This window comes from Acinetobacter sp. 3657, assembly GCF_031456775.1.
Classification (GTDB): domain Bacteria; phylum Pseudomonadota; class Gammaproteobacteria; order Pseudomonadales; family Moraxellaceae; genus Acinetobacter.
In genome coordinates, this window is sequence record NZ_JAVDVH010000013.1 from 1 (window position 1) to 57,671 (window position 57,671).

The following is a 57,671-nucleotide window of genomic DNA, read 5'->3' on the forward strand; positions in this document are numbered from 1 at the left end:
GATGCCTTGGGATTACTTACGATTGGGGATAATGATCTCGTTGATGGTGGAGGCAATAAAATCCCAAATGGTATTAACTCATTAAGTGGATATATTAAAACAGCAGCAACGACTGGACATGTGATGACGACACCAAGTACATTTGGTAAAGCCAGTGACCAAATTTTAAAGGGATTAGTACAGGCAGAAATAGCACTTTGCGCTGAGGGATGTGGTCAAGAACCATACAATGGATTTGTGAGTTTACCCAATCATTCCAATACCACGGGTCTAAGTATTCCATCTTTAAGAGCAGACTTTGCAGTGCCAGCAGCAGTGATTAGTGGTCAGCGTATGAAATCCGCAACGATTCGCAATGTAAATACCACAAGAATTGATGATATTGTGGTTACAACAGGCTCAGGTCGTATTCAGTTGGGGTTAAATACTCCAGTTAAGGTAGCATGTGTGTTGGGTGCATGTGTAGCATCCGTTTCTGAGCTATATATTCAAATGAATACAAGAATTCAAAATTTAAGTGCCAATATTACATTTGAGGAAAACTTAGGATATCTACATAACCTACCGATTAGTGGCGGTGGTTTTTATTTAGGCCTACAAAGACAAGCACTAAAATGGCCTGGAGCAGAGGATTTAGATATCGCTCAGCCTGGATGGTGGATGTCGTTTCAAAATCCAGTTGAATTGGGTTACTTAGAAGCACCAGCAGGAAAGACCGTAGACATTAGTTCAGTCTACCCACAGGTTGCGAATTCAATTGCCGCCTTTTTGAGTCGTGGTGAGAATGCAACAATGGTTAACAGTGTTGAGGGTCTTACAGCATTATTTAACGGTGGAATAAATAAGACGATACCTAATATTGACCTTGCTGGACGAACAGCATTTGTTAATTTGCAAGATGTACCATTAGGCAATGTGCAAAATGTCACATCAAACTGCTATGGAACTTTGAAGTTTTGTTAAATTAAAGCTTTACCAAGCGCATTATGATTTAATCGAATTTAATGCGCTTGAGAACTTTGTTGTACAACGATTAAAAAGAAAAAATTTATAGATTATTCACTTGATTTCAACGGTATCTTGTACTCAAATCATCTCACATTAATCTAATGGAATGCATTTGAGTTTCAACTAAACTTTTGACACGATCATCTTCTCCATATTGCCGATCCACAAATTTCATTGTTCTCAATACTTTATTGCACTTTAGTGTATATATTTATTTTTGTTGATAAAATCAAAGCATATACTTATTGATTCTCAATCACTAAATTTGTTAATAGTTGAGAAGGAATTGAAGCATTAATTAGTGGAGGATTACAAAGATAACATTAAATATTAACCTTGCTGCACGAACAGTACATGCTCATCTTGCTAAATGTCAGATCAAACCACTATGGAACTTTGAAGTTCTATTAACAAATAATAGATATTAAATGCTATTTTGGTGGAATCTAAATCTGTCATTATTTTTGAGATCTTAAAATTAGCGCTGGATAAAATAGCATTTTTACGAGCGTATCTTGCTTTGCAAATTTGCGTGTTAAAAAATCATAATGGTTGTTATGAATTATTAAAAGTTTGTTATCATTTAGACGCTTTATTAAAAAAATGACTCATAGTTAGTGACTCTTTGCAGGGATAGCAATGTTAAATTTACGTGGAATGAAAAGAGTTTGTATCGTAGGTGGTGGCACAGCTGGTTGGTTTGCTGCATTAAGGCTAAGACAAATTTTTAGCGAATCAGTTGAAGTTGTTGTTATTTCTGCTCCTGAAATTCCTATTGTAGGTGTTGGAGAGGGCGGGGTGATCAATCTTCTCGATCTATTGCATAAATTACAAATCGATCTCCCAGCCTTTATCCAACATACAGGTTCGACGTTAAAACTTGGTTTCCGTTATGAACAATGGAACACAGGGAAAAAGGATGATAATTTCTATCATCTATTTGCTGATACTTCTTCCAAAGAAATGTGGGAAGATAATGGTTTTTATCCTTTTTTATCTTTACTATTAAACAATCAGATTGATATTAATTGTTATATGAAGGCCTTAGAGCTTTCAGAACGTCGAGCTGATACTGGAGAAGTGTTACGATTATTAATGGCAGGAGACAGTAATTTTGCTGCCTCTTTGCACTTTGATACTTTTAGAGTTGGTAAGTATCTTAAAAGTATAGCTTTATCTAGAGGGATTACACATATTGAAGAAAAGGTGCAAGACTTTAATTTGCATCCAGAAACAGGGCATGTAAGCTCAATCCAGTTAGCTGAGCGTGAAGTTGATTGTAATTTTGTGATCGATGCTTCTGGTTTTTCAAGAATCTTAATAGGGAAAAAATATAATATAAAATGGAAATCTTTTTCTGACTCGTTAATTATGAATCGTGCTTTACCATTTCATCTCCCACATGAGGGGGAAATCGAATTAGTAACGCGAGCAACAGCATTAAGTTCGGGATGGGTATGGCAAATACCTTTACAAGAAAGAATAGGTGCAGGCTATGTTTTTAATGATCAATTTTTATCTGATGATCAAGCCTTGGGTGAAGTTGAAAGTTGGTTAGGTAAAGAAATAAATCCTGCAAATATAATTAAATTTGAGGCGGGATACTTTGAAAAAGTTTGGGTAAATAATGTAGTCGCAATAGGTCTTGCTTCTGGTTTTGTAGAGCCATTAGAAGCTACGTCTATTGGACAAATGATTACACAGCTAGAAACCCTTGCGAATTTTATTGTGCATAGTCATGGCGTGATATCAAAGCAAACTATCGATTATTTTAATCACCAAAACGGTCAGTATTGGAATGGTTTGGGGGATTTCATTCGTATGCATTATGATACGGATAGAGCAGATACACCATTTTGGAAAAATATGAAGCAGGTGCCCATGTCATCTGCTTATCAGGAATTAAGAGAATGTTGGCAACACCGTACACCACGTCTTATTGATTTTTCCAGCTATAGTATGAGTGGTACTCTAATGTTCGGTGTACCAAACTGGCTTGCTGTAGGCGTCGGGGTTGGGTTAATTAAACCGGAAGTGACAGCGGCAGAATTAGTTACACTCCCAGATGATAAAAAACAAACATTAGCAAAAAATTTACACGAATTAAAGGTGAAATCAGATAGTAAGTGATCTGGCTGTCGGGGAAAAGTTGAGATTCTTAAAATCTATGCTATTCTGATGGTCAGTTTCTAAACACTTGTCTTAAGGATTAGGGCAATGCAAAAAAATAAAAAGATTGGATGTGTATCATTGTTGTTATGCAGTCCTTTTGCAATGGCAATGCAACCAATGGATGATGAAAGCCTTGCTTTAACAACAGGGCAAGATGGCATCACAGTTGGTGTTAAATTAGATCAGGTCGAATTCAAACAAACAGCTTTTATTGATAGTGACGGTTTATCTTATACAGGATATAACTCGCCAACGCATACAAATAAAGCTGGTTTAGTTTTGGCTGGTAATAACACGACAGGTTCTACAGTTGGAGTCCAATTTTTAAGGTCTGGATCAACCTCACCAACTTTTAATTTAGTCATGGATACTGATGCTGGTACACCTGCATCGGGTGGTGCTTTTGCAAATATTGCCTTTAGTTTTGGTGCTGATGTCTCAGGTCTTCGTATTTTACCATTCTCTGTGTATATGGCTGGCGCAAACTCACTATCAACAGCTAGTGGTACGACATATACTGCAAACTCTATTTTCAGTACGGGTACTACAGCCAAAGCCGGTGTTAAAGAGTTGTTAAGAGCAGGAACGATAGATGTTGCTTTTGCAGCGAATAAACCGACTATGAATATACAACTTGGTGCATCGCCTCAAGGGCATATGATCATGTTTGGCGGCGCTATAGATTCGATCTGTGGGGTTGGGAATGGTTGTAATATTATGCTGGTTTCTGATTATTTAACGTCAGGGGATCCAAGTACAGCGCCTGTAGGTGCAAGTTTTAATTTCCAATTTAAAGGTCATACTCACACTGTTCGAAATACAAGTGGAGTGATCATCAGCCAAACTTATACACCGTTTTCTCTAAATGGGTTTTATGCTGGTGTTGAATCTGGTGGTCTAGTTTTTGGGAATGATGGAATCTCAAGTCAGTTTGATCTTGGACTGAATAATATTCTATTGGGTACTGCGGGTGCTGCGAGTGGTGGTACTAATCCCCCAGTGTTTAATCACTTATCTAATGGCTCTATGGGGAACGTTGGTATAGTTGGTGCTTCAGTAACAAATCTAAAAATGAATATTAAGGGTATGTAAGTTTGGTTCTATGCGATATAAAAAGGATAGTTTTATAAAAGACTATCCTTTTTATTTGTGGCATGAAGCGCATCAACAATCAGCTCAAGTTGTTTCATTCGCTTCACTTGCCCCCAAAGTTCCTGTGCTTCGGGATAGGCTTTGCTCATCATGCCTAACCATTGCTTATAACGCCCGATCATGCCAATTTCAGTTTTATATTGACCACTTAAAAAGCGTTGTTGCAGTTCAACTAAGTCCTGCCAAGAAAGAAGTGCGTGATCAAGGTCTTGACGAATACACAAGGTGATATCAGGTGTAGTGACAGCAGCACGACCAATCATGATGTCTTGACAGTGTGATTGTTGTAAGCAAGCTTTGGCATCAGCATTGTTCCAAATTTCACCATTGGCAATGACATTAATTTTTAAAGCTTCTGTAATCGGCTGAATTTTTTCCCAATAGGCTGGCGGGGTATAACCATCTGCTTTGGTTCGAGCATGTACGGTTAACCAACTCGCACCTGCATCTTCGATGGCATGAGCATTATCTAAAGTGTGGTTTTCATCTAGATAGCCCAAGCGCATCTTGGCTGAGACAGGAATGTGTGCAGGGACCGCATCTCGAACGGCTTTGACTAAGAGATGGACCGTCTCAGGTTCATCGAGTAGCACCGAGCCACCACGATGGCGGTTCACGGTTTTTGCAGGACAGCCAAAATTTAGATCAATCGCTGGTGCGCCTAGCTCGACCGCTTTTGCTGCATTGGCGGCGAGCATGTCTGGGTTATTCCCTAGAAACTGTACATGGACGGGTGTCCCTGCTGCTGTTTTACCATCATTTTTAAGTTCGGGACAGAAACTATAATAAATATGATCAGGGAGAATAGTATCAGTAATACGAATAAACTCAGTGACACACCAATCAAAACTGCCGACATGAGTGAGGACATCACGCATGATTGGATCAGTTAGACCTTCCATTGGGGCGAGCACAAGTTTCACGATGGTTACCTAGTAAAGCGAAAACAGCGTTATACGCATTTTAAGATTGGCTGTCTAGTCTTTATTAAAACCGTAAAATTAACGCCCTAAAAGCATTTCTAAAACAAACTTGCTACCGATAAAGCCAATGGCTAACAAAATGAAAGCAGTCACCGTAAAACGAATGGCTTTGAGTCCACGCCAACCAAATTTGTAACGACCGATCAGCAGCGCACCATATAAAAACCACGAGATAATACTAAATGCTGTTTTATGTGCGAGGTGTTGGGCAAAGAAATTATCAATGGTGAAAAAACCAAAGATTAGCGCAGCCGTCAATAAACCAAAACCTGTAATAATCAAATCAAAAAGTAATGATTCCATTACTTGGAATGGGGGGAGTAAATTGACCCAAATTCTTTTTTTCTGTTTCTTTTTGAGTTCTCGGTCTTGGAACCAAAGTAATACGGCTTGTATGGTCGCCATCAAGAGTACGGCATAGGCAGATAAAGACAGGATGATGTGTAGATCTAAGCCAAAGCTATGCAGTTCAATAAATTGATTTGGTTGGCTATAGGCATAACCCAAGATCAGACCAACCGCTGCGACAGGCGTACCTATCAGATTTAATGGCAAAATCGGACGAATCAGGCTCAGGATCAAACTCAGCGCCAGCATCAACCCCGAAGTAAAAGAAATGAGGTTAAATACATCATAATTTATCCCCATTGGTGTCATCATGTCTTGGTAGAGGACAGCACTGTGAAGTAGTACTCCTAAACCCACCATCAGACCATAACACCAAAGATTTGGTGTACGTTTTGACATTAGACGAATAAACAAATACCAAAACGAACTGGTATAAGCAATAAGTGCCAAAATTGTGTAAACCAAGGGGAGACTAATCATGTCAAACCTTTTTTAGGAGGATGAATAATATTCACCATTAAGATATAAATTCGCTGCGAACTACAGTATCCTATAGCATCTTATGCATAAATTTTCTATTTTAAGAAAGATTTTTTTGCAACTAGCCATTTTAAGCGGATTTCGCAATGTTTGATACCTTAACAGAACGACTCACACAGAGTTTAAGAAATGTTACTGGCTCAGGGCAGCTGACCGAAGACAATATTAAAGATACCTTACGTGAAGTACGTATGGCACTTCTTGAAGCCGATGTGGCGTTACCTGTAACACGTGAATTTATCGCGAAGGTAAAGGAAGAAGCGCTCGGTCAAGAAGTCATGACGCAGCTTTCTCCTGGTCAGGCATTTGTAAAAATTGTCTATGATGAACTCACCAAAATGATGGGTGAGGAAAATGCAACATTAGATTTAAGTGCAAAACCACCTGTCGTGGTATTGCTTGCTGGTTTGCAAGGTGCGGGTAAAACCACCACTGCAGCAAAATTAGCGCGCTTCTTAAAAGAACGTCAAAAGAAAAAAGTAATGACGGTTTCTGCCGATGTCTATCGTCCAGCGGCTATTAAACAGTTAGAAACTGTATCCAATGAAGTGGGTGTCGGTTTTATTCCGTCACATGCGTCTGAAAGACCAATTGATATTGTCAATCGTGCGATTGAACAAGCCAAAATTCAGTTCGCTGATGTACTGATTGTCGATACCGCTGGTCGTCTGCATGTCGATGAAGACATGATGGATGAGATTAAAGAGTTACATGCTGCGGTTAAGCCTACTGAGACTTTATTCGTTGTTGATGCGATGACGGGTCAGGATGCTGCCAATACAGCAAAAGCTTTCAATGACGCTTTGGCATTGACCGGTGTGATTCTCACCAAGACTGATGGTGATGCGCGTGGTGGTGCAGCACTTTCAGTACGTGCGATCACAGGCAAGCCAATCAAGTTCTTAGGTATCGGTGAAAAGCTCGATGCACTTGAGCCATTCCATCCTGATCGCGTTGCGCAACGTATCTTGGGTATGGGAGATGTCCTTTCTTTAGTCGAAGAAGTTGAACGTAAAATCGACAAAGAAAAAGCCGAAAAAATGGCGAAAAAATTGCAAAAGGGCGGAACCTTCAATTTTGAAGATATGCTGATGCAATTTGAACAAATGAGCAAAATGGGCGGCATGATGGGCTTCTTGGACAAGTTGCCTGGCATGAGCAATTCTGGCATTCAAGATGCGATCGAAAAAGCGAATCCAGAAAAGCAAGTCAAGCGCATGGAAGCCATCATTCAATCAATGACCATTAAAGAACGCCGTAATCCTGATCTTATGAATCCGAGTCGTAAGAAACGTATTGCAGCAGGTTGTGGGATGGATGTGGCTGAAGTCAATAAGCTGATCAAGCAACAAACCCAAATGGCGAAAATGATGAAGAAGTTTGCCAATCCATCGGGTATGAGCAAAATGTTGAAATCGTTTGGCAATATGCAAAAACAATTTGGCGGTGGTGGTGGCGGTATGGGACCATTATTTGGAAATAATGATTCCAAGAAATAACCGAGCTACATCTGGAAAAAAGGCGCAATCTGCGCCTTTTTTTATTGAGTTTGAATGGCTATGATCTGTATAAAATTGATACAAAATATCAATATCTAATCAAAGATTAAAAGAAGAAAATTAGCTTTAAATCTATGTTTTATATTGAAAATAGTGTTAACTATGTCTCATAATTTAGTCAATACGATTTATATCACACATTGTGTGAATGCTGACCCTGAACAACATTGGTATCTATGGCTAGAACAACAGCTAAAACAAATGAGTGTCACCGTTGAACGCGTTTTTTTGGCAGATGCAAGTCATCCAGATAGCGAAATTTGGCACACATGTTTAGAGGCGCAGTTAAAAAAGTTAAATGAGCACAGTATTGTGGTTGCTCATGGGCTTTCCTGCGTGGCTGTTGCTCGGTTTCTTACAAAGAAGCTGCAACAAAAAACCATAAAAGCGGGGGTATTTATCGCACCTTTTCATGAGCCGTTATCACAGCATCCTGAGTTGGATCTATTTATTGGTCACTCATCTTTTGATAGTGGAATATTGAGGCAAAATATACAGCGTCGTGTGGTGTTATTTTCTAGCAATGACCCTATTGTACCTGTTCCATTTAGTTTTAAATTTTCACATATGCTAAATGCCCAATTGATCGAAGTGAATCAGGCTGGGCACTTTTGTGCAGAAGATGGTTATATTGAATTTTCACAATTATTACAGATCCTTCAAACTTTAGTGAAAGCTGAATTGAGCTGAACATAGGTTTTCAATCCTTTCAGCAATAAATCTGATTCAACTTGCGGTTGATAGTGATTCAAGAACTTGGCAAATAAATGTGCATCACCGCCTGTTAAGATCAGATTCTTCGGTGACTGCTGCATGATTTGCTCAATACTACTGATCAGCCCCAGTAAAATCCCATGATGAACTGCATCAACAGTATTATGACCGGGTTTTAAATTATCAAAGGCGGAATCAGGAATTTTAATGCCTTTGGTATTTTGAATAAGTGCATCGCGCTGCAGATATAAATTTGGCAGGATATAGCCACCTAAATGTTGTAAATCTCTCACGAGGTCAATTGTGAGCGCGGTGCCGCAACCGATGACACAAAAGCTTTCATTCGGCTTTGCCACTGCCAAGACTTGTAGCCAACGATCAATCCCGAGTTGGCTAGGGTCATCATAGCCACATGTTAAACCTGCATATTCGGCATGAACTTTAGCAAAAATGATCGGGATATTTAGAATATCGAGGATGATTTGGATACGCTGATTATTTTCAGTATCCAGCACTGAGGAAATACCCACCCGACTCAAATTTTGATAGCGGAAGTGCTGAATCAAACCTAATAATAAATCAGCAGGAGACTGTAGATGTAACTCGGCAGCGTGTTCAATCACCTGATCTTGTTCTGTGATCCAGTATTTTAAGCGGGTGTTACCAATATCGAGCCATAAGCTTTTCATAGGACGGTGATTTCCTCAAACGGACGCAAGTCGTAAACGACCTTGATAGAAGTGCTGTAGTTGATTCGTTTGGATCATGACCGCACCATCATTTGAAATCCCTTGAAAGATGCCCTGAACTTTGCCTTGAGCATGTTCAAATTCAACCTGTTGATTGAGCCAGATCGCGTGATGATTAAAGCGGTCTGCCAAATTATAACAACCATGTTCAAACCACCGAGAGGCTTGTTGAATCGCCGTGTACAACTCAGCGATCAAACTTAAGCGATCAATCTGCTCTAAACCTAGCATTTGCAAAGAGGTAATCGGTTGATCTGCACTTTCAATCGCTGGGGTATTTAAATTGATTCCTACACCCACAATGGCTTGATTAGCTGAGAGCGGCTCAACCAAAATCCCGCCCCATTTACCTTGTGGGCTATATAGATCATTTGGCCATTTAACTTGTAAGTTTAAATCTTGCAGGCTTGGCATCTGTAAAATATTCAGGGCAACTTCCAGTGCAAGGCGGCCATCTAATGCTGTTTTGCTTTGAATCAGTGTGCTTAAATAAACGTTGCCTTCAGGAGACACCCATTGTCGTTGGTGTTGACCACGGCCTTGTGTTTGTTGTGCACTGCATACCAATCCTGTTGTAATGCCTTTTTGCGCAATTTCACGCATATCATCATTGGTTGATGTCGTGGTCGTTTTGAGTAAAACCACTTCAGGATATTGATTTTTTGCGTTCAATAATTGCTGTAGCTGGCGGGTTGCGAAATCATCCATCGTTTTAAAAGTAGAGTGGTCATGTATTTATGGAGTTAATCATATATTTGTTGATTGGTGCAATCGCAGGATTTACTGCAGGCCTATTTGGCGTAGGCGGTGGTTTAATTATTGTACCAATTTTATATATTGTCTTTACTCAAATGAATTATGACCCGAATGTCATTATGCATATTGCGATTGGTACTTCCTTGGCAACGATCATTGTGACGTCGATCAGCTCAGTGATGGCACATCATCGACAAGGTGCGGTACTTTGGTCTGTATTTCGAAATTTGGCGCCAGGGTTGGTTCTAGGCTCATTTCTAGGTGCAGGGATAGCTGATCTGATGTCAGGACAACATTTGCAATTGGTGATCGGTGTATTTGCAATTTGGATGGCATATAAGATGTTCAAAGGGGCTTATGCTGTGGTCAATTCCAGTCGACATTTACCTTCAGCACCGGTCCAATTTGCTGCTGGTGGTGGTATCGGTGTTGCCTCGGCGATTTTTGGGATTGGTGGGGGAAGTTTAACCGTTCCATTTTTAAATCGATATGGCGTGGTGATGCAAAAAGCGGTTGCCACATCAGCAGCTTGTGGTTTGCCGATCGCAGCGGCAGGAGCAGTTGGCTTTATGTGGTTTGGCGCCAAAGAACAAATCAATGTGCCAAATACTATTGGCTATGTGCATATTTATGCTTTTCTCGGCATTAGTGTGATGAGCTTTATCACAGCAAAAGTAGGCGCAAAAGTGGCACATCGTTTATCACCTGCGATGCTGAAAAAATGTTTCGCTGGTTTATTGGTCACCGTGGGTTGTTATTTTGTCTATAAAGGACTGATGTAAGCTTGCGCGTTGAATGTTGAATAGATCTCCATCGCGGCAAGCATGTTTCGATGGTCATCGGGTTGAGATTGGTCTGCGGATTGCCCGATTTCAAATCAGACTTTTTAAAAGTGTTTTTATTCATTAAATTTTAATTTTATGTGATTTTAATCAATAAAAAATTGGTCATATTTTATCTTTCGGATGTGCGGTCAAATGCGATAAAAAAATGTAAATATCTGATATTAAAAATAGAAAATCTTGGGTTTTTATTAAAATTGAGTGCTTTAACCTAGTTTTTAGTGCGATTGGCTTAAAAAGCAATGAAATTGTCTGACAATGATATAGAATTTATACACTAAGATCAGTTAAAACAAAAAAGCACAACCAGTATCGGAAAATGCGTATAACAAAGATAGCGAGGGACTCATGAATCTCGAAGAGGCTGATAGTCTTTCTGAACAGATTGCAAAATATATTAGTGAACAAATCATTAGCGGTGAGCTGGTTGAGGGCGAACGTATTCAAGAATTACGCATCGCTAAAGAATTAGATGTTAGTCGTGGCTCTGTCCGTGAAGCGTTGTTATTACTTGAACGAACCTATTTGATCGAAATTTTTCCGCGTCGAGGGGCGATTGTTTCTGAAATGTCTGCTCAACAGGTCAAGGCATTATTTGATACCAATGTGATGGTACTTGGGCATATCGTGCAACGCATCAGTGAAACTTGGCGTGTCAATGAAGCAGAGCAATTACAAGCATTGTTGGACGAATTGGTTGAGTTTGTTCGTGCGGGGGATATTGAAAAATTTTATGATGCGATCTTTAAATATTTAGCAGAACAACACGATATGGTGGCCAATCCTTATTTGATGCAGTTTTATAAAGAACTGTTGCCATCGTTACGTCGTAGCTATTTTTTAACCTTAAACACCTCACGTCGTGAGTTACAAGAATCATTTACCCTGTTTAAATTGGTGATTGATGCTATTTTGATCCGAAAATCACAACAAGCTGCTTTATTTATGGAAGATTTTTGTCGACACTTGCGCAACCTTGTGTTGGAATCTCTGACACGTATGAAACAGATTGAATTGGCTTGGGCGAGACGCTCACGCCGCTAATTAGGGTTAAGATACGGCAGTATGCGTTTAAGCAGTTTAAAACTTTCCGGCTTTAAATCTTTTGCCGATAGTACCACCTTACATTTTAAGGCGAACCGTACGGCGGTTGTGGGGCCGAATGGTTGTGGAAAATCAAATGTCATAGATGCGATTCGCTGGGTTATGGGCGAGTCTAGCGCACGTCAGTTGCGTGGTGGCAGCATGCAGGATGTTATCTTTACAGGAACATCCAAACGTAAACCAGTGGGTGTGGCCAGTGTCGAACTTCGGTTTGATAATACTTACGGTAAATTAGGCGGCGCATACAATGCTTATAATGAACTTGCTGTACGTCGCCAAGTCACCCGTGAAGGCAAGTCTGAGTATTTTTTAAATGGCACACGCTGTCGTCGTCGGGATATTACCGATATCTTTTTAGGGACGGGTTTAGGGCCACGTTCTTATGCTGTCATTGAACAGGGCATGATCAACCGCCTTGTAGATGCCAAACCTGAAGAAATGCGGGTATTTATTGAAGAGGCGGCAGGGGTTTCTCGCTATCAAGCGCGTCGTCGTGAGACCCTACAGCATTTAGAACATACTGAGCAAAACCTTGCACGATTAGATGATATTGCGGCTGAGCTTAAATCACAGTTACGCACATTAAAACGGCAGTCTGAAGCTGCGATTCAATACAAAACTTTAGAAACTCAAATTCGAACTTTAAAAATAGAAATTCTGTCCTTTCAAGCCGATCAAAGTCATAAGTTACAGCAAGAATATACCTTGCAAATGACCGAGCTTGGAGAAAGCTTTAAATTGGTTCGTTCGGAGTCACATACGATTGAACATGATTTAGAGGCAACCAGTGCATTATTCCAACGCTTAATTCAGCAGTCCTCTCCGTTGCAACAAGAATGGCAACAGGCAGAAAAAAAACTGGCTGAATTGAAAATGACATTGGAACAAAAACAGGGGTTATTTCAGCAGAACAGCAGCATTTTAGCTCAGCTTGAACAACAAAAAGCACAAAGCAAAGAACGTTTGCAATTGTCTGAATTACAGGTTGAAACCTTAACAACTCAGTTTGATGAGCAAAACGAGGCTTTAATTGGACTTGAGCAACAAACTCAATCCTCAGAGCAAAATTTAAGCGATCTACAGGCTCAGCATAAGCAAGCACAGCAGCAGTTTGAACAGTTAAAAAGCCAAGTAGACAAGCAACAGCAGCAAAAGTTGCAAATGGCTGCTCAAATCGAGCAGCTTACAAAAAATGTGTCGCGCATAGAGCAACAGAAACAAACCTTGCAAACGCAAACGAGTCAAATTCGTGCTCAAGTACAGCAGGATGAGCAGGCACAACTTCAACGACACCAGCAGCAGTTACAGCAAGAGATTGTTGCGTTAGAAACAGCCATTGAACAGCTACAGCAAAGCGTGCAGACCCAGCAAGACCAGCAACAGTTGAGTAAGACTGATTTACAGACGCTCAAGACCGATATTCAGGTTTTATTGGCTGAGCAAAAGAATTTAAATCAGTTAGTGGCTAAGCAAAGCCCAAAGCAGCATCAAGATGCAGTGCGATTGATGCAAAACTTGCGTTTGACCGCTCAAGGTAAAGCCTATGCTGCCATCATTGAGAAGTTTTTAGCTAAGTGGTTGCAAGCATATTTGTTGGATGATGAGCAGTCTTTCCAAGAAGGTGTGGCGCGTCAGTTAAGAAATCCCTCCCAACCTCCCTTTATCAAAGGGAGGAGTTCCTCTCTTTTCCAAAGAGGGGTTAGGGGAGATTTGCAATATCTATCAGACTGGATCGAATCACCACAATCTTCTTTATGGGCGAATGTCGCTGTGGCTGAAAAATTAGCGTTAGCATTGGATCATCAAAAGGATTTAAACCTAGCCCAGTCAATTTTAACTCTTGATGGTTATCATGTTGGGGCAGATTGGGTCATTGGCTTACTTTATGATGAAGATAGCCAAACTGCACAGGGCTTGCTGAGTCATCAAGTACGTTTAGAGGAAATTGAGCAGCAACTTGCTGAGAATCAGCCACAGTTATCTGCTTTGGAACATCAATTTTCTCAACAACAACAAGTTTTGCAGCAACAGCAACAGGCTTTGCAACAACAGCAGCAAAGTCTGAAGCAAAAGCAAAAAGAACTGCAACAACTGGATATCGAGATTGCCAAGTTACAAAGCACTGCACAAGCCTTTGTATTGCAGCAACAGCAATTGGCAGATCAGTTCAAACAGCTGGATGTGCAGCTTGAAGAAGATGCGATGCAGCGTGATGACTTGGAGATTGATTTACACGCTTTGGCGATCAAACTAGAAGCCGTCCTGCCGAACTACAAGACTTTGCAGTTTCAAGTCGAAAATTTAACTGAACAGTTGGATGAACAGCAGCAGCATTTAACCCAACAACAGCAACAACGTGAACATTTACGCCGTCAAACCGCTCAAGCCAAACAGCAAATTGAGTTATTAGAGAAAGATATTTCGTTCTTAAAAACACAATACCGACAAATCATTGAGCAGATTGAACAAGCGAAGAAGTTTGTTGATCCGATTCAGCTTGAGCTACCAAATCTTGAGTCACAGTTTCAAGAGCAATTGCAGCAAACGGAAAAACTGCAAAAAACATGGAATGAATGGCAGCTTGAATTGAATCAAGTGCAAGAGAAACAACAACAGCTCACTGAACAACGTCATTTGGCACAGCAAAAAGATGAGCAGGTACGTGAGCAACTCGAACAGAAACGTTTGGCTTGGCAGGCTGCTAAATCAGATCGCGAGCATTATTTAGAACAGCTTAAAGCGCTCAATTCTGAACCATTGTCCGATGTGTTGATTGAAATCAAAGACCATCAGCAGAAATTGGAAAAAGCCCAGCAACAATTTGAAAAGATTGGAGCAGTCAACTTGGCTGCATCGCAAGAATATGAAGAAGTTTCACAGCGCTTTGATGAGCTGAGCCATCAAATGCAAGATTTACAAAATACTGTGACTCAACTGAAAGATGCGATGAAAAGTATTGATCAGGAAACACGTAAGTTGTTTATGAGTACATTTGATCAGGTCAATCAAGAGTTGCAGTTATTATTTCCGAAGGTGTTTGGCGGTGGTGAAGCAACTTTAAGTCTTGAAGATGATTGGCAGTCAGGTGTGAAATTGATGGCGCGTCCGCCGGGCAAACGCAACAGTTCTTTGGCGTTACTTTCAGGCGGCGAAAAGACCTTAACTGCAATGGCATTGGTATTTGCGATTTTTAGATTGAATCCTGCGCCGTTTTGCGTATTGGATGAAGTTGATGCGCCACTGGACGATGCGAACGTGCAACGTTATTGTAATTTGGTAAAAGAGCTTTCTGAACAGGTGCAATTCATTTACATTACACATAATAAATTGGCAATGACAATGGCAACAGATTTGTTAGGAGTGACCATGCCTGAGCCAGGTACATCAAAATTAGTGACTGTTGATTTAGAACAGGCAAAAGAATACGGGTTAGTTGCGGAGTCTTAGTATGGAAATGAATACAATAATAGGCATTGTTATCGCCGTTGTGATTATGCTCGTTGGCCTAACCATGATTTTAAGAAAACCTAAACCAGTTGAGCCTTCATTAGAAACTGATTTGCATATTAACCCTGAAAGTAATCAGCCTGTCATTCCACGTCATGTGCGTGATCAATTACAACACGATCAGGTGAAGATTGAGACAGACCGCGTTGAACCAAGTTTAAAGGTTGAATCGACTGAGCAGGCACCGCAAGTTGCTATACCTATTGCAGCGGCTGAAGTTGAAGAAAAAACCACTGTAGTTACTGAAGCAGTAGAGGTTGAGCCAGTGGTACAGGTTGATGTTGATCCCATCCGTGAGCTTGAAACACCTGAGCCGCAATTAGAAAAAATTGTAGAAGTAGAGCCAGTCGCATCAGCAGAAACCGAGGCCATGGAAAAGGATGGGGAAACCAAGCCTGAATCAGAACTGAGCTTAAATCCAAATATCGAGACTGTAGAAATCGCTGACTTTGAAGGCGAGAGTAATATTTTGGATGTACATCTGCATGAGCAGCAACGTTATGATGATGAAAGCGCATTAGCAACGGCTGAACAGATTATCGCCCTTAATGTCTATCCAAACCCACGCCGTGCGTTATCCGGTGATAAGGCATTAAAAGTTTTACTTAAATATGGTCTACGTTTTGGTGAGATGTCATGTTTCCATCGTTATGAAAATACCGATGAACCAAGTGCATTGATGTTCTCTGTATTACGTATTACGGATCATGGTCCTGCTGGTTTTGATTTGGAAACCTTGTCGACTGAACAAGTGCAAGGTTTGGCATTTTTCTTGGCATTGCCAAATAGCAAGGCAGTCACTGGTTATGACATGATGACCAGTATTGCGGGCTTAATTGCACGTGAAGTGGATGGCAAAGTCTATGACGAAAATAATCTGGAGTTCACGCCGCAGCTGAAAGAACATTGGCGTCATCATGTGATTGATTATCGTCCAAATCAAGCAACAACATGATTAATCTTTTATAATAAATTCAGTGAAATGTTTTATAGGGCGGTTTTTCCGCCCTTTTATATGGTGAAAAACAAATGGAACAAAATTCAGTGATTGAGCAAATGCGTCAATTGATTCAACTCATTGCAAAACACAATCATGCGTACTATGTCATGGATCAGCCATCCATTTCAGATAGTGAATATGACCATTTATTTCATCAACTTAAAGCTTTAGAGCAACAACACCCTGAGCTTGTTCAGGCAGATACACCAACCAATAAAGTCGGTGGGCAAGCACTCTCTAAATTTGAAAGCGTCACGCATAAGGTGCCGATGCTGTCTTTGGGCAATGTCTTTAATCAAGAAGATTTGTTTGCTTTTGCCCGCCGTATTGATGAGCGTTTACCAAATCAAAAAGTCCAATATGACGTAGAATTAAAACTGGATGGTTTGGCGATTTCATTGTGGTATGAACAGGGTGTACTGGTTCGAGGCGTGACCCGTGGCGATGGGGAGACGGGTGAAGATATCACTCAAAATGTTAAAACTATTCGTAATTTACCAAAAGTATTATCCAGTCAATATCAAGCGATTCCGCAATTTTTAGAAGTGCGTGGCGAAGTGTTGATGCCAAAGCAAGGCTTTGAAAAGCTCAATGCAGACCAAGAAGCCAAAGGTCATAAAACCTTTGCCAATCCGCGTAATGCCGCCGCAGGAAGCCTAAGACAGCTAGATCCAAATATCGCTGCATCGCGTCCATTGGCGTTCTATGCCTATGGAATCGCGCAATGCGAGCCACATCATAACTTGCCGACCATGCATGATAGTTTACATTGGTTGACTAAATTTGGATTTGAAATCGCAGAGCGACAATTTCTCTGTGCTTCGATTGATGAAGTACAGCAACGCTATGAACAGATTCAGCAAGAGCGCCCAGATTTAAAAGTTGAAATTGATGGCATGGTGGTGAAGGTTGATAGCCTTAAACAGCAGCAGCAACTTGGGTTTCTCAGTCGCGAACCACGTTGGGCCACGGCTTATAAATTTCCGGCACAAGCTGCACTTACTAAAGTTGAAAATATTGATTGGCAAGTCGGGCGTACTGGCACATTGACTCCTGTTGCAAGACTTAGCCCCGTGAATGTTGGTGGCGTGATGGTATCCAACGTGACCTTGCATAATATTGGTGAAATCCATCGTTTGGATGTGCGCATTGGAGATACGGTCAGCGTATATCGCAGTGGTGATGTGATTCCTAAAGTAGAGAAAGTCTGGGCTGAATTTCGACCTGCCGATGCAGAAATCGTACATCTCCCTACGAATTGTCCAGTGTGTGATTCACCAGTGGTCATGCCAGAAGGCGAAGCTTTAGCACGTTGTTCTGGTGGTTTGTATTGTGCTGCGCAACGTATTGAAGCGATCCGTCATTTTGTATCTCGTAAAGCCTTAGATATCGAAGGCTTGGGTGATCGATGGGTGGAGTCACTTTTACACCTTGATTTGTTGAAAGACGTTGCTGATATTTATCACCTGCATGAACATCGGACGACGCTACTGACCATTGAAAAAATGGGCGAGAAGTCTGTCCAGAATCTGATTGATGCGATTGAAGCCAGTAAGAAAACCACCTTAGCGCGTTTTATTTATGCATTGGGAATTCGTGGTGTCGGTGAAACGACAGCACGGATGCTTGCCAATACGTTTCAAACACTTGAAGCTTTAAAACAAGCCGATGTTGAAGCACTAAAGAAAACACCTGATGTTGGTGATATCACTGCAGAGTGGATTGCAGACTTTTTCCAAGCGACGCACAACCTAGAAGTTTTAGACCGTTTATTGGCTGCGGGGATTCACTGGGATGCACCAACAGCACCAACACGCCAACCGTTAAATGGAGAAAGTTGGGTGGTGACTGGTACGCTAGAAACGATGGGGCGTGATGAAGCAACTCAAAAGCTTCAAGCCTTGGGTGCTCGTGTGAGTGGCAGTGTGTCGAGTAAAACCAAATGTGTGGTTGCTGGCGAAAAAGCAGGTAGTAAGTTAGAGAAAGCACAGAAATTGGGTATTAGCATTTTGAATGAACAAGAATTTTTGGAATTCTTGGTGCAGTACGAAGCTTGATGAAAATATATGGTGTGAACTTCTCTATGAGTTTTTACATGAGAAGTTCACAAATTTCATATTTGCGTTTATCCGTTAAGCCATGAGACAGAATACCTTCGATTGTAAAAACAATAATTTGAGTAGTGGCATCTATTTTTGATGCAGATACTCCCATTTTTTGGAGTTCAATAGACAATAAACCCTCTATAATTTGATGAAAACTTTCATGCAATGCTCTAATTTCTTCAGAGTAATCCAACCGGTTATGTACAGTCGTAATCAAGTGTTTGACACTTTCGAGTTGCTGAATGACCCATAATAATCGTTGGGTATGATTGGTAAAAGATTGGTTATGATACTCATTCAAACGAGCGATAAATTCTAAACTTAGAACTTGCGTCAATACTTCATCTTTATCTTTAAAATACCAATAAATCGTATTTGGGGTGATTTTTGCAGTTGTTGCTAATTTTGACATAGATGTTGCATCGTAACCCACTTCAAGAAATAACATCCGTGCAGCGGCAATAATTTCTGCTTTCTTTTCATCTGTGTTTTGAATAATACGTTTATTGCGCGCCATTGTTTAAACTCAAAATATTTAACAGCTTATTTTACAGTGGTTCGACTATTTTTAAAAATCTACAGATCATTATAATTTTATCTTGAATAGTGTTTAAGATTTTTGTATATTTCTTGACCGTCATTTAAGATTGGTCGCGGAGTAAGGTTATGGGGACATTTCAACATGTGCTTGAACAAAGTGTAGAGGTAAGCTTTTATTCACCTAATGGGAATAAATGTGCTGCAAAAATATATTATCCAGATGAAGGGGCTTTACGAAAATATCCAGTCATTTTGATGTTGAATGGTTGGGGCGGAACACAAGATTTATTGACCTTGCCTTTTGTTGAAGCATTTATGCAAATAGGTTATGCCGTAATGACTTTTGATTACTCGACTTGGGGGAGAAGTCAAGGTATACCGCGAAATCAAATTTCACCGTGGCTACGTGTTCGTGAAGCTGAGCAGGCGATTCAATATTTACAGCGTTTAGAAGAGATTGATGCGAATAAAATAGTGATTTGGGGGACTTCTTTTGGTGGTGGGCATGTAATTGATCTCGCAGCAAAATACCCTAATCTGTTGGGGGCGATTGCCCATGTCCCGATGCTAGATGGGGTAAGAGCCGTTCTCGCCAATTCCGTTAAAGATATGTTGAAAATTGGCTTAAAAGTGATTCAAGACTATTTGCCATCTCAGTCACGGACTTATATTCCTGTGATCGCACCTACACATCAATTTGCAACCATGAATCGAGATCAAGCTTATGATTTTTTGGTGAAAAATTATAATGAATTAGGGACGTCTATTGATGATTATGATAATCGTGTAACCGCACGTTCAGTGATTACAATTGGCATGTATCGGCCGATTCGCCACTTAAAAACAATTCAAATACCGACTTTATTAATTGGGGCTATTCGAGATTCTGTAGCACCTTTTGATCTTGAGAAAATCAAAAAAATAAATAATCCACATATTGAATACCAGTTATTAGATGCAAATCATTTTGAGCCATATTTTGAACCGAGCTTTCAACAAAATATTCAGTATCAACTTGAGTTTTTAAAAAAACTAATCTGCGATTAAATAACCTAATAAAAGATGTGAAAGCCGCTTTTAAAAAGCGGCTTTTTGATAAGTTAAATATATTTTCGCACTACACCATCATCTAGTAGTTGTTGAAAGTGTTCAACAACACTTGATTCGATGTCTCGGTACTGAATCCCAAGTTCTTGTTGGCTCTTTTGTGCATTAAAATAAATTGGATAGCCCATATTTAGTTCAACAAATGATCTGGAAAACCCAGCCAATGGTCCAAATAATTTAAACGCTGTTTTAGGCAATTGATTTCGCGGGAAAGGAAATTTATTGCCAAAACTCTGACGTAAGATTTTCCCCATTTCCAATAAACTTAAAGTGCCGCCGCTAATAATATAACGTCCTTTCGCATTAGTATTGATCGCTGCTTGAATGTGCGCATCTGCGACATCACGAACATCAACGATTCCATTCCACATCGGTGGTACACCGAGCAAGGTCATACCATTGGCAAATTGCTGTAAGACTTCGACACTGCCTGATTGAGTATTTGCGGTTAATGAAGGACCCATGACCAGCGCTGGATTAATACAGACCAAATCCCAGCGATTTTGCTGTTCAGCCATTTCCCAAGCTTTACGTTCTGCTGCGACTTTTGAATAAGGATAAGGTTGGTGGGTTTCATTACTGGTATTGTTCCAGTGACTTTCATCAAACTCATTATTTGATGTATTTAGAATTTCGACAGCATCGCCATAGGTTGATGCAATGCTTGAGGTGAGAACCACACGTTTTACCGATTCAGTACGGTTTACGCTGTCCAATACGTTTTCTGTTCCAATCACGGCAGGTTCAATAATATCTTTGACCGCATCTTTGTAGTTGGTGACAACAAAAGGAGAGGCAGTATGAATCACGACTTCACAGCCTTTCATTGATTCATCAAAAGCACCTGATTCGAGTAGGTCTGCTTTAAAAAAGTGGATTTGTCCAGATGACTGCTCAGCGAGATCATAAAGATGTTGAATTTTATTCTTCTTTGACGGGTCTCGAACGGTTGCATGAACGGTATATCCTTGATTTAGGAGACGCTCAATAATCCAACCCGCAATATAACCTGTCGCCCCAGTGACTAAGATTGGTTTACTTTTATTCATTTTGTATATCCACATCGTGTTTTTGTAAATGATTCTATTTAACCAGTTTTATGTGAACATACAACTATTGAATGATTTTTTTTTAGCTATTTTGATCAAATCATGAATTGAATAAGAAGCATTGCCAATCGTTACAAAAAAACAAAATATAGCGTTTTGAGTGAAATCATGGTGATACAAAAGGGTTCATCCACTGCAAAGGCTTATTTTATTTCAATAAATTGGGTTAATTAGAACTGTAAATGCGTATGTTTCTCATTTTAATTTTATAAAAATCATAAACTTACACACAATTTTTTTTGCAATTATAGGTTAAGTTGCTCATAATAAATGTATTCGAAAGGAGTAAGTATTATGCGTGGCAATCCAGAAGTCATCGACTATTTAAATATGCTCATTGGCGGTGAATTGGCTGCTCGTGATCAATATTTAATTCATTCAAGAATGTATGAAGATTGGGGTTTGAGTAAGATTTATGAACGCATTGATCATGAAATGCAGGAAGAAGCTTCTCATGCTGATGCAATCATTCGTCGAGTTTTGTTTTTGGAAGCAAAACCGAATATGAATCGCGAAGACATCAATGTGGGTACAGATGTTGTGAGCTGTTTAAAAGCAGATTTAGCGCTTGAATATCATGTTCGTGAGAAACTTGCGGTTGGTATTAAGCTATGTGAAGAAAAAGGCGATTATATTAGCCGTGATATGTTGCGCCAGCAGCTTTCTGATACTGAAGAAGATCATACCTATTGGTTAGAAAAGCAATTACGTTTAATTGAATTGATTGGTTTGCAGAACTATATTCAATCGCAAATGTAAGATTTATAGATCAAAAAACTCAGCTTAATCGCTGAGTTTTTTTTGTGATTTATTTCTTTTGAGCAGTGTTTAAATCTTTCAATACTTGATCCGCATGGGTCTGTGTATTCACACTGGTATAGTGATACAGAATCGCACCTTGTGGATCGATGAGAAAACTTTCTCGTTTCGCGATTTTGGTTATGCCTAAATTTCTGACGATGCCAAATTTACTGGCAAGCGTGCCTTTTTCATCCGCCAAAATTGGGAAGGGCAAGCCTAACTTTTCAGAGAACTTTTGATGCGAAGCAACGTCATCTAAACTCACGCCCAATACAACCGCATTCGACTTTAAAAATTGTGGATAGAGTGATTTAAATTGGTTGGCTTCTTCAGTACAGCCTGCGGTGTTATCTTTAGGGTAGAAATAGAGTACCACCCATTTGCCTTTATATTGGCTTAAGGTATGCCATTTGCCATTTTGATCTTGTAGTTTGAAATCAGGGGCAGATTGTCCGACCCATTCTTTTTGGGCGGTATTTTGCTTAGAAAATAAGGTATTTTGTGCACTACTTAAACTTGGCGCACTAAGTAAAATAAGAGAACTACATAGAATAAGAACTTTGGATTTTATCGTAGCCATTATCTTGATCTCAAAGTGTGGTAGACGCTTACTTTAGCAAATTTAAAAATTTGATGTATGAGTAAATTCTTTACAGGGCTTTTGATTGTTTTATATAGTTGAATTTAAATGAAGTATAACTAAAAGGAAAATAGAGTGGATGTCGGTGCAGTGTTAATTAAATTGAAGCAAGACACGCTAGCAAATGTTGATGCTTGGAAAATAGAAATTGAACAACGAAAAGATGAAGCCATTCAAACACTCCAAGCCGAAGGTGTGAAAATAGAATCTTGGTTCCATCTTGAACTTGATGGAAATAATTATCTACTTGCTTATATGCGTGCAAATGATATTGCACATGCTCAACAAGTTGCACGCAACAGCCCTTTCGAAATTGATAAAGTTCATAAACAGTTTAAACAAAATTGGGAACGTGTCATTCCTGCGACGTTATTGGTTGATTTGGAAAATAATGATTAGAAAAAACAGGTTATAATTTTGAAAGTTTGCATAATTGGGTCATAAGGTGAAGCACAAGATTTTACTCATCACAGGATGGGGCGGTGGCATTGAATTATTAAAACCTTTACATGATGCTTTTGCGCAACAAGGATATGAGGTTGAGCGAATCAATATTTTTAATGCTTTTGATGACGATGTTTTAGAACAGCATGTTGAACTTGCACGAAAATATGATGTGATTGTGGGATGGTCTTTAGGCGGTGAACTTGCAACATTATTGGTCAATTTGATCCAGCAGCAATATACAGAGCAAAAGGTTTTAATTACGCTAGCTTCAAATCCGTGTTTTGTCGCCCAAGAAAATTGGATGACGGCGATGCCCGTCGAGACTTTTATGCAGTTTAAGCAGTCATTTGAGCAAGATGCGATTACCACCTTAAAACGGTTCGGACTACTGGTGTGTCAAGGTGCAAGTTCTGCGAAAAAAGATTTTTTGGCAATGCAAAAATTGATTCAGCCACAACCGATTGCATTACTTAAGCATGGGTTACAATTGTTGGAGCAGTTAAATCTGGTCAATATCTATAAAAATTATCAAGGTGCTCAGTTGCACGTGTTTGCAGAGTCTGATGCCTTAGTTCCTTACCAAGTTGTACAGAATGTGCGTAATTTGGCTGCAAAGAATCAATCTGTTGTTTCGGTTGGTGGTGCATCACATGGTTTCCCATGTTTTATGGTTGATGAAACTGTGCAAATAATTGAGGATTTTCTTCAGCAGACGGTTTAATCTTGTTGAGAAATGAAATTTCTCGCAATGTATTTTAGATTTTGACAGGTTTAATATGTTAATAAGTTTAGCTCTAAATATTTAACCAGAAACTTGATACGCGGAAACGTCATCCACAACCTGCGCGGTATCAATAAAATGTGATTTCTGCGATTAAATTAAAAATATGGTGAAAGTGAACAGGTTTTGTGGATGACAAATGGTTTTGCCTACTTTTCCCGAAAGAAAAGTAGGTCGAGCCGAAGGCTTATACTGGAAATGAATGAGCACTCGGCAAGACCCCGATATAACTAAGATTTAATTTAACGAATGAGGAATAGGGGATGACCGATTTATTTGATTTAGAACATATATGGCATCCTTATACTTCGATGTTAAATCCACTACCAACGTTCAAAGTCAAACGTGCTTATGGGGCGACTATTGAGTTGGATGATGGTCGCACTTTGATTGATGGTATGTCTTCGTGGTGGTGTGCGATTCATGGTTATAACCACCCTGAACTCAACCAAGCCGTTACTGATCAATTGCAGAACATGGCGCATATTATGTTTGGCGGTTTTACCCATGAACCAGCGATTGAGTTAGGCAAATTACTTTTAAACATTACCCCGCCGAGCTTAGATAAAATCTTCTATGCAGATTCAGGTTCGGTGTCCGTTGAAGTGGCTTTGAAAATGGCAGTGCAATACTGGGCTGCATTGAATCAACCTGAGAAAACCAATTTTATTACCACGCGTTCTGGCTATCATGGTGATACTTGGAATGCGATGTCAGTCTGTGATCCTGTCACGGGGATGCATCAGATATTTGGTACCAGTTTACCAAATCGAATTTTTGTGCCTGCACCGCAAAGCCGATTCGATGGTGAGTGGAATCCACAAGATATTCAAGAACTCAAACAGCAAATTGAACAACATCATCACAGTATAGCTGCCCTGATTATTGAACCGATTGTGCAGGGTGCAGGGGGGATGCGGTTTTACCATCCTGAATATTTGCGCCAAGCTAAGACGTTGTGTGAGAAGTACAATTTATTGTTGATCTTTGATGAAATCGCTACAGGTTTTGGTCGTACGGGCAAAATGTTTGCTTGGGAACATGCGCAAGTTGAACCCGATATCATGTGTATTGGCAAAGGTTTAACGGGTGGCTACATGACTTTATCTGCGACCCTAACCACCAAAGAGGTGGCTGAAACCATTAGTCGTGGTGAGGCTGGCGTGTTTATGCATGGCCCAACTTTTATGGCGAATCCTTTGGCTTGTGCAGTTGCACTTAAAAGTACACAACTATTAGTTTCTCAAGATTGGCAAAGTAATATCCAGCGCATCGAAAATATTTTAAATCAGCAACTCAATGCGTTAGCTCAGCTTGATCATGTCTCAGATGTACGTGTTTTAGGCGCGATTGGTGTGGTTGAATTGACCTCTAACGTTGATATGAAAACCTTACAGCAGCAATTTGTTGAGCGTGGCATTTGGGTGCGACCTTTTGGAAAATTGGTCTATGTGATGCCACCGTATGTCATCACTGATGATGAGCTGCATTATTTATTAGCGCAGTTGAGTGAAGTAGTTAAAAATATGCAAGGAGAAAATGCTAATGTCCTTGCTTGATCATTATGCCGAGCAGCTTGACCAGCTCAAACAGCAAGGCAATTTTCGTCAATTTACCTCGAATCAACAGCAAGGCAGATGGATTACGATCCAAGATCGAACCATGCTGAATCTAGCCTCCAATGACTATTTGGGTTTGGCAGCTGATTTAGATTTAAGAGAGGAATTTCTCGATACTTTGCAAATAGAACGGGCATTGTTTAGTTCCTCATCTTCAAGACTTCTGACAGGTAATTTTGAAGAATATGAACAATTTGAAAATAGTCTAAGCAAAGCATTTGGTCGTGCTGCATTGTTATTTAATAGTGGCTACCACATGAATATCGGCATTTTACCTGCTTTATGTGATAGCAAAACTGTGATTTTGGCGGATAAATTGGTTCATGCCAGTATGATTGATGGTATTAGACTATCCACTACGCAACATGTACGTTATCGGCATAATGATTTGCAGCATTTGGAACAGTTATTGCAAAAGTATCATCAAGATGAACGGATTGAACGCGTTATCGTGGTGACTGAAAGTATTTTTAGCATGGATGGTGATGAAACCGATTTAGCTGCATTGGCTCAGTTAAAACAACGTTTCCATAAAACCATGCTATATGTTGATGAAGCTCATGCCATAGGTGTGAGAGGTCAGCAAGGACTAGGTTGTGCTGAGCAATATGGGGTGCTTGATCAGATTGATTTCCTCGTTGGGACTTTCGGTAAAGCTATTGCTTCAATAGGCGGTTATATTATTTGTGATCCAATTATCCGTGATTATCTCATCAATAAAATGCGTCCGCTGATTTTTAGTACTGCATTACCCCCGATTTCGATGGCGTGGTCAGATTTTATGTTTAACAAAGTTTTGAGCATGCAGCAACAACGTCAACACTTGGCTGAAATCAGTCAGTATCTACAGACGGCGGTGATTACGAAAGGTTTTTCAAGTCCATCAAGTAGTCATATCATTCCGATTATTGTCGGCGAAAGTCAGGCAGCGATTGAAAAGGCGAAATATGTACAGCAACAAGGCTTTTATGCCATGCCAGTCCGTCCGCCGACTGTGCCGCAGAATAGTTCGCGCTTACGCATTTCATTGACTTCTCTGGTGCAAAAAACTGAATTGGAACAATTGGTGGAGTGTTTGTGAGTTTAAATAAAACACTGGTCGCGCAGCGCTTTGCCAAAGCTGGGCAAAGTTATGTTGAACATGCTGTGGTACAGAAGCAGATTAGTGAACAGCTATTTGAATATCTCAAAAAGCATTGTCCCGAATCTTTAGCCTCAGTACTTGAGATTGGTTGTGGTTCTGGTAATTTAACCGATTTATTCCAATCCTATTTTCAGGTTGAGCAACTGTTTTTAAATGATTTATATGAAGACGTGCAGCAGCATTTTGCTGATGTGGAATCCCCTCTAAATCTCCCCTTTACAAATGGGAGGCCTGAAGTTAATTGGTTGATTGGCGATATTGAACAACTTGCTTTACCAACATCATTAGATGCCGTTATTTCCAGTTCTGCTTTGCAATGGATGGTTGATCTTCCTGCATTATTGAAACGGATTCATACCGCATTAAAACCAAATGCATATTTCGGTTTTTCTACATTTGGGGCAAAGAACTTAATTGAGATCAAGCAACTGACTGGACAAGGTTTGAATTATTATTCTTTAGAGACCTTACAACAACAATTAGAAGAAAATGGTTTTGAGATTTTATTGATACAGCAAGAGCAAAAGCATCTGTATTTTGATCAGCCTAAAACAGTTTTGCAGCATCTAAAAGCGACAGGCGTGACTGCGACAGCAAAATCGCATCGCTGGACCAAACAATCCTTACAACAGTTTTATTCCGATTATCAACAATTTCATGATGAGCATGGTTTTCGTCTGACTTACCATCCTATGTATGTGATTGCGCGGAGAACAGCATGAGTGCAGCAATTTATTTTGTCAGCGGTATTGATACTGAGATTGGTAAAACCTATGCCACAGGTTATCTCGCCAAACTTTGGACAGAACAAGGACAGCGAGTCATTACTCAAAAGCTAGTGCAAACGGGCAATGTGGATGTGTCCGAGGATATCGAAAAACATCGTGAAATTATGGGGACTGGGTGGTTTCAAGAAGACCATGAAAAATTGACCATGCCTGAGATTTTTACTTATCCAGCATCACCGCATTTAGCCACGCGTTTGGATGGGCGTGAGTTAGATTTCGCCAAGATTGAAGCTGCAACTAAAGAACTTACTCAGCGTTTTGATGTGGTGTTATTGGAGGGTGCTGGTGGTTTAATGGTGCCTTTAACCACAGAGTTATTGACCATTGATTATATTGTGCAGCATCAATTTCCTGTGATTTTGGTGACTTCTGGGCGTTTAGGCAGTATTAATCATACTTTATTAAGCTTGGAAGCATTAAAACAGCGTGGTTTGAGTTTGCATGCTTTGGTGTATAACTTAAAAGATGAATCGAAAGATCCATTGATTTCTAAAGATACGGCGGATTATTTAAAGGCTTATTTAGCAAAGCATTTTCCTAATGCTCAATGGATTGAATTGGAGAAATTCGACGAAAACACAAAATAAAAAAAGCTAACAAGCGAACTTGTTAGCGGAGGAGGAACTTAGAATTGTGAAGCCTAATTTATAGTGTTTATTTTTCTAGTTATTACTCACGATCCCAATTTTAGTGACTTCACTTTGCTGGGCTAATGCCATGACCATCGCAATATTTTTATATTCTGCTTGAGGATCAGGTTTAAATTTAATCTGATCCTGATCTGCTTTTTGAGCAACAGATCCAAACAAAAGTTTCAATGCTTGGCGATCAGCAACCGTTTGATCATTCCAAAAAATCTGACCTTGTGCATCAACTCTAAGATTGATGGTTTCAGGTGGTTTTTGATCTGTTGGCGGTGGAGGCGTACCATTTGGTAAATTAATATTAATGGCGTTGTTTGGGATCGGAATCGTGATGATGAACATGATCAATAACACCAGCATGACATCAATCAATGGTGTCATGTTGACGTCAAGCATGACATCATCTTCACTACTTTTTGGACCAACATTCATACCCATGACTAACTCCTTATCGTCTGATTAAGGTGAACTAGGCGGAGTCGTGACAAATGCAATTTTGCCAATACCCGCTTGTTGGGTGGTACTAATCACCTGATCAATCGCTTCATAATGCGTGAGTTGATCGCCACGGATATGAACCTCGGGTTGAGGGCGCTTTTGCGCCTCAACTTGTAAACGTGCAAGTAATGTTTCTTTATCTGCAACGTTTTGTTCATTCCAAAAAATATCGCCAGTTTTATTGACTGAAAGTTGGATATTTTGAGGTGTGGTGGCATAAGGCGTATTTTTTTCTTCAGGAAGTTTCACAGGCACTGTGTGTGTGACAACTGGAACAGTGATTAAAAAGATAATCAGCAGAACCAGCATGATATCAACCAACGGTGTTGTGTTAATCGTACCAATGACATCATCGTCATCTTGGCCAGAATTCATCATCATGCCCATTATCGTATTCCTTATTTAGAATCACGGTTTGGGTGATTACCATTGAGTTCACCGCTCAATAAAACAGCATGTAAGTCCGAACCAAACGAACGCACATTGTCCATCACTGCTTTATTACGACGAGTCAGCCAGTTGTAACCGAGTACCGCAGGAACTGCGACAGCAAGACCAATTGCGGTCATGATCAAGGCTTCACCAACAGGACCTGCGACTTTATCAATAGAGGCTTGCCCTGAGATGCCGATGGCTGTCAGGGCGTGATAGATTCCCCAAACTGTTCCAAATAAACCAACGAAAGGCGCTGTAGAACCAACCGTTGCCAGAAATGCCAAACCATTACCTAAATGGCTTTGTACTTTTTCAATTGCACGTTGGATCGAAATCGTCACCCAAGTGTTGAAATCAATTCTTTCTAATAAAGAGCCATCGTGGTGTTTGGTTGAGTGGATTCCTTTTTCAGCGATATATCGATAACTACTGCTTGGATTTAAACTTTCTTTGGCACTATTGAGCGTATCTGCTTCCCAAAAATTACGTTCAGCTTCTATACCGTGGCGTTTAACTTTACTTTGTTGGAATACTTTAGAAAAAATGATGTACCACGTACCAATCGACATCAATACCAAAATAAACAGTGTTGTTTTGGCAATAACATCGCCTTCACGCCAAAGTGCTTCTAAACCATAAGGGTTATAAGCTTCTTGTTCAGTTGCTGGAAGTGGAGGAGGTGTTGCTGTCGTTTGCGCGGTTTCATCCGCCACGACTGTGGTTACAGGCGTTGTTTGGGCGGTTTCTTCAGCCCACACTGTACTGATTGGGAGTAAAGTGCTGGTTGAAATTAAACCAATAGCTGCGAATCGAGCGATATGTTTTGCTGTTTTATTCATTTTAAATTCTCCAAAAAATTTGTTTAATTCATTCATTGATTTAAGTAATCATGAATGTGTATTCGATTTCATACCAGTCTTGTTGAGGAACACCATCTTTCATGGCAGGTGTAAATGAACATAAGCTGTATGCTCTAGTGGCAGCTCGATCTAGCGCTTTAACACCACTCGATTTATTAACTTTGGCATCGATGACTTTTCCAGAACCATCGACAAGTAAACGCATCCGTACCGTACCTTCTTCGCCAGCCATTTCTTGTTCACGTGGATAGTCTGGTTTTTTACAACCTACGCTACCTTCGGATACCCCACGTGAAATCCCAGCGGGTTTGGGTGCAGGAGCAGGTGCGGCGATTGGTGCTGCAACAGGACTCGGACTGGGTGCTGCGACAACAGGCGTAGCTGTAGGAGTCGCAACTGCATTTTGTACAGGTGGCGTAGGCGTTGGTTTGGCAACAGGTGTTACTTTTTCCACTTGTTTTGGTGGATCAGGCATTTTTGCCACTTTCTCTACCATTTTTGGTGGTTCAGGTGGTTTTTCCTCTGGTTTTGGTGGAGGTGGTGGAGGGGGCGGTTCAATATCTTGAATAATCTGTAGTTCGACAGGTTTCTCGACAGGCTTGATCGTTGCAGTCGTTAAACTTGTTACTAAAATATAGGCGATCACGAGATGTAGAAATAAAACCACACCAAGACCGATGAAACGTTTGGCAGATTGATTTTCATTCTCAGCAAAGGGTATGCCCATAATTGCTCCTGAAATTGTAATCATCTATTCACTGAAAAATAGAAAATGAACGTTTTTAAACGAGACGATCGGTTTATAAAAACTATTCTTATTCTGTTATGAATGAGAGGATTGCGGTGAGCCACTACAACACGAGCAATGTCATGTTGTAGTGGGAAAACACATTAGAATTTATAAGTACCACGAAGGAAGTAAGTGCGACCTGTGATATCGCTATAGCGAGGATCATAGCCATACTGGAAGTTATCTAACACATTAGATGCAGCTGGGTCAGCATCAAATATATTTTTGATACCGCCAGTAAGCTCTAAGTTTTTAAAGCCCTTGTAAGTACCAGAAATATTGTAAAGCGTGTAATCACTAACTCGGTGTTGATCATATTTCTCATCACCTGTTGCATTTTGATCTTCATAACCACGGTAGAACTCTTGCTCGAACACCATTTTCCAGTCTTCATAGCTCCAGTTTAGGTTAGCAACATGTTTCCAACGCAAAATCGCTGGGTCATCATATGCACCTGCATAACCTTCCCATGTACCGCCTTTTTCTTCTTGGCGGTCATACTTGATGACATATGAGCCATCAATACCAAAGCCAAAGCGACCAGTTGTAGTCATTGGAGAAATATAATTTAAAGCTAAATCAACACCTTGAGTTTTAACACCACCCATATTCGTTAATGCGCTATTGATATATTCAAGACGGCCATCTGCACCACGAATAAAGCGATCTGCATATTTTCCTGGATCACCAAAAATCATGGCTTCACCAATGCTGTTGATCAAACCATCAATTTTGATGTTGTAATAATCAGCCGAGAACACTAAGTTCTTGATAGGCTCTACTACAAAACCAGCAGTAATAGAGGTTGATTCTTCAGGTTGTAAGCCTTTTGTACCGCCTTGAGTACGATAGAATTGGGTATTACATTCTGTTTGATATTGGTCAGAAATTGCTTTCCCGCCTGGGCAAAGTACAGGGTCATCATATTTTGCGCCTGTATAGGTTTTACTTTGCGGTGCATTGATATCGTATAAACTTGGTGCACGGAAACCTGTACTGTACGAAGTACGGAACATTAACTGTTTTAAAGGCTCCCAACGGAAAGCGACTTTTGGATTGAAGGTGTCACCAAAATCACTATAGTCATCGTAACGAGCAGCGAGTTGTGCTTCTAAAGTTTTGGTAATTGGAACATGTAATTCAGTAAAGACAGCTGTAATGTCTCGGTTACCCTTACTTTCTGGCTTAGTTGGGTCAATACCACTACCAGGAACTTGACTGACGATTTCAGAATTAACATTTGCTTTCCAGTCTTGTTTACTAAAGCTACCACCAAGGGCAAAGCCCACATCGCCAGCGGGTAAAGTAAAGATTGGACGACTTACATTAAAATCGAAAGTCGTAGCGGTGAGTTTACCTATATTCGTATCACCTTTAACTTCAAATGATTTCCAAAGCTCTTGATTTTCACTTGGACCAAATGGGTTGATTGTGCCGTTATTGAGAGCAGCTTGTAGCTTACTTTTATTTAAATAACCACCAGCAAAGCCATCTGTTGCTTCACTACGTGCATAAGACAAACCTGTATTGATATCCCAACCGTATGCTTCGCCTTCTAAGGCAATTAAAGCTCGATGTGTTTCATTGACAGGATTGGACATACGATTGCCCGCTTGTGCACGTAAATAGAGTTCTAGTGGTTCGCCACTTAAACCACTAACGCCTGGCGTAATACCATTGCCTGGGTAATATGGACTTGTCGATGGAATTGTAACTGAACGACTATAAACATCAGGTGCAATTGAAGTGGTCACTTCATTTCGTGAGTAAACATATTCACCAATTGCATTAAAATTGTCGTTTAATTTAAATGTACCACGACCTAAAGCAGAGATAGTTTCTGTTTTTGGAACAACAGCAATCAACGCTTGAGTATTTAAAAAGCATAATCCACCATCTGCAACAACGTTTGGCGTATCATTACAATTCGCATTGCCATAAGGATTGCCAAGTTTTCCTGTCACTGGATCGCGAAAGTTTGCTGGGAAGCCATTTGCAGAACCAGCATCAATTCCTAGCTCAGGGAGCACACCTCCACGACGACTAGCCTTACGATCTTTTGCCATGATGTCATTTGCACGGCGATAATCAATCACGCCCATGAGATTAAAGCCTTGTTCGTCTAGATCACCATAACCACCGAAAATAGAAATATCTTGTTTATCGCCACCACTTTGTTCTGGTTGGAATAAACCTGCACTGATATTAAAACCTTCATATTGTTTTTTTGTAATAAAGTTAATTACGCCTGCAATCGCATCTGCTCCATAAATCGCGGAAGCGCCATCACGTAAAACTTCAATACGATCAACCATTGCCATTGGAATAATGTTGATATTTGTGGTTGATGTGCTGAAAGGGCTATAAGCTAAACGGCGACCATTGAGCAAAATCAATGTTTTGTCTGTGCCTAGTCCACGTAAATTAGCAGATGACCCTTCTGTATTGCTTGCTCCAACGTTTTGGGCAGTTGAGAAACCGGCTTGATTGGCACTAACTTTAGTTAGTGCTTCCTCGACAGTCGTTACGCCTTGCTTTGCAAGATCATCTGCTCTAATCACCGTAATTGGAGAAGCACTCTGCGCTGCAACACCTTTGATCGATGAACCCGTGACTGCAACTTTTACGACTTTGGTCACTTTCTCATCTGTGGGTGACTCTGTTTCGGCCGCATGGGTCATTGTTAAACACAACATACTTAGGCTCAGGGTACTGAGTTTTAGTATGCTTTTGCTCGCTTTTGGCAGAGCACTAGATTGAACGAAATTGGTATTTTTCATTGAATTTATAACCCCTAAATAGACGGTCACTCTAAAGAATGAACAAAATCGTTTTAGCAAGACATGTGCCAAATACCGTTTTTAGGTCTCAATTGGTCTAGATTAAATTGTGTAAAAGCGTTCTAGTTTTATCTAATAAGCGTTTCATATTTTTACTAATTATTAAAAAAACAACCAATATACAAAAAATATTTTTATTGTCATTTTTCTACAACAATCATGATTTTTTATATCGCATTAAAATGAATCAGGATGTTTGGGTGTTGCTTTTATTTGGTGCGGAACAATATTTATTTATTTAAAATTATGCATTTGTATTTTTTTGTTTTCTGAAGCGTGAATTAATATCAAAAAATGATCTTTGCATAATATTACTTTTAATTAACATGCAGAAATCTATATTTTTAGACTACTTATTAAAAATTATTGATTCTAGTTAAGTGTTTTATTTGAAAAGTGGCATGAATTTGGCAGTGGTTTTTCCGTCATGGAAATGATTCTTCCATCTTTGTTATTTTTATGAATGGTAAAAAATAATCAATTTTTAAATTTCATTAGAAATATCATTTGATTAAATGAAGATGGTCAAATCGTTGAGTGATTGGGTGCTATTCGAAAGACTAGCGTTTACTGAAAAACGATGATGTGAGCACTGAGTTGAAGTCTAAATTTTCTAGCGTTGCTTTGTTTTCAACCATTATTGCATTTGCCTCAATTGGATATGCCAAAACACCAGCACAAGCGGACAAAGTGCTTCGAATTGCTTTTGAAGCCCCCGATGATGGTTTTGATATGGTTAAAACTTTCAATTTCTATAGTGGGAATGTTGCTGATGTTATTTTTGAAAGGTTACTCCAATATGATTATTTGGCTAGTCCAGTAAAACTTGTGCCATCAACGGCAGAGAGCATGCCAATCATTCAAGAAAATGGCAAAGTTTATATTTTTAAAATAAAACCAGGAATTTATTTTACCAATGACCCTGCATTCAAAGGCAAGCGCAGAGAGTTGGTTGCAGAGGATTATGTTTATTCGATTAAACGTATTTTAGATCCTAAAAATCACTCCTCATCATTTGCTTTTATTGATCATAAAATTGTGGGTGCAAATGTATTGGTTGATCAGGCGAAGAAGTCTGGTCGATTTGATTATGATGCGCCGATTGAGGGAATTAAGGCATTAGACCGTTATACGATTCAATTCACACTGACACAACCTGATTATAACTTTCCTTATATTTTGGCATATAGCACTTTTGGTGCAGTTGCTCGTGAAGTGGTTGAATATTATAAAGACCGTTTGGGTATGCATCCTGTTGGTACAGGTCCATATATGCTCAGCAAGTATGTTCCTCGTAGCAAAATAGAGTTGGTCGCAAATCCTGATTATCGTGGTTTTGTCTGGAATTATAAGTCAACGGGAACGGCTTGGGATAATCAGCTTGTCAAAGAAATGACTGGCAAAAAGATGCCGCAAATCGGCAAGGTGAACATCAGTATTATCGAAGAAGAGCAGTCACGTTGGTTAGCCTTTAAATCCAAGCAACTTGATTTTGATAAGTTAACTTCAAGCTCAGTTCCCAAAGTATTGGATCAAAATAATCAATTAAAAGCTGAGATGAAACAGCAAGGTATTCTCCTTTATCCGAATAAAGAAGCTGAAATCACTTATACCATGCTGAATATGCGTGACCCGATCATAGGTGGGAAAAGCTTAGATAAAGTCGCATTAAGACGTGCCATAGCGATGTCTTTTAATTTGGATGAATACATCCGTATTTTACGAAAGGGGCAGGCAGTCAAAGCAGAAATGTTGGTTCCCGCCGGTGTAAATGGTCATAACCCGAATTATCGTAGCAGCATTGGTTACAACCCTGTTCTCGCCAATAAACTGCTGGATCATTTTGGATATAAAAAAGCTGCGGATGGTTATCGTACTTTACCCAATGGCAACGCTTTAACTTTAAAAATTAATACAGAAAGTGGCTCAGCTTCAGTTATGTACTCTGAGTTGTGGAAGAAAAACTTAGATGCGATTGGCATCCGAGCAGAATTTAAAGTCAGTAATTTTGCCGATAACTTAAAAGCGGCAACTCAATGCCAATACATGATCTGGGGTGGTGCATGGCATGCCGATTATCCAGAAGGAGAGAATTTCACCCAATTGCTTTATGGTCCTAACGTTGGACGCGCGAATCAATCTTGTTATCAGTCAGCAGCTTATGATCTTTTATATAAACAGGCGATGCAGCACGCACCAGAACAGCGTATGCCTTTTTATGAAAAAATGAGCCGACAAATCGAAGCAGATCACCCTTTTATTCTTCAAGACACTCGCATAAGAAACTGGGTCATTCAGCCCCATGTGCAAGGCTTCAAAGCCCATCCAATCATGAATACCAACTGGCAATATCTAGATATTGCTTCACCGCGTCAAAAATAAGTGATGAGTTCAAGATGAAGCAAAATTTTAAACTTTCGTTAACACGCTATGGTTTGGCAATTTGTGTTGGGCTCACGGCAACGCTTTCAACTTCACTGTTTGCTGCCAAAAGCCCAGCCGATCCAAATAAAGTATTGCGTTATGTCTTTCCCGTCGCAGAAACAGGTTTTGATCCTGCGGGTGTACACGACTTATATTCTGCGCATGTGAATGGTTCTATTTTTGAAACCTTATTTACCTATGATTATTTGGCTTCACCTGCAAAATTAGTGCCTCGAACAGCAATTGGTTTACCAGAGGTTAGTGCAGATGGTTTGACCTATACCATTCGAATCCAGAAAGGTATTTATTTTGTTGATGATCCTGTATTTAAAGGGAAAAAGCGGGAACTAAGCTCGGCTGATTATGCTTATACCTTTAAGCGTTTGCTCGATCCAAACTTGCGTTCACCTAACAGTTGGTTGCTAGATGGGCGTATTGCGGGAATGGATGCAGTGCTGAAGCAAGCACAAAAAACAGGAAAATTTAATTACGATCAACCTGTTGTCGGCCTACAGACACCAGATCGCTATACCTTAGTGATTCAACTGACCAGCCCTGATCAAAACTTCCCGATGATCTTGGCGCATCAACCTGCTGGCGCAGTTGCCAGAGAGGTGATCGAAAAGTATCGAAACAAAGCTGGTTTTGCCATGGGACATCCTGTGGGCACAGGTCCTTATATGCTGGCTCGTTGGACACCGGGGTCACGCATCATTTTAAAAGCCAATCCGAACTTCCGAAGTTTTGTTTGGAACTTTAAGGCGAGTTCTGCCGAAGACCAAAAAATAGTTCAAGCCATGCAAGGCAAACAGATGCCGCAAATTGGTGTCATCGATATCCAAGTGATGGAAGAGGGACAGTCACGTTGGCTGTCCTTTAGTAAAGATGAGGTGGACTTATTTCAGCTCGATGGTGAGTTGACCGTTCAGGCTTTGCAGAATGGTGAGTTGAAACCTGAATTGGTGAAAAAAGGTGTGCAACTGTCTCGTATCGTTGATCCATCCATTGACTATCACTATTGGAATATGAAAAACCCAGTTGTGGGTGGGTTGAGTAAAGAAAAAATTGCACTCCGCCGTGCCATGGCGATGGCTTTTTCTGCCGACAGCTATATCAATATTTTGCAAAAAGGGGATGCCCAAAAATTACAAGCACTGATCCCAGATGGTGTAGTCGGCTACGACCCTGATTATAGAAGCAGTATTCCGTATTCAGTCAAAGCCGCCAATCTGTTGCTTGATCGTTATAACTACAAGGTGAGTGCAAATGGTTGGCGAACGCTGCCGAATGGAAAGCCGCTTGTAATTGATATGACGATCTCTGGAAATAATTTAAGAAGTCAGCAACAAGCGGAGTTTTGGAAAAAAATTCTGGATAGTCTCAATATCCAAATGACCACCAAATCTTTGCCATTTTCAGAAGCACTGAAGTTAGAAAAACAATGCAAAACCATGTTCAAAACATCTGCTTGGATTGCGGACTATCCTGATGCAGATAATTTTATGCAGCTTTTTTATGGCAAGAACGTTCATGTAAGTAACAACAGTTGTGCCGAAATTCCTGAATTTGACCACCTATACGAACAAACTCAGAAGCTGCCACCTAGTCCAGAACGTGATGCCTTATATCGAAAAATGTCACGTGTCTTGGAAGTCTATATGCCCGTACAGGTGATCGGTGCTCGTTACCGAAACATCTTGGCTCAACCTCGTGTGATTGGTTTTAAAAAGCATCCCATTCTTCCTGCGGAATGGATGTACATCGATATTGATATGAAGAAATAGAAATAAAGAACTGGAGTCATCATGAAATTCAATACCTTTAAATTAACCACCTTATGTTTATTGACGATGGGCGTTAGCCAGATGGCAATCGCAGAAATCACAAAACGTCAGACATTACCAACATTTCAGGCCCAAGACATTGCAACAATGTGCGATGCCAAAATGAATGAGGTGAAAAAACAGCTTAAGTCGGTAGAAATGTTGCGCTTAAAACAAGATGCACCCGCAGCCCCCGTTTTAGCGAAATGGGATCGTATCTTTGCAGAATTTGAAGATTTTTATGGGCCGATTGGTTTATATGGCAACGTTTATCCCGATGAAGCTGTACGCAACGCGGCAGAGGATTGTGAGGTTAAAATTACTCAGTTCCAAACCGATATTTTCCAAAATCCCAAGCTCTATCAGCAGTTTAAAAAACTAAAGCCATCTGATGCAATAGACAGCAAATTTCAGCAAGACATTTTGGATAATTTTGAGGAAAAAGGCATTCTGCTGACCACCAACAAGCAAAAACGTTTGAAAGAGATTTTGGATGAACTCGCAACGGTTGAGCAGGTCTATGCCAGAAATGTACGTGAAAATCCACAGAAATTAGAGTTTAGTGCCGCTGAGTTAAAAGGTTTACCGCAAAGCTATATTGATGCTTTAAGCAAAAATGATAAAGGTCATTATTTATTGGGTTTTGAATACCCTGAATACCGTCCTTTTATGCAGCTTGCGGAAAATGATGATGCACGTAAGCGCTACCAAATTGCTTTTAGTCGTCGTGGTGGAGAAAAGAATTTAGCATTGCTGAAGCAAGCGATCGATTTACGCTATGCCTTAGCGCAGCTTTTTGGCAAATCTAGTTATGCTGAATGGGCTTTACAAAAGCGAATGGCAAAAACACCAGAGGCAGTCAATACATTTTTAGCAGAAGTTCATGCAACGGTCGCGCCGTTAGAACAAAAAGAAGTTCAGAACTTAGGCGAGTTCAAAGCAAAAAGTTTAAATATTCCATTACAACAAGCCAAGATCGAGCGTTGGAGCGAGGAATATTGGAGTGAAAAACTCCGTCAAGGCAAATATCAAATTGATCAGGAAAAGTTGCGGGAATTTTTTCCTACACAAGCGACGCAAGATTGGCTATTTGCTATTTCATCTGATTTATATGGGATTGAATTTAAGCCAGTAAATGTAGAAGTTTGGCAAGACGAAGTCGAGTATTACGATGTGGTCGATGCGAAAACAAAGCAATTAATCGGCGGTTTGTACATGGATAAATTCCCACGCGAAGGCAAGTATGGACATGCTGCAGTTTGGAGTGTTTTTGGAAGAAGTCGTTTAACTGAGCGCAAACCAATCTCAGCATTGGTCACCAATTTTAATCGCAAGGGGCTGAATAGTGATGAGTTGGAAACCTTCGTACATGAGTTTGGACATGCTTTGCATGGCATTTTGTCAGATACCCGTTATGCATCACAAGCAGGAACGAGTGTAGAGCGTGACTTTGTTGAAGCGCCGTCACAAATGTATGAAGAGTGGGCGAGACGTAAAGAAACCCTGTCAAAAGTCGCAGATTATTGCAAACCAGCTTGTCCACGAGTCGATGATGCTTTGATCGAGAAACTAAATGCAGTACATGGCTATGGGCGTGGTCTGCATTATGCGCGTCAAACATTATATGCCCAGTACGATATGGCACTACATGGTGTTGATGCTTTGAAGGTACAACCGCTTGATCTATGGGGAAAAATGGAAGGTGCAACCGCATTGGGTTATGTACCTACGACGCAATTTCCAGGTCAGTTTGGGCACATTATGGGCGGTTATCAAAGTAGCTATTATGGCTATATGTGGTCTGAGGTCATGGCCTTAGATATGTTGTCAGCCTTTGGCAATAACCTGAACAATGCCGAGGTTGGACAGCGATATCGCGAAACTATTTTATCTCAAGGTAGCCAAAAACCTGCACAAACATTGGTTGAAACGTTTCTTGGACGTAAACCCAATAATACTGCATTTTTCAATGAAATTTCAGGTCAACGAATTAAATAAGGGGCATCTTTATGCTGGCATATATTGTACGTCGCATATGGCAGATGATCCCAACCATGCTGGGTGTCGTGCTGCTGATCTTTTTCTTGTTCAATTGGGTGGGTGGGGATCCTGCTTATATCTTGGCAGGCAAAATGTCGAATCCAGAGCAAATTGAAAATATTCGTCAGCAGCTCGGGGTTGATCAGCCTTACTATGTGCAACTCTGGATTTTTATTCAGCAAATTTTAACCTTTGATTATGGCGTGAGTTGGAGTACCGGTGAGTCCGTCTCCCAGATTATTACGACACGTTTAGGGCCATCACTGACCATCTTGATTCCACTGACCATTTTACAAACGATTATTTCGATCATTTTGGCTTTGGCGGTTGCCTCAGTACGAGGCAGTTTGACTGATCGGATGGTGATGATGTTATGCACCATCGGTATGTCGATCAGTATTTTGGTTTATATCATTGTTTTTCAATATTTCTTTGCTTATCAATTGGGTTGGTTTCCAGTGCAGGGCTGGAGCGATAGTTTTAGTGAAAACTTATTTAAATATGCGTTACTGCCGATTTTGATCATGCTGGTAGTGAGTATTGCACCAACACTCAGACTCTATCGCAGCTTTATTTTGGATGAAGTCAATCAGGATTATGTCCGTACCGCACGCGCCAAAGGCGTGGGTGAACATCGCATCTTTGGTGTGCATGTATTACGAAATGCATCCATCCCGATCGTGACCGATGTGATGGCGACCTTGCCTGCATTACTGATCGGTGCATTTTTAATTGAACGCTTTTTTGGTATTCCAGGTATTGGTCGCGAAGTCATTATTGCGGTGGAGCGGAGTGATTTTCCCGTCATTAAAGCGATTACTGTGTACATCGCTGCTGCGACCATGTGTTTTAACTTAATAGCTGATCTGATTTATAAATTAATCGATCCGCGCGTACAGTTGAAGTAGGTGCAATATGCTGAATATATTATTCAAAAGAAAGGCATCTGCTCAGTCTGACGCAACTTCGTCTGGGCTATGGCAGTTGGCTGTACAGCGCTTAAAAGCAGATCGTATTGCAATGGTTTCGCTACTCGTCGTGCTGAGTTATTTCATCGTCTTGGTTTTGTCGGTAACAGGTGTGGTTGCATCGAATTGGAATAAAGAAGTTGCGGTGAGTTATGCACCACCTACTTTTATCGGTGCTGATATAGAGGAACGGATTGCTGAGAAAAAATCAGAACCGTTGCAAGCTTTACCTGAAAACCCTGTTGATCCTTTAAAAGAGATTATTCGTGAATTGAATATGCAAATTGCGAATGAGCAGATCACCGAAACTGCAATTGATTACTATGGGGTGACAGATCCTTTAGCAGCAGATATGCAAGCCATTGATCAGCAATTGGGTGAGCATTTACTCGATCATAGCCAAGCATTAAAAACCACACTCGCTTTTGGTGCTGATAAGTGGGGGCAAGATATTTTACTCAAAACCATTAAAGGTGCCGAAACATCGATCCTCGTTGGATTGCTATCTGCTTTATTGGCAGTGGTGATTGGTACCGGTTTAGGGGCGATTGCAGGCTATTTTGGTGGTTGGGTCGATGATGTACTTAACTGGTTTTATAACATTTTCACCTCGATTCCTTATCTGTTATTGGTGTTAGCCGTTGCGGCGGTTCTTCAACAAAAAGGCGTACTTTCGATTGTACTTATTTTAGGTTTAACGGGCTGGACAGGTGTGTTTCGCTTGATTCGTGCTGAATATATGAAGCACAAATCTCGTGAATATGTACTGGCTGCTAAGGCGATTGGTGTGAGCCATTCACGCCGTATGTTTGTGCATATTTTTCCCAATGTCAGTCATATTGCTTTAGTGCAAATTTCTATTCTTGTGGTGGCATTTATCAAATCCGAAGTGATTCTGAGCTTCCTTGGTTTTGGCGTTCCAGTGGGTGTGGTGTCTTGGGGAAGCATGTTGAATGAAGCACAAACTGAGTTAATTCTAGGCAAATGGTGGCAATTGGCAGCGGCATCGATCGCCATGGCAGTGTTAGTCACCGCATTTTCAATGTTCACCGATGCATTGCGTGATGCATTAGACCCGAAACTGAAATAGCGGAGTGAAATGAGATGATAGGTAATAATGAAACACTGCTATTAAATGTAGAAAACCTTCGCGTTAGTTTTAAAGGTGAGAACAAACAGTGGATTGAAACAGTCAAAGGGATTTCATTTTCGATTCCTAAAAACAAGACTGTTGCCTTGGTGGGTGAGTCTGGAAGTGGTAAGTCGGTCACTTCGCTTGCAGTCATGGGCTTGCTACCCAAAGGACAAAGCCAAGTCGCTGAGCAAAGTAAAATTATCTTTGAAGGTAAAGATTTACTTAATCTCTCTGCGAAAGAGATTCGGAGTATTTGTGGCAAAGACATTGCCATGATTTTCCAAGAGCCAATGTCATCGTTAAATCCTGTGTTTACAGTAGGCGATCAAATTGCTGAAGTGCTTCGTATTCACCTTGGCATGGGGAGAAAGCAGGCAAGAATCCGTGTTTTGGAATTACTAAAGGAAGTTGGGATTCCTTCACCTGAGAGCAAAATTGATGCTTATCCAAGTCAGCTTTCGGGAGGTCAGCAACAACGTATTATGATCGCGATGGCGATCGCTTGTGAACCAAAGCTCTTGATTGCCGATGAACCGACAACTGCTTTGGATGTAACGATTCAAAAGCAAATTATTGATTTGCTCGAATCTTTACGTCAGCGTCATGAAATGTCGATGTTATTTATCACACATGACTTAGCTTTGGTTGGTGAAATTGCTGATGAAGTGATTGTGATGCGCCATGGTGAAATTCGAGAAAGTGGTGATGTGAAACAAGTGCTTGAACAACCCAATGATGTTTATACACGTGCGCTTTTGCATTGTCGTCCTCAACTTTCATCGCGTCCATATCGCTTGCCTGTCACCAGTGATTTTATGAAACAGGAAAATGGACAACTGGTTGAAGCGATTAATCTGTCCACCCTTCATCTTCAAGAACGAACAAGAGGGCTTACAGGTCTAGAGAAAATCGTGCTGGAGGTTAAAGATTTGAAAAAGTCTTTTTATAGCCGTAAAGGTTTATGGGGGCATGAGGAGTTTCAGGCGGTAAAAGGTGTCTCTTTCCAACTAGCAAAAGGTAAAACTCTGGGGTTGGTGGGAGAGTCTGGTTCAGGAAAAACCACGATTGGCTTATTGTTGATGCGTTTACATGAAGCCACGGGCGGGCAAGTATTGATTGATGGGAAAGATATTCTTTCCATGACGGAGAAAGAATTTGCGCTCTACCAGCGGAAGATACAAATCATCTTTCAAAATCCATACGCCTCGCTTAATCCGCGCTTTACCATTGGGCAGATTTTACTTGAGCCAATGCGCATTCATGATATCGGTGAAAATGATGCGGAACGTAAAAAAATCGCATTAGCACTTTTAGAGAAAGTCAGTTTGGCTGATCAAGCTTATGATCGTTATCCACATGAGTTTTCAGGTGGTCAGCGTCAACGCATTGCGATTGCACGTTGTTTGACATTAAAACCTGAGATATTGATCTGTGATGAATCGGTATCTGCGCTTGATGTTTCAGTGCAGGCTCAGGTGTTGAACTTGTTGCAAGATTTACAGGATGAGTTTGGTTTGAGTTATATTTTTATTTCACATGATTTATCGGTTGTGAAATATATTTCGGATCAAGTGATGGTGATGAATCATGGCGAGATCGTTGAAATTGCGGATTCAGATGAGCTGTATTTACATCCTCAACATGAATACACTCAAAAACTGCTGAATGCAATTCCACAAGGCATCATATCTAATCGCTAGCAGTGATAAAAAAACGCTCAAATTTGAGCGTTTTTTTATATCAATGTAAAGTCTTAAAACTTCTTAAAGCCTTTACTGATACCAAGAGGTTTACGGTCACTGGTATTTTGATTTTTAGAATTGCTGTTCGGGCGTTGTTCTGGTTGTTCATCATCACGACGTTGTTGACGTAAATAACCACCACGACGTGCAGCCATTGGTTTTTCAATCATTCTGTCACTACGACGTTTGGCCATACCAAATAAACCGGTGCCTTGGCGTGGTTTCAATTCAACAGATTTCGCAAGATTATCGATATCGCCTTTATCCAATTCCATCCAGCGACCTGTACGCAATTCGCGCGGTAAAATCACTGTGCCGTAACGGGTACGCAGTAGACGACTGACTTTTAAGCTTTGTGTTTCAAAAATACGACGTACTTCACGGTTACGACCTTCTTTGACCACAACTTGATACCAACGGTTGATCCCATCACCACCAATGTCAGTGAATGATTCAAATTTTGCAGGACCATCTTCAAGCTCTACACCTTTGAGCATATTGTTGCGAATCTGTGGAGTCACTTCACCCATGACACGTACCGCATATTCACGCTCAATTTCATTGGATGGATGCATCAAACGATTGGCAAGCTCACCATCATTGGTAAATAGTAATAAACCAGTACTGTTAATATCCAGACGACCGACCATGACCCAACGATCATTGGCGATTTGTGGTAACTGTTCAAAAACAGTCGGACGATTCTCAGGATCATTGCGTGAACAAATTTCGCCTTCAGGTTTGTAGTAAACCAAAACACGACGACGGATTTCATCTTCAATTTGGAATTGGACTTTACGACCATCAATACGTAGTTCATCCGTCGGTTCGATACGCTCACCGACCTGTGCAATACGACCATTGATGCTGACACGACCAGCAGCAATAACTTCTTCCATATAGCGACGTGAGCCTAGCCCAACCCTCGCTAACACCTTTTGTAATTTTTCACTCATGACAGCACAACCTTAGACATAATGATCAACAGTTCACCTTATCAAGACTTCGGCGCATGTGCGTCGAGTGTCATGAATGCTTCCTTGGCGTTCTGTAGGGGAGGCAGTTGACCTAGCGAGGCTAGACCAAATGCATTTAAAAATTGGGGCGTTGTAACTAACAACGCAGGTCTTCCAGGTAAATCTCTGAAACCAGCTTCTTTGATCCAGTTCCAGTCAAAAAGCGTTCTTAAAATCTGACTATTATTTGATACACCACGAATTTGTTCAATATCGGCACGTGTGACGGGTTGATGATACGCAATCACTGCGACTGTTTCGAGTAATGATGGTGACAATTTAGTTGGGCGCTCTGGCCAAACTTGCGTAATGATATTTCTATACTTTGCACGTACCTGAAAACGAAACCCTTGTACCGTTTCAATCAACTCAATGGAGCGACCATGTTGTAACATAGCCAATTGTTGCAAAAACTGACGTAACTGTTGCTTATTATATTGGTTTTGAAATGCTTCTTTTAGTCGTGCAAGTGAGACTGGTGAGTCACTGGCGAATAAAATTGCTTCAATTTGCAATAAAACATCATGATGAATGTCTTCAAGCGACATACCTTCATTTGAGTCCAATTGATCTAAACTCATGCTGCAACGCCTTGAACAGTTAACGGAGCTTCAATTCCAGTATGAATAATGTGAATTTTTTGCTGACGCGTGAGTTCAAGCACCGCCATAAAGGTCACAACCATACCCATGCGACCTTGTTGTGGGTTGAGTAATTCAATAAAACTCAATGCCTCACCAGATGCAAGTTGGTTTTGGATAAAGGCAATACGTTCTTCGAGTAAAACAGGTTCCTGTGCCACAACATGTGTTATTGGCTCAGGACGGTTAAACACACAGAATATTGCATCGCGTAAAGCTTCGACATCATAACCTTCGTAAATGGGTGCAATATGACCAATACTGACATTTGCGCTAAAAGTATCGCGTTCAAAGATCGGCATTTGACCTAATCTTTCAGCAGCTTGTTTTATGCGTAAATAGGTTTCTAAACGATCGATCAGCTCTTGTTTAGGATCTTTTTCAAATTGATCAACAACCGTGGCTTTGGGCAATAATAAACGTGATTTTAAATCAGCAAGCAGAGCCGCCATCACCATATAATCTGCCGTCAGTTCAATATTCAACGACTTCATGCTATCCATATAGCTAAGATACTGAGTCGCAATCGGTGCAATATCTATGTGTAACAGATCAAAGCCATTTTTTTGAATCAGGTAAATGAGAAAGTCCAAAGGCCCTTCAAATTGTTCCAATAAGATTTCGAATGCAGCAGGCGGTATATACAAATCTTCAGGTATGGTGTCATGCCACTCGTCAAGCACACGAATGGAAGGAGTTAACTCCAGAGAGGAAGATAGGATTTGATTCATTACCGTTATAAGCCACGCGAATTTTCAAAAGCATGAAGGGATCGTTTTTGTGATCAAGGGATGACACATACTACTAAGAGCACGGCTATTCTAATCGAAATAGTAAATTTAATAAATTACTCACTTACAAAAACCTTAAAGTTCTCAGGGTATTTTCTAGATTTATGCAAAATTATAGAGAGGCAGTAAAAAATTATGCTTAAATTAGCGACGAAAACTTCATTTTCTTTAAATGATAAATTATTATGAAACATTATTTAAGCACGCAACAAAATCAACTTGGGCAAAAAATTGGCCTTTCAATTGAAAATTATGTACCTGCTCGGTCAATTGTCGGTGATTTAAATGGACAATACGTTAACTTGATCGATATTGCTGGTGGCGTGTCCGACCAAGCCCTCAGTCAAATGTGGACGTGTGTTTCAACAGAACCGAATGATGGATGTTGGACTTATCTGCCTTATTCGGCACCACAGAGCCAAGATGTTATAAAAGATGCTTTGCACAATTCATTTAATTTTAAAGATTCCATCCATTTTCTGATCGAAATCGATGGGGATGTACAGGGCTGGATCGCGTTATTAAATCCAAGGCTTGAACATGGTGCGATTGAAATCGGTAATGTTTACTTTTCACATAAGATGAAAAAATCAAAAGCATCGACTGAAGCGATATTTTTATTATTACAACAATGTTTTAAACAGGGTTTTAGACGTGTGGAATGGAAATGTGATGATTTCAATACACCATCAAAAGCAGCTGCATTGCGCTTTGGGTTTCAGTATGAAGGTCTATTTCGTCAGGATCGGATTGTAAAAGGTCGAAATCGCAACACAGCATGGTTTTCGATTCTTGATGAAGAATGGTCAGCTTTGGAACAAGTTTATCAACAATGGTTAAGCCCAGAAAATTTTGATGAACAGGGTTTTCAGAAACAGCGATTGTCTGATTTTATGATTGACTAAAAATGTAAGTGCTTACTCAAAAGCACTCACATCCCCAATCCCACGACGGATAACTTCTGGATTTTCACCTGATAAATCCACAATACTTGTCGTTGCTAACATTCCAAAACCACCATCGATAAATACATCAATACGTTTGCCGAGCTGATTTTCAATATCAAATGGGTCATCTAAAGGATCTGTTTGATTCGGTAAGATCAAGGTACTGGTGAGTAAAGGTTCATCTAACTCTTTTAATAATGCTTGAGCAATTGGATTACTTGGAATACGCAGACCGATGGTTTTTTTCTTCGGGTGCATTAAGCGTTTAGGTACTTCACTTGTTGCTGGCAAAATAAAAGTGGTTACAGCAGGTGTATTATTTTTAAGCAAACGATACATTGCATTATCAACTTTGGCATAAGTTGCAATGTCCGATAAATCACAGCACATGATGGCATATTGATGTTTTGGACCTAAACCACGAATTTGAGCAATACGTTCCATCGCACTTTTATTACCAATCTGGCAACCAATGGCATAGGCCGCATCAGTTGGATAGACCACAACGTCACCAGCACGAATACGGTCAACGGCTTGAGTGATTAAGCGAGCCTGTGGATTTTCAGGATGAATATGTAAATGCAACATTATTATAACTCCCTGATCTATGTGGCTGAATTTAGTATGAAACTTGTTGTGGGCATGTTGCAAGAGTTTGATGTGATAATTTTGTCATTTAATCAAGGTATTCACGTTTAAATTCATTGAGTTGTAATGGTGATCCATTGCGTGTGCAAAGACAAATGCAATAAATAAAATGCGCAGCATCACGAGGTAGCTTTGCTTCACCAGAAAAATACCGTTGTACTTGAGCAAACACATGATCTTTAAACTGTCGCCCATTTCCGCTGTCGCCCGTTAAGTTATCTAAAGACACACGAAATTTTCGACCAAAGGCGGTTGCAAATAACCATTCAATCGCTTGTGGTTTGATTTCAACTTGTTCAAATAAGCTTTGTTGTTCAGCACTTCGACCATCAGGTGCATACCAATATCCAAGGTCTGGAAGTAAACGGCGTTTTTCACCTGCGATCGTCCAATGGCTGATTTCATGCAGGGCACTATTAAAGAAACCATGCGCAAATTGGATTCTTGCAGCTTGTTGCAAAGTTGCTGGGAAATACTCTGGTTCAAAATCACCTTTGACTAAAGTGACATTATGGTGGGAAAACCAAGAATTAAAGTGTAAAATAAGCCAATCGACCTGCTCTGATTCTGTCGTTAACTTTTGCCAAGATAAATGTTGCACTTGATCTGGCATTAACGCAGCAGTAGTGGTTGAATGGGTGCGAATGAGTAATGAAGTTGTTACTTCAAGTTGCGGCTGCAACAGGTGCATTGCTTGATTTACCCTAAGTTCTGTCAAAAGAAGTGCAAAATTGTATCTTAATCTTTGACAGAGTACCGATGAATTTGTAAAATCGCGCTCTTAATTATGTCAGCAAATACTTTTCCAAGCCAAATCGAGCCATTTAAATGGGCTGAACAGGGCTTTACATGGTCAGGAACACTGCCATTGTCTCGCTTTGCTCGTATTGCTCGAGAAGCTGTTGGTTCAATTGATGATCAATTGATCAACATAGACTGTAAGCTATCAATGGATATCTATCATCGTATTATATGGTTAGATGGACATATTGAAACCAAAGTTCCAATGGAATGCCAACGTTGTTTGGGAACTGTTGAAATTGAATTGGTTTCAGACTTTCATTTAGCTTTGATTGATGATGAGTCACTGATAGAGCGATTGGATGAGGATGCTGATTTCATCGTTTTAGGTGAAAGTGAATCTTCGAAAAAAGGTGATTTTGATACACCTGCATCGATCAATTTACTCGCATTACTAGAAGATGAACTGTTACTGTTGATGCCTTTATCTCCTAAACATGATGTTTGTGAGCATAAGCATCGACCTGCCACTCAGGATGATGTCGAAGAAAAGCGGGATAACCCGTTTGATGTTTTGGCTGGCCTGAAGGGTAAACTTAGCTCATAATTTATGTTATAATGTTGAGTTAAGACAACCGAATTTGTTCTGATCCATTTTTTCGATCTTTGTAAGGAGCCATCATGGCCGTTCAGCAAAACCGTAAAAGTCGCTCTCGCCGTGACATGCGCCGTTCACATGACGCTTTAACCGAGAATGCATTATCTGTAGACCAAACTACGGGTGAAACTCATCGTCGTCACCACGTGACTAAAGATGGTGTTTACCGTGGTCGTCAATTATTCGCTAAAGCAGCTGATGCTGAATAATTGAATCATATGCATTAAGCGATAGCTTAAAGTATAAAAAAAATGGGAGCGAAAGCTCCCTTTTTTGTTGTTTTTCGCAATTATAAAAAGATTTAATCAATGTTAAATTGCCGCATCGCTAAAGAGTCTATCGTCATTCTCATGTAGAATCATGAGTGTTGATGAAATTGGCAATAGACTAATTTAAGGATTTTTATATGTCGACTAAACGACTTGAGCAGGCAGCTCAAGCAACAAAAACAGCATTTGTTTTTCCGGGTCAAGGCTCGCAAAAAGTAGGTATGTTGGCTGAACTTGCAGAGCAGTTTAGTGTTGTTCAGGACACCTTTGCTGAGGCATCGGAAGCGCTTGGTTTTGACCTTTGGCAGATTGCTCAAAGTGGTGAAGGTTTAGATCAAACTGAAAATACTCAGCCTGTGTTACTCACTGCAAGTATTGCGTTGTGGCGTGTCTGGTTAGAGTTAGGTGGTATCGTACCGAAATACTTAGCTGGACACTCTTTAGGAGAATACAGTGCGTTAGTTGCAGCTGAAGCAATGACGCTGGGCGATGCAGTGAAATTGGTCAATTTACGCGGTAAATTGATGCAAAGTGCTGTTCCTCAAGGTGAAGGCGCAATGGCTGCAATCCTTGGTTTGGCTGATGACAAAGTTGTTGAGCTTTGCCAGCAAGTCTCTGCGGCAGGTCAAGGTTCAGTTGAAGCTGCAAATTACAATGCGCAAGGTCAAGTTGTGATTGCGGGGAGTACTTCGTTGGTTCAGCAAGTCATGACTGAGGCAAAAGCGCAGTCTGGTAAAGCCATCGCATTGCCTGTTTCGGTCCCTTCACATTGTTCATTGATGAGATCAGCAGCAGAACAGTTTGCTGACGCTTTGGAACAAACTGCCATTGAGCTACCCCACCTTCCTGTAATACAAAATGTCAACGCGGAAATCGCTACGGATGTTGCTCAATTACGTCAGGCACTCACTGCGCAATTGTACCAATCGGTACAATGGACACGTACCATGCAATATCTACAAGATCAGGGTATTCAGTATGTGGTCGAATGTGGGCCGGGTACAGTACTTAGTAATCTTGCCAAGCGATTACCGAACATAGAAAAAGCATTTGCCATTGATAGCAAAGCACGTATGGAAGATGCCCTAAACGCAGTGTTAGTGGCAGAAGGAAAAATTGCATGACACAACAACGAAAAGTTGCGTTAGTGACAGGAGCAAGCCGAGGTATTGGCGCAGCAATTGCACAGCAACTCATTCAAGACGGTTTTTTTGTCGTTGGTACCGCGACTTCTGAATCAGGCGCGCAAAAACTGACAGACAGTTTTGCTGAGCATGGAACGGGTGCGGTACTTGATGTTCGTAATGGCGAGGCAATTGATACTCTTGTTTCGCATATCGAGCAGCAATATGGTTCGGTTCTGGTATTGGTCAACAATGCTGGGATTACCAAAGATAATTTGTTATTGCGTATGTCTGAAGATGATTGGGATGACATTCTCAATATTCACTTGAAAGCGGTTTACCGTTTATCTAAGCGAGTATTGAAAGGCATGACCAAAGCACGCTTTGGACGCATTATTAACATCAGTTCTGTGGTTGCACATTTTGCTAACCCAGGACAAGCCAATTACTCAGCCGCGAAAGCAGGGATTGAAGCATTCAGTCGTAGCTTAGCGAAAGAGATGGGGAGTCGTCAGATTACGGTAAACAGTGTAGCACCTGGTTTTATCGCAACTGAAATGACTGATCAGTTAAGCGAAGATGTTCGTAAAAAAATGATCGATCAAGTAGCTTTAAATCGTCTAGGTCAACCCCAAGATATTGCAAATGCAGTGAGTTTCCTTGCAAGCGATAATGCTAGTTACATTACTGGTACAGTTTTACACGTAAATGGTGGTTTATACATGGCCTAAGTGGCGACGTATAAACTTTTAAAAATTTTAATATTCAATTAAACTAGTGGCAAATTAAAACGCCACAAGCAATGAGGAGAATTCCTGTGAGCGATATCGAACAACGCATCAAGCAAGCTGTAGCTGAACAATTAGGTATGCGTGCTGAAGAGATCAAAAACGAAGCATCTTTCATGGATGACTTAGGTGCTGATTCTTTGGATTTGGTTGAACTTGTTATGTCTTTTGAAAATGACTTTGACATCACCATTCCAGATGAAGATTCAAATGAAATCACAACAGTTCAATCTGCAATTGATTATGTAAGCAAAAAACTTGCTTAATCATCTTGCATGATCGAAAGCCACCGTAAGGTGGCTTTTTTATGGGTGAAAATAAGAAATTCCAAATATACTGAGTGTTGTTTTAGAGAATATACATATATTTACAAGACCTATTTAAATTGAAACTCGAGCAATTCTTTTTTTCTGTATAACTAGAAATTAGGTCAACTTTGACCAAGCATCATTAATAATTACAGAGGAAATAACAATGGGTCTTTTTGATTTTGTTAAAGGTATTGGCAAGAAAAATACTGCGCCAGCAGAACCACAAGCTGCGCCAGCATCACCAGCTGAGCCGTCAGCTCAGGAAGTAGCAAATAAATTATTGGGTTTGATTAAAAGCTTAGGTTTAGGTGTTGATGGTCTATCAGTTACTTATAATGGTGCGACAGATACCGCTGTGATTAAAGGGCAGGTAAAGAGCCAAGCGGATAAAGAAAAGATTGTACTTGCTGTAGGGAATATTGATCATGTTGCACAAGTTGATGATCAAATGACGGTTGAAACAGCAGAACCAGAAAGCAAGTTCTATACGGTAAAATCAGGCGATAACTTGTCTAAGATTTCTAAAGAGTATTATGGTGATCCAAACCAGTACAATAAAATTTTTGAAGCGAATAAACCATTGTTGAAAAATGCAGATGATATTTTCCCAGGTCAGGTGTTACGTATTCCACAATAATTTGCGGATGCTATAAAAAAGGCGCTAATTGCGCCTTTTTTATAAGAGTTTGTTTGAAACCTTAGTATCAATCAGTTGCTATCGATTCCATAAGAACTGATATACGTATTTAAAAACTATAGGTCATCCCAAGTTTGACTGTTCTTGGCTGCCCTGGATAAACATAGCGATTAAACGCGCTATCATCATATTTTTTATTAAAGATATTTTTAATATCGAAACTGAAACGTATGTCCGATGACAGATTGTAATAAGAAATAAAGTCCGTAGTCGCATAACTTCCCATGCTGTATGTGTTATTTGCAGTTTGTCCTTTTCGGCTGGCAATATAGCGTTGGTTTAAGCCTAAACCTAAACCATTTAATGCATCTGATTGAAACTCATAAATACTTAATAGATTGAATGAATCTTTAGGAATATTAGCTAAACGTGTTCCTTTGGTTAAGCTATTATCTTTGCTCACCGTAGCATCGGTATAGGCATAATTTCCAATAATTTTCCATTCTGGGGTGAGATTTCCGACCAAACTGAGATCAAAGCCTTTACTTGTGACTTCGCCTGCGGCAACGCTTTTTGTTGAATCCACTGGATCTAATGTCAGCACATTCTCTTTTTTGACATAATAAATCGCATTTTCAAATGAAAGTTTATGATCAAGAAGAGCGTATTTTGAACCAATTTCATAAGAAATACCTTCTTCAGGATCAAAGCCTTGATTGTTTCGATCTGCGCCTGCGTTTGGTTTAAATGATTTACTGATGTTGCTATAAAGCGTGAATTGATCAGTTAGATCATAGGTAAATCCAATACGAGGTATGACGGTATTGTGATCAGTTGACCATGAAGAATGATTTATAAAATTGGTATAATCCTGTTCGTAATGCTCAAAACGTAAACCAATCAGGGTATTGAGTCGGTCTGTTAAGCGAATTTGATCTTGAACATAGAAAGCTTTGCTACGCAGTTGCTCATGATCATGTGTGGTGACATTGACTAATTCAGGCAGTGGCTGAGCGCGGTCGGGCTGGTGGATATTTAAGTCAAATGGTGCCGTGGAGCGAATAATATAGGAACGGTAGTCATAATCTTCAAATTCTATTCCAGACACTAACGTATGTTCTAGGTTAAACAGATTAAACTCACCGACAAGGCTTGCTTGAATATTTTTGTCATTCCAATCTAAATTTCGCCAATTATAATTTCGAGTAATGATTTCACCATGACTATTGGCTTTTACACTATTTGCTTCAACGGCATAACCATGCAAATTTCCATCTAAATATTGCGTACCAACATTCAACTTCCATGCATCATTGAGACGATGTTCAACGCGTAATTGGAACATATCATTGTCGTTATAGAGCCGATTTCTATTTTTTCCAGATTCCCACCAATATTCTTTGGGATCAAAAGATTGTTTTTGTTGACCGTCATAGCGAGTGAAACCACGATCTAAAGCATGTTGGTTGCGTAGGAAATCTGCTTCAAAGATAACCTTGGTATTCTCTGAAGGCGTCCATTGAATAACGGGTGCAATGTTCCAGCGTTTTGAGTCAACATGTTCCCGAAAAGTATCTCCATTTTCACCCATTAAATTTAAACGGTAGCTGATACTATTATCTGGAGTCAAAGAGCCAGTGGAATCCACTGTACTGCGATAGAGTCCTTCATCATCGATACTCAAACCGAGTACTGTTTTTCTTTCGGCGAGGGGTACTTTACTCACCACGTTAAAAGTACCTCCTGGATCACCACGACCATACAGGCTTGATGAAGCACCTCTTAAAACTTCTACGCGCTCGATGGTTGAGCTATCAGGTGCATTGGGATAACCGCGGTTAATTGGAAAGCCATTTCTATAATATTCGCCGCTAGTAAAGCCTCGAGATGTGAAAGTGGTTAGCCCTTGTCCACCAAAGTTATTTGCTCGTCCAAGTCCCGCGACATCAAGTGCTTCGGATAAGCGGGTTGCTTGGATATCTTCAAGTACTGCTTTATTGACCACAGTTACAGCTTGTGGCGTATCTTTAAGCAAAGTGGATGTGCGTGTCGCAGAACTTGCAGAATTGACCTTGTATTCTTTTTCAGAATTTTCGACTGCTGTTGAGGCTTGAATCGTGATGGTTGGCAGTGTATTCACTTGATCATTTGCAAAGACAGTCATGGCACAGCTAAGCGGTAATAGGCTAGGTAGGAGGCGGTATTTCAGCATGAGGGATATAGTGCAAATTAAAATGATAATTATTATATTTTATAAGCAAGTTAAGGTTCTTGAATATTTTGCATATGTTTATAGGAGTTGATGATAAATTTGCATATGGCATTTTAGATAGGTAAAAGATTAATTTTTTTGGTGATATAATTTTTTGATTATTTATTTAATTAAAAATTGAAGACAAAAAATGAAAGCTCTAATCAATATTATAATTCTCTATACTTTTTTGATATCAATGGCTTTTGCATCAAATCAGATGATGGATGAAACACAATTCACGAATTATTTTATTCAGAAGGCAAAAAAAGATTTAGTTAAAAATCACTTTGAAATTGTTGCTCCCCTAACTGTAAAGGTAAAATCTATTGATCATTCTGATAAAGAGTTAACATCTTTTCTGGACAATATTTTTAAGCAATACAAAAATGATCCGCAGGCATTAGATACTCTCTTGGACGCATTTATTCATAATTTGATGGGAAATGAATTCCTATATGAGGAGTCAATACAGTTATCATCCGTACTGGCTGTAGTCAAGCCCGCAGAATATGTATTGAGTATCCAGCAGCAATTATCTCAAGCAAAAAAACAAGATGTTGAAAAGTTGGATTTATTAAAGAGAAAAATCAATGATGACCTTTATCTATTGTATGTTTTTGATACAGAAACAGGGGTAAGGTTTTTAACTACAAAAGATTTGAAAGATTTAAAGCTAGATGAAAATACTTTATATAAAAAGACAATAATTAATTTAGAGCATTATTTTAAAAGCAAAGGATTAATTATTGATAAACTTGATATGAATGGTCCTAGTAAATTGTACAAAATTAGTTTAGATGAGATGTATGATGCAAGTATTCTCATACTTCCAAACTATCTAGATAAGAAAAAATATGATCTAAATGGTGAACCTGTTTTTTTTGCTCCCAATAGAAATGTTGTATTAGTAGTCGGTTTGAATGATGTATATGGATTAAAAATTGCCAAACATATAGCTTGGCAATCTTTCAATGAAATGGGATATGCAATCACACCTAAGGCTTATATCTATAAAAAAGATTTTCTTCAAGAATATATAATTCCTGAGATGTAATTCACCATGTAGCATATTTTAAAACCGCTTTGGAATCTTTTGCCCATGAGGTACAGGTGTTTCAGCATGTTTTAATACGCCGAATAGCCATGTCTCTGCATGTTGAACTGCGATTTTGAGTGAATCACCTAAAGCCAATCGTCCCGCAATAAAACTTGCCAAAGAACAACCTGAACCATGATATTGCCCTTCTAAGCGAGGGCAACGGCTTTCCGCAATCATTTTGCCATCGGCATACAGTACATTTCGAATATGATCGGGTGTGTCTTCATGCCCACCTTTGACCAGCACTGCTTTTGCACCCATTTCAAATAATTTTTGAGTGGCTTGCTCAATGTCATTTATACCCGTTAAGGCAGTTAATTCAACCGTATTTGGGGTAATCACTGTGGCTAAAGGAATCAGCTCAACAAAGGCTTTGACTAGCGTGGCTTGATCGCCTAGTGAACCGCCACTATTGGCGACGAGCACTGGATCGAGTACGTATTGGTAGTCGGTATGTTCACGTAAAAATTCAGCTAAAGCCGCAATATTATCGGTGGTACCGAGCATTCCAGATTTAACGCATTTAATTGGTAAATCACCAACCACAGCATTTGCTTGTGCAAGCAATAGTTCTTTTGATGTCGCTTCAAAACCAAAAACTTGTTGAGAGTTTTGAATGGTCAGCGCAGTACATGCAATCGCAGCATGTGCACCGCTTTGCCCAATTGCTTCAATATCGGCTTGTAAACCAGCACCGCCAGATGGATCTAAACCTGAAAAACAAAGTACGGTCGGACGCACTGCAATTTCCTTTTATGTTTTCATTTACGTTAGTATAGGGAAGTTTCGAGAAACTCTCGACTCCGTTGTGTAAGGCTTTAAGAGATTGGACGAATGACGATCAAAAATATACTGATTGATTTAGATGGGACTTTGACTGACCCGAAAACTGGGATTCATGGTTCAATTCGTTATGCGCTAGAAAAGCTCAATCAACCTTTGGCGAATGACGTTGATTTAGATTGGACCATTGGTCCACCACTGAAAGCATCTTTGGCAAAATTATTAGACACACAAGATGATGACTTGGCTGAGCAAGCGTTAGCTGCCTATCGTGAGCGTTTTTCGGTTACAGGTTTGTTTGAAAATGAAGTCTATCCAACTGTAGAAGTCACTTTAGGACAGCTACAGGCACAAGGATATCGCTTATTTCTTGCAACAGCGAAGCCAACAGTTTATGCCAAACAAATTTTGGTTCATTTCCAGTTAGATCAATATTTTACTGGGATCTATGGGAGTGAGCTGACAGGTGAGCGTACCAATAAAGCAGATTTAATTACTTATATTCTTGAGAAAGAACAGTTGGATGCGCAGCAATGTATCATGGTGGGTGATCGTCAATATGATGTGATTGGTGCACGTGCAAATCAGATTGAAACCATTGCGGTGAATTATGGTTATGGTACGGTAGAAGAATTGATCCAAGCACAGCCAGTAACGCAGATTGCACAATTTGATGAATTGCTTGAGTGTGTAAATGAGATCAATGTAGAACGAAAAGTTTCATAAGCATTGAATGGGTAAATAGCCTCGATGCTTCGAGGCTATTTTTTTAATTAAACATTATGCTTTAAGCGATATTGCACCAGTTCATCAATACTAATCACGGTTAAGTCATGTGTTTGTGCATACGCTAAAACTTGAATACCGGAAGCCATCGAACCATCAGGATTGGTTAATTCACACAAGACACCTGAAGGCTTTAAGCCAGCTAAACGGGCTAGATCAATCGTTCCTTCGGTATGCCCACGTCGTGTCAAAACACCACCATCACGTGCACGTAAAGGAAAAACATGGCCGGGACGACTGAGATCACTGGCAACAGCATCATCTTTAGTCGCTGCTAAAACTGTGGTAACACGGTCTTTCGCAGAAACACCTGTGGTCACACCTTGTGCCGCTTCTATCGTCACGGTAAAGGCTGTTTTGAACTGACTTGAATTGTCCACAACCATCGGTGGAAGTTGCAAATGATCGGCTAATTGTTCGGTTAAGCAAAGACAAACAATCCCTGAACCATCATGAATCATTTG

General features: G+C 40.1%; 53 protein-coding genes (1 of these 53 running past the window's edge). 33 read left to right on the forward strand and 20 right to left on the reverse strand.

What is annotated here, in order from left to right:
- The 3 genes from J2Y37_RS12870 to J2Y37_RS12880 form a co-directional block, all read left to right on the forward strand.
- A partial coding sequence (locus J2Y37_RS12870) for a hypothetical protein (protein ID WP_349033067.1) occupies window positions 1–963 on the forward strand: 963 nt, incomplete at its 5' end.
- Window positions 964–1,647: 684 nt separating this feature from the next.
- Complete coding sequence (locus J2Y37_RS12875) at window positions 1,648–3,138, forward strand: tryptophan halogenase family protein (RefSeq protein WP_349033068.1); 1,491 nt, start codon at window positions 1,648–1,650, stop codon at window positions 3,136–3,138.
- 87 nt (window positions 3,139–3,225) lie between these two features.
- The gene (locus J2Y37_RS12880) at window positions 3,226–4,272 is read left to right on the forward strand and encodes a DUF6160 family protein (RefSeq protein ID WP_349033069.1); all 1,047 of its coding nucleotides are present in this window, start codon (window positions 3,226–3,228) and stop codon (window positions 4,270–4,272) included.
- Window positions 4,273–4,304: 32 nt separating this feature from the next.
- Here the strand turns inward: J2Y37_RS12880 and J2Y37_RS12885 are convergent, their stop codons facing one another.
- Both J2Y37_RS12885 and ccsA read right to left on the reverse strand, forming a co-directional pair.
- A complete protein-coding gene (locus tag J2Y37_RS12885) occupies window positions 4,305–5,255 on the reverse strand; it encodes a tRNA-dihydrouridine synthase (RefSeq protein ID WP_349033070.1) in 951 nt (316 codons plus the stop codon).
- A 78-nt stretch (window positions 5,256–5,333) separates the two neighbouring features.
- Window positions 5,334–6,143, reverse strand: a complete 810-nt coding sequence (gene ccsA / locus J2Y37_RS12890; RefSeq protein ID WP_004669908.1) for a cytochrome c biogenesis protein CcsA — start codon at window positions 6,141–6,143, stop codon at window positions 5,334–5,336.
- A 146-nt stretch (window positions 6,144–6,289) separates the two neighbouring features.
- Here ccsA and ffh point away from each other — a divergent pair, with 146 nt between their 5' ends.
- Window positions 6,290–7,702: a signal recognition particle protein gene (gene ffh / locus J2Y37_RS12895; RefSeq protein WP_004669909.1), complete on the forward strand. Its 1,413-nt coding sequence runs from the start codon at window positions 6,290–6,292 to the stop codon at window positions 7,700–7,702.
- A gap of 162 nt (window positions 7,703–7,864) precedes the next feature.
- Window positions 7,865–8,452 carry an alpha/beta hydrolase gene (locus J2Y37_RS12900; RefSeq protein WP_349033071.1) on the forward strand — a complete coding sequence of 196 codons (588 nt, stop codon included), beginning with the start codon at window positions 7,865–7,867 and terminating at the stop codon, window positions 8,450–8,452.
- On the opposite strand, the gene J2Y37_RS12905 is transcribed toward J2Y37_RS12900, so the two are convergent.
- The gene (locus J2Y37_RS12905; RefSeq protein ID WP_349033072.1) at window positions 8,422–9,165 is read right to left on the reverse strand and encodes a pantothenate kinase; all 744 of its coding nucleotides are present in this window, start codon (window positions 9,163–9,165) and stop codon (window positions 8,422–8,424) included. The two genes, J2Y37_RS12900 and J2Y37_RS12905, sit on opposite strands and share 31 nt — an antisense overlap.
- A 15-nt stretch (window positions 9,166–9,180) precedes the next feature.
- A complete protein-coding gene (locus J2Y37_RS12910) occupies window positions 9,181–9,933 on the reverse strand; it encodes a biotin--[acetyl-CoA-carboxylase] ligase (protein WP_349033073.1) in 753 nt (250 codons plus the stop codon).
- Between the two features lie 29 nt (window positions 9,934–9,962).
- Between J2Y37_RS12910 and J2Y37_RS12915 the strand changes: the two genes are divergently transcribed.
- From J2Y37_RS12915 to ligA, 5 genes are all read left to right on the forward strand, one after another.
- Window positions 9,963–10,763, forward strand: a complete 801-nt coding sequence (locus J2Y37_RS12915) for a sulfite exporter TauE/SafE family protein (RefSeq protein WP_349033074.1) — start codon at window positions 9,963–9,965, stop codon at window positions 10,761–10,763.
- A 408-nt stretch (window positions 10,764–11,171) separates the two neighbouring features.
- On the forward strand, window positions 11,172–11,867 hold the full coding sequence (locus J2Y37_RS12920) for a GntR family transcriptional regulator (RefSeq protein ID WP_004669914.1): 696 nt from the start codon (window positions 11,172–11,174) through the stop codon (window positions 11,865–11,867).
- 21 nt (window positions 11,868–11,888) lie between these two features.
- Window positions 11,889–15,374 (forward strand): chromosome segregation protein SMC, encoded by a 3,486-nt coding sequence (gene smc, locus J2Y37_RS12925; RefSeq protein WP_349033075.1) that lies wholly within the window; start codon window positions 11,889–11,891, stop codon window positions 15,372–15,374.
- Between the two features lies 1 nt (window position 15,375).
- Window positions 15,376–16,389, forward strand: a complete 1,014-nt coding sequence (locus tag J2Y37_RS12930) for a cell division protein ZipA C-terminal FtsZ-binding domain-containing protein (protein WP_349033076.1) — start codon at window positions 15,376–15,378, stop codon at window positions 16,387–16,389.
- Window positions 16,390–16,463: 74 nt separating this feature from the next.
- Window positions 16,464–18,491: an NAD-dependent DNA ligase LigA gene (gene ligA, locus J2Y37_RS12935; protein WP_349033077.1), complete on the forward strand. Its 2,028-nt coding sequence runs from the start codon at window positions 16,464–16,466 to the stop codon at window positions 18,489–18,491.
- 34 nt (window positions 18,492–18,525) lie between these two features.
- Here ligA and J2Y37_RS12940 read toward each other — a convergent pair whose 3' ends face one another.
- Window positions 18,526–19,056 carry a helix-turn-helix domain-containing protein gene (locus J2Y37_RS12940; RefSeq protein WP_349033078.1) on the reverse strand — a complete coding sequence of 177 codons (531 nt, stop codon included), beginning with the start codon at window positions 19,054–19,056 and terminating at the stop codon, window positions 18,526–18,528.
- A 149-nt stretch (window positions 19,057–19,205) separates the two neighbouring features.
- Here J2Y37_RS12940 and J2Y37_RS12945 point away from each other — a divergent pair, with 149 nt between their 5' ends.
- Window positions 19,206–20,126, forward strand: coding sequence for an alpha/beta hydrolase (locus J2Y37_RS12945; protein ID WP_349033079.1), 921 nt, complete (start codon window positions 19,206–19,208; stop codon window positions 20,124–20,126).
- A gap of 53 nt (window positions 20,127–20,179) precedes the next feature.
- On the opposite strand, the gene J2Y37_RS12950 is transcribed toward J2Y37_RS12945, so the two are convergent.
- On the reverse strand, window positions 20,180–21,235 hold the full coding sequence (locus tag J2Y37_RS12950; protein ID WP_349033080.1) for an aldehyde reductase: 1,056 nt from the start codon (window positions 21,233–21,235) through the stop codon (window positions 20,180–20,182).
- A 354-nt stretch (window positions 21,236–21,589) separates the two neighbouring features.
- On the opposite strand from J2Y37_RS12950, the gene bfr reads away from it, so the two are divergent.
- Window positions 21,590–22,054, forward strand: a complete 465-nt coding sequence (gene bfr / locus J2Y37_RS12955) for a bacterioferritin (protein WP_004669950.1) — start codon at window positions 21,590–21,592, stop codon at window positions 22,052–22,054.
- A gap of 49 nt (window positions 22,055–22,103) precedes the next feature.
- On the opposite strand, the gene J2Y37_RS12960 is transcribed toward bfr, so the two are convergent.
- Entirely contained in the window at window positions 22,104–22,676 is a 573-nt protein-coding gene (locus J2Y37_RS12960; RefSeq protein WP_121930148.1) for a peroxiredoxin, read from the reverse strand.
- Between the two features lie 135 nt (window positions 22,677–22,811).
- Here J2Y37_RS12960 and J2Y37_RS12965 point away from each other — a divergent pair, with 135 nt between their 5' ends.
- From J2Y37_RS12965 to bioD, 6 genes are all read left to right on the forward strand, one after another.
- Complete coding sequence (locus J2Y37_RS12965; protein ID WP_241322876.1) at window positions 22,812–23,135, forward strand: DUF6176 family protein; 324 nt, start codon at window positions 22,812–22,814, stop codon at window positions 23,133–23,135.
- A 46-nt stretch (window positions 23,136–23,181) separates the two neighbouring features.
- Entirely contained in the window at window positions 23,182–23,904 is a 723-nt protein-coding gene (locus J2Y37_RS12970; RefSeq protein WP_349033081.1) for a hypothetical protein, read from the forward strand.
- A gap of 323 nt (window positions 23,905–24,227) precedes the next feature.
- On the forward strand, window positions 24,228–25,523 hold the full coding sequence (gene bioA, locus J2Y37_RS12975; RefSeq protein ID WP_349033082.1) for an adenosylmethionine--8-amino-7-oxononanoate transaminase: 1,296 nt from the start codon (window positions 24,228–24,230) through the stop codon (window positions 25,521–25,523).
- The gene (locus J2Y37_RS12980) at window positions 25,510–26,664 is read left to right on the forward strand and encodes an 8-amino-7-oxononanoate synthase (RefSeq protein WP_349033083.1); all 1,155 of its coding nucleotides are present in this window, start codon (window positions 25,510–25,512) and stop codon (window positions 26,662–26,664) included. Before bioA ends, J2Y37_RS12980 begins: the two co-directional genes overlap by 14 nt.
- The gene (gene bioC, locus J2Y37_RS12985) at window positions 26,661–27,449 is read left to right on the forward strand and encodes a malonyl-ACP O-methyltransferase BioC (RefSeq protein WP_349033084.1); all 789 of its coding nucleotides are present in this window, start codon (window positions 26,661–26,663) and stop codon (window positions 27,447–27,449) included. Before J2Y37_RS12980 ends, bioC begins: the two co-directional genes overlap by 4 nt.
- Window positions 27,446–28,102, forward strand: a complete 657-nt coding sequence (gene bioD / locus J2Y37_RS12990; protein WP_349033085.1) for a dethiobiotin synthase — start codon at window positions 27,446–27,448, stop codon at window positions 28,100–28,102. Before bioC ends, bioD begins: the two co-directional genes overlap by 4 nt.
- 75 nt (window positions 28,103–28,177) lie before the next feature.
- Here bioD and J2Y37_RS12995 read toward each other — a convergent pair whose 3' ends face one another.
- The 5 genes from J2Y37_RS12995 to J2Y37_RS13015 all read right to left on the reverse strand — a co-directional run bounded on the left by J2Y37_RS12995 (window position 28,178) and on the right by J2Y37_RS13015 (window position 33,522).
- On the reverse strand, window positions 28,178–28,597 hold the full coding sequence (locus J2Y37_RS12995) for a biopolymer transporter ExbD (RefSeq protein ID WP_349033086.1): 420 nt from the start codon (window positions 28,595–28,597) through the stop codon (window positions 28,178–28,180).
- Window positions 28,598–28,618: 21 nt separating this feature from the next.
- Complete coding sequence (locus tag J2Y37_RS13000; protein ID WP_004669976.1) at window positions 28,619–29,044, reverse strand: biopolymer transporter ExbD; 426 nt, start codon at window positions 29,042–29,044, stop codon at window positions 28,619–28,621.
- An 11-nt stretch (window positions 29,045–29,055) separates the two neighbouring features.
- Window positions 29,056–29,931 carry a MotA/TolQ/ExbB proton channel family protein gene (locus tag J2Y37_RS13005; RefSeq protein WP_349033087.1) on the reverse strand — a complete coding sequence of 292 codons (876 nt, stop codon included), beginning with the start codon at window positions 29,929–29,931 and terminating at the stop codon, window positions 29,056–29,058.
- Between the two features lie 40 nt (window positions 29,932–29,971).
- Entirely contained in the window at window positions 29,972–30,679 is a 708-nt protein-coding gene (locus J2Y37_RS13010) for a TonB family protein (RefSeq protein WP_349033088.1), read from the reverse strand.
- Window positions 30,680–30,843: 164 nt separating this feature from the next.
- The gene (locus tag J2Y37_RS13015; RefSeq protein ID WP_349033089.1) at window positions 30,844–33,522 is read right to left on the reverse strand and encodes a TonB-dependent receptor; all 2,679 of its coding nucleotides are present in this window, start codon (window positions 33,520–33,522) and stop codon (window positions 30,844–30,846) included.
- 657 nt (window positions 33,523–34,179) lie between these two features.
- On the opposite strand from J2Y37_RS13015, the gene J2Y37_RS13020 reads away from it, so the two are divergent.
- Genes J2Y37_RS13020 through J2Y37_RS13045 form a run of 6 tightly spaced genes read left to right on the forward strand, consistent with a single transcriptional unit; the run spans window position 34,180 to window position 43,672 of the window.
- On the forward strand, window positions 34,180–35,964 hold the full coding sequence (locus J2Y37_RS13020) for an ABC transporter substrate-binding protein (protein ID WP_349033090.1): 1,785 nt from the start codon (window positions 34,180–34,182) through the stop codon (window positions 35,962–35,964).
- A 14-nt stretch (window positions 35,965–35,978) separates the two neighbouring features.
- Window positions 35,979–37,790, forward strand: a complete 1,812-nt coding sequence (locus J2Y37_RS13025) for an ABC transporter substrate-binding protein (RefSeq protein ID WP_349033091.1) — start codon at window positions 35,979–35,981, stop codon at window positions 37,788–37,790.
- 21 nt (window positions 37,791–37,811) lie between these two features.
- The gene (locus tag J2Y37_RS13030; protein ID WP_349033092.1) at window positions 37,812–39,827 is read left to right on the forward strand and encodes a M3 family metallopeptidase; all 2,016 of its coding nucleotides are present in this window, start codon (window positions 37,812–37,814) and stop codon (window positions 39,825–39,827) included.
- 11 nt (window positions 39,828–39,838) lie between these two features.
- Window positions 39,839–40,777 (forward strand): ABC transporter permease, encoded by a 939-nt coding sequence (locus J2Y37_RS13035; protein ID WP_004669991.1) that lies wholly within the window; start codon window positions 39,839–39,841, stop codon window positions 40,775–40,777.
- Between the two features lie 7 nt (window positions 40,778–40,784).
- Window positions 40,785–41,927: an ABC transporter permease gene (locus J2Y37_RS13040; RefSeq protein ID WP_349033093.1), complete on the forward strand. Its 1,143-nt coding sequence runs from the start codon at window positions 40,785–40,787 to the stop codon at window positions 41,925–41,927.
- 14 nt (window positions 41,928–41,941) lie between these two features.
- Entirely contained in the window at window positions 41,942–43,672 is a 1,731-nt protein-coding gene (locus tag J2Y37_RS13045) for an ABC transporter ATP-binding protein (protein WP_349033094.1), read from the forward strand.
- A gap of 53 nt (window positions 43,673–43,725) precedes the next feature.
- On the opposite strand, the gene rluB is transcribed toward J2Y37_RS13045, so the two are convergent.
- The 3 genes from rluB to J2Y37_RS13060 are packed head-to-tail and all read right to left on the reverse strand — an operon-like array spanning window position 43,726 to window position 46,102.
- Window positions 43,726–44,670, reverse strand: a complete 945-nt coding sequence (gene rluB / locus J2Y37_RS13050) for a 23S rRNA pseudouridine(2605) synthase RluB (protein ID WP_121930163.1) — start codon at window positions 44,668–44,670, stop codon at window positions 43,726–43,728.
- Between the two features lie 41 nt (window positions 44,671–44,711).
- On the reverse strand, window positions 44,712–45,311 hold the full coding sequence (scpB, locus tag J2Y37_RS13055) for an SMC-Scp complex subunit ScpB (RefSeq protein WP_004669999.1): 600 nt from the start codon (window positions 45,309–45,311) through the stop codon (window positions 44,712–44,714).
- Window positions 45,308–46,102, reverse strand: coding sequence for a segregation/condensation protein A (locus J2Y37_RS13060; protein WP_349033095.1), 795 nt, complete (start codon window positions 46,100–46,102; stop codon window positions 45,308–45,310). Before J2Y37_RS13060 ends, scpB begins: the two co-directional genes overlap by 4 nt.
- A gap of 245 nt (window positions 46,103–46,347) precedes the next feature.
- Here J2Y37_RS13060 and J2Y37_RS13065 point away from each other — a divergent pair, with 245 nt between their 5' ends.
- Window positions 46,348–47,067, forward strand: a complete 720-nt coding sequence (locus J2Y37_RS13065; RefSeq protein WP_349033096.1) for a GNAT family protein — start codon at window positions 46,348–46,350, stop codon at window positions 47,065–47,067.
- Between the two features lie 12 nt (window positions 47,068–47,079).
- Here J2Y37_RS13065 and J2Y37_RS13070 read toward each other — a convergent pair whose 3' ends face one another.
- Together J2Y37_RS13070 and J2Y37_RS13075 are read right to left on the reverse strand one after the other, a co-directional pair.
- Entirely contained in the window at window positions 47,080–47,697 is a 618-nt protein-coding gene (locus J2Y37_RS13070) for an L-threonylcarbamoyladenylate synthase (protein WP_004670005.1), read from the reverse strand.
- Between the two features lie 88 nt (window positions 47,698–47,785).
- Window positions 47,786–48,448: an elongation factor P hydroxylase gene (locus J2Y37_RS13075; RefSeq protein ID WP_241322859.1), complete on the reverse strand. Its 663-nt coding sequence runs from the start codon at window positions 48,446–48,448 to the stop codon at window positions 47,786–47,788.
- Window positions 48,449–48,544: 96 nt separating this feature from the next.
- Between J2Y37_RS13075 and J2Y37_RS13080 the strand changes: the two genes are divergently transcribed.
- The 6 genes from J2Y37_RS13080 to lysM all read left to right on the forward strand — a co-directional run bounded on the left by J2Y37_RS13080 (window position 48,545) and on the right by lysM (window position 52,285).
- Window positions 48,545–49,105, forward strand: coding sequence for a YceD family protein (locus tag J2Y37_RS13080; protein WP_004670011.1), 561 nt, complete (start codon window positions 48,545–48,547; stop codon window positions 49,103–49,105).
- A 74-nt stretch (window positions 49,106–49,179) separates the two neighbouring features.
- On the forward strand, window positions 49,180–49,365 hold the full coding sequence (rpmF, locus tag J2Y37_RS13085; protein ID WP_004670013.1) for a 50S ribosomal protein L32: 186 nt from the start codon (window positions 49,180–49,182) through the stop codon (window positions 49,363–49,365).
- 197 nt (window positions 49,366–49,562) lie between these two features.
- Window positions 49,563–50,549: an ACP S-malonyltransferase gene (gene fabD, locus J2Y37_RS13090; protein WP_349033097.1), complete on the forward strand. Its 987-nt coding sequence runs from the start codon at window positions 49,563–49,565 to the stop codon at window positions 50,547–50,549.
- On the forward strand, window positions 50,546–51,280 hold the full coding sequence (gene fabG, locus J2Y37_RS13095; RefSeq protein ID WP_004670018.1) for a 3-oxoacyl-ACP reductase FabG: 735 nt from the start codon (window positions 50,546–50,548) through the stop codon (window positions 51,278–51,280). The genes fabD and fabG overlap by 4 nt, the downstream gene beginning before the upstream one ends.
- Before the next feature lie 86 nt (window positions 51,281–51,366).
- Window positions 51,367–51,603, forward strand: coding sequence for an acyl carrier protein (gene acpP / locus J2Y37_RS13100; RefSeq protein WP_004670020.1), 237 nt, complete (start codon window positions 51,367–51,369; stop codon window positions 51,601–51,603).
- Window positions 51,604–51,811: 208 nt separating this feature from the next.
- Window positions 51,812–52,285: a peptidoglycan-binding protein LysM gene (gene lysM, locus J2Y37_RS13105; protein WP_005198127.1), complete on the forward strand. Its 474-nt coding sequence runs from the start codon at window positions 51,812–51,814 to the stop codon at window positions 52,283–52,285.
- A gap of 109 nt (window positions 52,286–52,394) precedes the next feature.
- Here the strand turns inward: lysM and J2Y37_RS13110 are convergent, their stop codons facing one another.
- Window positions 52,395–54,449 carry a TonB-dependent receptor gene (locus tag J2Y37_RS13110; protein WP_349033098.1) on the reverse strand — a complete coding sequence of 685 codons (2,055 nt, stop codon included), beginning with the start codon at window positions 54,447–54,449 and terminating at the stop codon, window positions 52,395–52,397.
- 238 nt (window positions 54,450–54,687) lie between these two features.
- Between J2Y37_RS13110 and J2Y37_RS13115 the strand changes: the two genes are divergently transcribed.
- Complete coding sequence (locus J2Y37_RS13115) at window positions 54,688–55,593, forward strand: hypothetical protein (RefSeq protein WP_349033099.1); 906 nt, start codon at window positions 54,688–54,690, stop codon at window positions 55,591–55,593.
- Window positions 55,594–55,611: 18 nt separating this feature from the next.
- Here J2Y37_RS13115 and J2Y37_RS13120 read toward each other — a convergent pair whose 3' ends face one another.
- A complete protein-coding gene (locus J2Y37_RS13120; protein ID WP_349033100.1) occupies window positions 55,612–56,379 on the reverse strand; it encodes a hydroxymethylpyrimidine/phosphomethylpyrimidine kinase in 768 nt (255 codons plus the stop codon).
- 93 nt (window positions 56,380–56,472) lie between these two features.
- Between J2Y37_RS13120 and J2Y37_RS13125 the strand changes: the two genes are divergently transcribed.
- Window positions 56,473–57,147 (forward strand): HAD-IA family hydrolase, encoded by a 675-nt coding sequence (locus tag J2Y37_RS13125; RefSeq protein ID WP_349033101.1) that lies wholly within the window; start codon window positions 56,473–56,475, stop codon window positions 57,145–57,147.
- Window positions 57,148–57,194: 47 nt separating this feature from the next.
- Here the strand turns inward: J2Y37_RS13125 and ribB are convergent, their stop codons facing one another.
- Window positions 57,195–57,671 carry the 3' portion of a 3,4-dihydroxy-2-butanone-4-phosphate synthase gene (gene ribB / locus J2Y37_RS13130; protein ID WP_349033102.1) on the reverse strand. It continues 183 nt past the right edge of the window, so 477 of the gene's 660 nt are visible here — the last part of the coding sequence; the start codon falls outside the window, past its right edge — the gene reads right to left on this strand; the stop codon is at window positions 57,195–57,197.

What these genes read in the sequence shown, in the direction of transcription:
- ligA (WP_349033077.1), top strand. Translation starts at nt 16,464, where the DNA reads ATGGAACAAAATTCAGTGATTGAGCAAATGCGTCAATTGATTCAACTC.
- J2Y37_RS13010 (WP_349033088.1), bottom strand. Translation starts at nt 30,679, where the DNA reads ATGGGCATACCCTTTGCTGAGAATGAAAATCAATCTGCCAAACGTTTC.
- J2Y37_RS12900 (WP_349033071.1), top strand. Translation starts at nt 7,865, where the DNA reads ATGTCTCATAATTTAGTCAATACGATTTATATCACACATTGTGTGAAT.
- J2Y37_RS12940 (WP_349033078.1), bottom strand. Translation starts at nt 19,056, where the DNA reads ATGGCGCGCAATAAACGTATTATTCAAAACACAGATGAAAAGAAAGCA.
- J2Y37_RS13080 (WP_004670011.1), top strand. Translation starts at nt 48,545, where the DNA reads ATGTCAGCAAATACTTTTCCAAGCCAAATCGAGCCATTTAAATGGGCT.
- rpmF (WP_004670013.1), top strand. Translation starts at nt 49,180, where the DNA reads ATGGCCGTTCAGCAAAACCGTAAAAGTCGCTCTCGCCGTGACATGCGC.
- J2Y37_RS13015 (WP_349033089.1), bottom strand. Translation starts at nt 33,522, where the DNA reads ATGAAAAATACCAATTTCGTTCAATCTAGTGCTCTGCCAAAAGCGAGC.
- ffh (WP_004669909.1), top strand. Translation starts at nt 6,290, where the DNA reads ATGTTTGATACCTTAACAGAACGACTCACACAGAGTTTAAGAAATGTT.
- J2Y37_RS13065 (WP_349033096.1), top strand. Translation starts at nt 46,348, where the DNA reads ATGAAACATTATTTAAGCACGCAACAAAATCAACTTGGGCAAAAAATT.
- smc (WP_349033075.1), top strand. Translation starts at nt 11,889, where the DNA reads ATGCGTTTAAGCAGTTTAAAACTTTCCGGCTTTAAATCTTTTGCCGAT.
- J2Y37_RS13075 (WP_241322859.1), bottom strand. Translation starts at nt 48,448, where the DNA reads ATGCACCTGTTGCAGCCGCAACTTGAAGTAACAACTTCATTACTCATT.
- J2Y37_RS12920 (WP_004669914.1), top strand. Translation starts at nt 11,172, where the DNA reads ATGAATCTCGAAGAGGCTGATAGTCTTTCTGAACAGATTGCAAAATAT.
- J2Y37_RS12905 (WP_349033072.1), bottom strand. Translation starts at nt 9,165, where the DNA reads ATGAAAAGCTTATGGCTCGATATTGGTAACACCCGCTTAAAATACTGG.
- fabG (WP_004670018.1), top strand. Translation starts at nt 50,546, where the DNA reads ATGACACAACAACGAAAAGTTGCGTTAGTGACAGGAGCAAGCCGAGGT.
- J2Y37_RS12930 (WP_349033076.1), top strand. Translation starts at nt 15,376, where the DNA reads ATGGAAATGAATACAATAATAGGCATTGTTATCGCCGTTGTGATTATG.
- J2Y37_RS12995 (WP_349033086.1), bottom strand. Translation starts at nt 28,597, where the DNA reads ATGGGTATGAATGTTGGTCCAAAAAGTAGTGAAGATGATGTCATGCTT.
- J2Y37_RS13045 (WP_349033094.1), top strand. Translation starts at nt 41,942, where the DNA reads ATGATAGGTAATAATGAAACACTGCTATTAAATGTAGAAAACCTTCGC.
- J2Y37_RS13000 (WP_004669976.1), bottom strand. Translation starts at nt 29,044, where the DNA reads ATGGGCATGATGATGAATTCTGGCCAAGATGACGATGATGTCATTGGT.
- J2Y37_RS13110 (WP_349033098.1), bottom strand. Translation starts at nt 54,449, where the DNA reads ATGACTGTCTTTGCAAATGATCAAGTGAATACACTGCCAACCATCACG.
- J2Y37_RS13070 (WP_004670005.1), bottom strand. Translation starts at nt 47,697, where the DNA reads ATGTTGCATTTACATATTCATCCTGAAAATCCACAGGCTCGCTTAATC.
- J2Y37_RS13060 (WP_349033095.1), bottom strand. Translation starts at nt 46,102, where the DNA reads ATGAATCAAATCCTATCTTCCTCTCTGGAGTTAACTCCTTCCATTCGT.
- J2Y37_RS13005 (WP_349033087.1), bottom strand. Translation starts at nt 29,931, where the DNA reads ATGAATAAAACAGCAAAACATATCGCTCGATTCGCAGCTATTGGTTTA.
- J2Y37_RS12915 (WP_349033074.1), top strand. Translation starts at nt 9,963, where the DNA reads ATGGAGTTAATCATATATTTGTTGATTGGTGCAATCGCAGGATTTACT.
- fabD (WP_349033097.1), top strand. Translation starts at nt 49,563, where the DNA reads ATGTCGACTAAACGACTTGAGCAGGCAGCTCAAGCAACAAAAACAGCA.
- bioA (WP_349033082.1), top strand. Translation starts at nt 24,228, where the DNA reads ATGACCGATTTATTTGATTTAGAACATATATGGCATCCTTATACTTCG.
- J2Y37_RS13035 (WP_004669991.1), top strand. Translation starts at nt 39,839, where the DNA reads ATGCTGGCATATATTGTACGTCGCATATGGCAGATGATCCCAACCATG.
- J2Y37_RS12960 (WP_121930148.1), bottom strand. Translation starts at nt 22,676, where the DNA reads ATGGCTACGATAAAATCCAAAGTTCTTATTCTATGTAGTTCTCTTATT.
- J2Y37_RS12980 (WP_349033083.1), top strand. Translation starts at nt 25,510, where the DNA reads ATGTCCTTGCTTGATCATTATGCCGAGCAGCTTGACCAGCTCAAACAG.
- rluB (WP_121930163.1), bottom strand. Translation starts at nt 44,670, where the DNA reads ATGAGTGAAAAATTACAAAAGGTGTTAGCGAGGGTTGGGCTAGGCTCA.
- J2Y37_RS12875 (WP_349033068.1), top strand. Translation starts at nt 1,648, where the DNA reads ATGTTAAATTTACGTGGAATGAAAAGAGTTTGTATCGTAGGTGGTGGC.
- J2Y37_RS12910 (WP_349033073.1), bottom strand. Translation starts at nt 9,933, where the DNA reads ATGGATGATTTCGCAACCCGCCAGCTACAGCAATTATTGAACGCAAAA.
- bioD (WP_349033085.1), top strand. Translation starts at nt 27,446, where the DNA reads ATGAGTGCAGCAATTTATTTTGTCAGCGGTATTGATACTGAGATTGGT.
- J2Y37_RS12945 (WP_349033079.1), top strand. Translation starts at nt 19,206, where the DNA reads ATGGGGACATTTCAACATGTGCTTGAACAAAGTGTAGAGGTAAGCTTT.
- J2Y37_RS12880 (WP_349033069.1), top strand. Translation starts at nt 3,226, where the DNA reads ATGCAAAAAAATAAAAAGATTGGATGTGTATCATTGTTGTTATGCAGT.
- bfr (WP_004669950.1), top strand. Translation starts at nt 21,590, where the DNA reads ATGCGTGGCAATCCAGAAGTCATCGACTATTTAAATATGCTCATTGGC.
- ccsA (WP_004669908.1), bottom strand. Translation starts at nt 6,143, where the DNA reads ATGATTAGTCTCCCCTTGGTTTACACAATTTTGGCACTTATTGCTTAT.
- J2Y37_RS13025 (WP_349033091.1), top strand. Translation starts at nt 35,979, where the DNA reads ATGAAGCAAAATTTTAAACTTTCGTTAACACGCTATGGTTTGGCAATT.
- J2Y37_RS13030 (WP_349033092.1), top strand. Translation starts at nt 37,812, where the DNA reads ATGAAATTCAATACCTTTAAATTAACCACCTTATGTTTATTGACGATG.
- J2Y37_RS12950 (WP_349033080.1), bottom strand. Translation starts at nt 21,235, where the DNA reads ATGAATAAAAGTAAACCAATCTTAGTCACTGGGGCGACAGGTTATATT.
- lysM (WP_005198127.1), top strand. Translation starts at nt 51,812, where the DNA reads ATGGGTCTTTTTGATTTTGTTAAAGGTATTGGCAAGAAAAATACTGCG.
- J2Y37_RS13040 (WP_349033093.1), top strand. Translation starts at nt 40,785, where the DNA reads ATGCTGAATATATTATTCAAAAGAAAGGCATCTGCTCAGTCTGACGCA.
- J2Y37_RS13125 (WP_349033101.1), top strand. Translation starts at nt 56,473, where the DNA reads ATGACGATCAAAAATATACTGATTGATTTAGATGGGACTTTGACTGAC.
- J2Y37_RS13115 (WP_349033099.1), top strand. Translation starts at nt 54,688, where the DNA reads ATGAAAGCTCTAATCAATATTATAATTCTCTATACTTTTTTGATATCA.
- scpB (WP_004669999.1), bottom strand. Translation starts at nt 45,311, where the DNA reads ATGAGTTTAGATCAATTGGACTCAAATGAAGGTATGTCGCTTGAAGAC.